At 58.9% G+C, this 53,800-nt stretch carries 45 protein-coding genes and 3 tRNA genes; 24 read left to right on the forward strand and 24 right to left on the reverse strand.

Annotated features, from left to right (window positions below):
• Positions 1–326: 326 nt before the first annotated feature.
• Positions 327–1,625, reverse strand: coding sequence for a tyrosine--tRNA ligase (tyrS, locus tag H9C73_RS13450; protein ID WP_209288420.1), 1,299 nt, complete (start codon positions 1,623–1,625; stop codon positions 327–329).
• 205 nt (positions 1,626–1,830) lie between these two features.
• Here tyrS and H9C73_RS13455 point away from each other — a divergent pair, with 205 nt between their 5' ends.
• Positions 1,831–3,261, forward strand: coding sequence for an OapA family protein (locus tag H9C73_RS13455; RefSeq protein WP_236014284.1), 1,431 nt, complete (start codon positions 1,831–1,833; stop codon positions 3,259–3,261).
• A complete protein-coding gene (locus tag H9C73_RS13460; RefSeq protein ID WP_209288422.1) occupies positions 3,258–4,364 on the forward strand; it encodes an anhydro-N-acetylmuramic acid kinase in 1,107 nt (368 codons plus the stop codon). The genes H9C73_RS13455 and H9C73_RS13460 overlap by 4 nt, the downstream gene beginning before the upstream one ends.
• Before the next feature lie 59 nt (positions 4,365–4,423).
• Here H9C73_RS13460 and erpA read toward each other — a convergent pair whose 3' ends face one another.
• Together erpA and argC are read right to left on the reverse strand one after the other, a co-directional pair.
• Complete coding sequence (gene erpA / locus H9C73_RS13465; protein ID WP_209288423.1) at positions 4,424–4,771, reverse strand: iron-sulfur cluster insertion protein ErpA; 348 nt, start codon at positions 4,769–4,771, stop codon at positions 4,424–4,426.
• Positions 4,772–4,840: 69 nt separating this feature from the next.
• Entirely contained in the window at positions 4,841–5,875 is a 1,035-nt protein-coding gene (argC, locus tag H9C73_RS13470; protein WP_209288424.1) for an N-acetyl-gamma-glutamyl-phosphate reductase, read from the reverse strand.
• 86 nt (positions 5,876–5,961) lie between these two features.
• Between argC and H9C73_RS13475 the strand changes: the two genes are divergently transcribed.
• From H9C73_RS13475 to H9C73_RS13490, 4 genes are read left to right on the forward strand one after another with little or no spacing between them, the layout of a single operon-like run.
• Positions 5,962–7,689: a chloride channel protein gene (locus H9C73_RS13475; protein WP_209288425.1), complete on the forward strand. Its 1,728-nt coding sequence runs from the start codon at positions 5,962–5,964 to the stop codon at positions 7,687–7,689.
• The gene (gene thiE, locus H9C73_RS13480; RefSeq protein ID WP_209288426.1) at positions 7,686–8,315 is read left to right on the forward strand and encodes a thiamine phosphate synthase; all 630 of its coding nucleotides are present in this window, start codon (positions 7,686–7,688) and stop codon (positions 8,313–8,315) included. The genes H9C73_RS13475 and thiE overlap by 4 nt, the downstream gene beginning before the upstream one ends.
• A gap of 23 nt (positions 8,316–8,338) precedes the next feature.
• On the forward strand, positions 8,339–9,625 hold the full coding sequence (hemL, locus tag H9C73_RS13485) for a glutamate-1-semialdehyde 2,1-aminomutase (RefSeq protein ID WP_209288427.1): 1,287 nt from the start codon (positions 8,339–8,341) through the stop codon (positions 9,623–9,625).
• Positions 9,626–9,630: 5 nt separating this feature from the next.
• Positions 9,631–10,233 carry a hypothetical protein gene (locus H9C73_RS13490; RefSeq protein WP_209288428.1) on the forward strand — a complete coding sequence of 201 codons (603 nt, stop codon included), beginning with the start codon at positions 9,631–9,633 and terminating at the stop codon, positions 10,231–10,233.
• Here the strand turns inward: H9C73_RS13490 and H9C73_RS13495 are convergent.
• Positions 10,227–10,808 carry a tetratricopeptide repeat protein gene (locus H9C73_RS13495; protein WP_209288429.1) on the reverse strand — a complete coding sequence of 194 codons (582 nt, stop codon included), beginning with the start codon at positions 10,806–10,808 and terminating at the stop codon, positions 10,227–10,229. The two genes, H9C73_RS13490 and H9C73_RS13495, sit on opposite strands and share 7 nt — an antisense overlap.
• A gap of 14 nt (positions 10,809–10,822) precedes the next feature.
• Positions 10,823–13,078: a penicillin-binding protein 1B gene (mrcB, locus tag H9C73_RS13500; RefSeq protein WP_328797982.1), complete on the reverse strand. Its 2,256-nt coding sequence runs from the start codon at positions 13,076–13,078 to the stop codon at positions 10,823–10,825.
• Between the two features lie 124 nt (positions 13,079–13,202).
• Between mrcB and H9C73_RS13505 the strand changes: the two genes are divergently transcribed.
• Positions 13,203–14,732: a bifunctional aminoglycoside phosphotransferase/ATP-binding protein gene (locus tag H9C73_RS13505; RefSeq protein ID WP_209288431.1), complete on the forward strand. Its 1,530-nt coding sequence runs from the start codon at positions 13,203–13,205 to the stop codon at positions 14,730–14,732.
• A 6-nt stretch (positions 14,733–14,738) separates the two neighbouring features.
• Positions 14,739–15,068, forward strand: coding sequence for a Rieske (2Fe-2S) protein (locus H9C73_RS13510; protein ID WP_209288432.1), 330 nt, complete (start codon positions 14,739–14,741; stop codon positions 15,066–15,068).
• Here the strand turns inward: H9C73_RS13510 and H9C73_RS13515 are convergent.
• On the reverse strand, positions 15,058–16,221 hold the full coding sequence (locus H9C73_RS13515) for a pyridoxal phosphate-dependent aminotransferase (RefSeq protein ID WP_209288433.1): 1,164 nt from the start codon (positions 16,219–16,221) through the stop codon (positions 15,058–15,060). The genes H9C73_RS13510 and H9C73_RS13515 overlap by 11 nt on opposite strands.
• Positions 16,222–16,464: 243 nt before the next feature.
• Between H9C73_RS13515 and dksA the strand changes: the two genes are divergently transcribed.
• The 10 genes from dksA to H9C73_RS13565 all read left to right on the forward strand — a co-directional run bounded on the left by dksA (position 16,465) and on the right by H9C73_RS13565 (position 27,890).
• On the forward strand, positions 16,465–16,896 hold the full coding sequence (dksA, locus tag H9C73_RS13520) for an RNA polymerase-binding protein DksA (RefSeq protein WP_209288434.1): 432 nt from the start codon (positions 16,465–16,467) through the stop codon (positions 16,894–16,896).
• Positions 16,897–16,944: 48 nt separating this feature from the next.
• A complete protein-coding gene (gene gluQRS / locus H9C73_RS13525) occupies positions 16,945–17,826 on the forward strand; it encodes a tRNA glutamyl-Q(34) synthetase GluQRS (protein WP_209288435.1) in 882 nt (293 codons plus the stop codon).
• Position 17,827: 1 nt separating this feature from the next.
• Positions 17,828–18,004 (forward strand): hypothetical protein, encoded by a 177-nt coding sequence (locus tag H9C73_RS13530; RefSeq protein ID WP_209288436.1) that lies wholly within the window; start codon positions 17,828–17,830, stop codon positions 18,002–18,004.
• Positions 17,994–20,957: an ATP-binding protein gene (locus tag H9C73_RS13535; protein ID WP_209288437.1), complete on the forward strand. Its 2,964-nt coding sequence runs from the start codon at positions 17,994–17,996 to the stop codon at positions 20,955–20,957. The genes H9C73_RS13530 and H9C73_RS13535 overlap by 11 nt, the downstream gene beginning before the upstream one ends.
• Positions 20,954–22,333, forward strand: coding sequence for a sigma-54-dependent transcriptional regulator (locus tag H9C73_RS13540; protein WP_209288438.1), 1,380 nt, complete (start codon positions 20,954–20,956; stop codon positions 22,331–22,333). The genes H9C73_RS13535 and H9C73_RS13540 overlap by 4 nt, the downstream gene beginning before the upstream one ends.
• Before the next feature lie 507 nt (positions 22,334–22,840).
• Positions 22,841–24,304: a polynucleotide adenylyltransferase PcnB gene (pcnB, locus tag H9C73_RS13545; RefSeq protein ID WP_209288439.1), complete on the forward strand. Its 1,464-nt coding sequence runs from the start codon at positions 22,841–22,843 to the stop codon at positions 24,302–24,304.
• 3 nt (positions 24,305–24,307) lie between these two features.
• A complete protein-coding gene (gene folK, locus H9C73_RS13550; protein WP_209288440.1) occupies positions 24,308–24,787 on the forward strand; it encodes a 2-amino-4-hydroxy-6-hydroxymethyldihydropteridine diphosphokinase in 480 nt (159 codons plus the stop codon).
• Positions 24,788–24,837: 50 nt separating this feature from the next.
• Complete coding sequence (gene panB, locus H9C73_RS13555; RefSeq protein WP_209288441.1) at positions 24,838–25,632, forward strand: 3-methyl-2-oxobutanoate hydroxymethyltransferase; 795 nt, start codon at positions 24,838–24,840, stop codon at positions 25,630–25,632.
• A 2-nt stretch (positions 25,633–25,634) separates the two neighbouring features.
• Entirely contained in the window at positions 25,635–26,474 is an 840-nt protein-coding gene (gene panC / locus H9C73_RS13560) for a pantoate--beta-alanine ligase (protein ID WP_209288442.1), read from the forward strand.
• Between the two features lie 234 nt (positions 26,475–26,708).
• Positions 26,709–27,890 (forward strand): acetyl-CoA C-acetyltransferase, encoded by a 1,182-nt coding sequence (locus tag H9C73_RS13565; protein WP_209288443.1) that lies wholly within the window; start codon positions 26,709–26,711, stop codon positions 27,888–27,890.
• A 69-nt stretch (positions 27,891–27,959) separates the two neighbouring features.
• On the opposite strand, the gene H9C73_RS13570 is transcribed toward H9C73_RS13565, so the two are convergent.
• On the reverse strand, positions 27,960–28,796 hold the full coding sequence (locus tag H9C73_RS13570) for a 6-carboxytetrahydropterin synthase (protein WP_209288444.1): 837 nt from the start codon (positions 28,794–28,796) through the stop codon (positions 27,960–27,962).
• A gap of 123 nt (positions 28,797–28,919) precedes the next feature.
• Between H9C73_RS13570 and rsuA the strand changes: the two genes are divergently transcribed.
• The 3 genes from rsuA to H9C73_RS13585 are packed head-to-tail and all read left to right on the forward strand — an operon-like array spanning position 28,920 to position 31,334.
• Positions 28,920–29,609, forward strand: coding sequence for a 16S rRNA pseudouridine(516) synthase RsuA (gene rsuA, locus H9C73_RS13575; protein ID WP_209288445.1), 690 nt, complete (start codon positions 28,920–28,922; stop codon positions 29,607–29,609).
• Between the two features lies 1 nt (position 29,610).
• Positions 29,611–30,651 (forward strand): methyltransferase, encoded by a 1,041-nt coding sequence (locus tag H9C73_RS13580; protein WP_209288446.1) that lies wholly within the window; start codon positions 29,611–29,613, stop codon positions 30,649–30,651.
• A gap of 14 nt (positions 30,652–30,665) precedes the next feature.
• Positions 30,666–31,334, forward strand: a complete 669-nt coding sequence (locus H9C73_RS13585) for a hypothetical protein (protein WP_209288447.1) — start codon at positions 30,666–30,668, stop codon at positions 31,332–31,334.
• Between the two features lie 75 nt (positions 31,335–31,409).
• On the opposite strand, the gene pnp is transcribed toward H9C73_RS13585, so the two are convergent.
• The 14 genes from pnp to ftsH all read right to left on the reverse strand — a co-directional run bounded on the left by pnp (position 31,410) and on the right by ftsH (position 45,850).
• Positions 31,410–33,512 carry a polyribonucleotide nucleotidyltransferase gene (gene pnp / locus H9C73_RS13590; protein ID WP_209288448.1) on the reverse strand — a complete coding sequence of 701 codons (2,103 nt, stop codon included), beginning with the start codon at positions 33,510–33,512 and terminating at the stop codon, positions 31,410–31,412.
• Between the two features lie 183 nt (positions 33,513–33,695).
• Positions 33,696–33,965 (reverse strand): 30S ribosomal protein S15, encoded by a 270-nt coding sequence (gene rpsO, locus H9C73_RS13595; RefSeq protein WP_209288449.1) that lies wholly within the window; start codon positions 33,963–33,965, stop codon positions 33,696–33,698.
• Between the two features lie 109 nt (positions 33,966–34,074).
• On the reverse strand, positions 34,075–35,031 hold the full coding sequence (truB, locus tag H9C73_RS13600; RefSeq protein ID WP_209288450.1) for a tRNA pseudouridine(55) synthase TruB: 957 nt from the start codon (positions 35,029–35,031) through the stop codon (positions 34,075–34,077).
• Between the two features lie 5 nt (positions 35,032–35,036).
• Positions 35,037–35,453, reverse strand: a complete 417-nt coding sequence (gene rbfA / locus H9C73_RS13605; RefSeq protein ID WP_209288451.1) for a 30S ribosome-binding factor RbfA — start codon at positions 35,451–35,453, stop codon at positions 35,037–35,039.
• Positions 35,454–35,463: 10 nt separating this feature from the next.
• Positions 35,464–37,992 (reverse strand): translation initiation factor IF-2, encoded by a 2,529-nt coding sequence (gene infB, locus H9C73_RS13610; RefSeq protein ID WP_209288452.1) that lies wholly within the window; start codon positions 37,990–37,992, stop codon positions 35,464–35,466.
• 27 nt (positions 37,993–38,019) lie between these two features.
• Entirely contained in the window at positions 38,020–39,510 is a 1,491-nt protein-coding gene (gene nusA / locus H9C73_RS13615; protein ID WP_209288453.1) for a transcription termination factor NusA, read from the reverse strand.
• Between the two features lie 30 nt (positions 39,511–39,540).
• Complete coding sequence (rimP, locus tag H9C73_RS13620) at positions 39,541–39,996, reverse strand: ribosome maturation factor RimP (RefSeq protein ID WP_209288454.1); 456 nt, start codon at positions 39,994–39,996, stop codon at positions 39,541–39,543.
• Positions 39,997–40,125: 129 nt separating this feature from the next.
• Positions 40,126–40,202, reverse strand: a tRNA-Met gene (locus tag H9C73_RS13625).
• A gap of 46 nt (positions 40,203–40,248) precedes the next feature.
• Positions 40,249–40,334, reverse strand: a tRNA-Leu gene (locus H9C73_RS13630).
• A 7-nt stretch (positions 40,335–40,341) separates the two neighbouring features.
• Positions 40,342–40,716 carry a preprotein translocase subunit SecG gene (secG, locus tag H9C73_RS13635; protein WP_209288455.1) on the reverse strand — a complete coding sequence of 125 codons (375 nt, stop codon included), beginning with the start codon at positions 40,714–40,716 and terminating at the stop codon, positions 40,342–40,344.
• Positions 40,717–40,728: 12 nt separating this feature from the next.
• Positions 40,729–41,493: a triose-phosphate isomerase gene (gene tpiA, locus H9C73_RS13640; RefSeq protein ID WP_209288456.1), complete on the reverse strand. Its 765-nt coding sequence runs from the start codon at positions 41,491–41,493 to the stop codon at positions 40,729–40,731.
• Between the two features lie 42 nt (positions 41,494–41,535).
• A complete protein-coding gene (gene glmM, locus H9C73_RS13645; RefSeq protein WP_209288457.1) occupies positions 41,536–42,888 on the reverse strand; it encodes a phosphoglucosamine mutase in 1,353 nt (450 codons plus the stop codon).
• The gene (folP, locus tag H9C73_RS13650) at positions 42,885–43,757 is read right to left on the reverse strand and encodes a dihydropteroate synthase (RefSeq protein ID WP_209288458.1); all 873 of its coding nucleotides are present in this window, start codon (positions 43,755–43,757) and stop codon (positions 42,885–42,887) included. Before folP ends, glmM begins: the two co-directional genes overlap by 4 nt.
• Positions 43,758–43,843: 86 nt before the next feature.
• On the reverse strand, positions 43,844–45,850 hold the full coding sequence (ftsH, locus tag H9C73_RS13655) for an ATP-dependent zinc metalloprotease FtsH (RefSeq protein WP_209288464.1): 2,007 nt from the start codon (positions 45,848–45,850) through the stop codon (positions 43,844–43,846).
• Between the two features lie 301 nt (positions 45,851–46,151).
• On the opposite strand from ftsH, the gene H9C73_RS13660 reads away from it, so the two are divergent.
• Entirely contained in the window at positions 46,152–46,454 is a 303-nt protein-coding gene (locus tag H9C73_RS13660) for a YhbY family RNA-binding protein (RefSeq protein WP_209288459.1), read from the forward strand.
• A gap of 80 nt (positions 46,455–46,534) precedes the next feature.
• Here the strand turns inward: H9C73_RS13660 and greA are convergent, their stop codons facing one another.
• The 3 genes from greA to carA are packed head-to-tail and all read right to left on the reverse strand — an operon-like array spanning position 46,535 to position 51,420.
• Positions 46,535–47,011, reverse strand: a complete 477-nt coding sequence (greA, locus tag H9C73_RS13665) for a transcription elongation factor GreA (protein ID WP_209288460.1) — start codon at positions 47,009–47,011, stop codon at positions 46,535–46,537.
• Positions 47,008–50,232, reverse strand: a complete 3,225-nt coding sequence (gene carB / locus H9C73_RS13670) for a carbamoyl-phosphate synthase large subunit (protein WP_209288461.1) — start codon at positions 50,230–50,232, stop codon at positions 47,008–47,010. The genes greA and carB overlap by 4 nt, the downstream gene beginning before the upstream one ends.
• Positions 50,233–50,280: 48 nt before the next feature.
• Positions 50,281–51,420, reverse strand: a complete 1,140-nt coding sequence (gene carA / locus H9C73_RS13675; protein WP_209288462.1) for a glutamine-hydrolyzing carbamoyl-phosphate synthase small subunit — start codon at positions 51,418–51,420, stop codon at positions 50,281–50,283.
• A gap of 257 nt (positions 51,421–51,677) precedes the next feature.
• Here carA and H9C73_RS13680 point away from each other — a divergent pair, with 257 nt between their 5' ends.
• Both H9C73_RS13680 and H9C73_RS13685 read left to right on the forward strand, forming a co-directional pair.
• Positions 51,678–53,672, forward strand: a complete 1,995-nt coding sequence (locus H9C73_RS13680) for a methyl-accepting chemotaxis protein (RefSeq protein WP_209288463.1) — start codon at positions 51,678–51,680, stop codon at positions 53,670–53,672.
• Between the two features lie 53 nt (positions 53,673–53,725).
• Positions 53,726–53,798: transfer RNA gene (locus H9C73_RS13685), tRNA-Phe, on the forward strand.
• Positions 53,799–53,800 lie beyond the last annotated feature (2 nt).

Below are 53,800 nucleotides of genomic sequence, written 5' to 3' on the forward strand. Positions count from 1 at the left end.
AGGCGCGTATCTTACCGCAACCCCGTTCAGTGTCAACCGTTTTTTTTCGTCTTTTTCGATCTCGCTGCGAGCAGCGCATCGAACGAACCGGTTGTCACTCAAGTAACACCCTGACATAAAAAGCATCGCTTTTTCAATGGGTTATCACTTGCTACTTGGCGCTGTTCAGTGTTCCGTGAACTCTGTCGCCCCAAGCAAGGACGCGAATTTTACAGACCCCAGCCGGGGTGTCAACGCTTTTTAGCGAAAAAGCCGAAAAACCCTGTATCACTTCCTGAAACGACAGCGGGCACCCTGAGGTGCCCGCCGGATCTGCCACTGCCGTATCAGTCGGCCAAGTAGAAAAGGTGATGTTTCTTCTTGCCCAGCTTCACCAGGAAGTATTTGCCAAAACGAGCGTTCGCTGCACTGAACAGTTCCGCCGCACTCATGTTCTGCTCCATCCCGCAAGCAGTGTCATTAACAATCACGGCATTACGCTGGAGCGCATCCTTTACCTGCTTGCCGGAGTTTGCCATTCCGGCTTCAACCAGCAGGGTTGTCAGAGGCGTTTCGCTCAGCTCTGCAGGAACGGCAGAGGACGGCAGACCATCCAGCTGCAGTTGCGCATAATCATCTGCGCTCAGGCTGGACAAATCACCGGAGAACAGCGCCTCGGTGATACGGCGTGCGGCCTGAAGCGCGTCCTCTCCATGCACCAGGCGGGTCATCTCTTCTGCCAACACCTGCTGTCCCTGCGGGCGACCTTCACGCTTGCGATCTTCTGCTTCAATGGCATCGATTTGCTCTACCGGCAGGAACGTGAAGAACTTCATAAACCGGTATACATCCGCATCCGGCGTCTGCAACCAGAACTGGTAGAAGGCATAAGGCGAGGTCTTGGCCGCTTCGAGCCAGACGGCACCACCTTCTGTCTTGCCAAACTTGGTACCATCCGACTTGGTAATCAGCGGCAGAGTCAGTGCATGCGCATGGGCACCATTGACACGACGGGTCAGTTCAATACCGCCTACAATATTACCCCACTGATCAGAGCCACCAATCTGCAAGGTACAGTTGTACAGGCTGTTCAGCTGCTGGAAGTCGTAGGATTGCAGGATCTGGTAAGTAAACTCCGTGAACGAGAGGCCTGACCCGTCACGCTCGATGCGCTGCTTCACCGACTCTTTGGCGATCATCTTGTTGACCGTGAAATGCTTGCCGATGTCTCGCAGGAAGCTGAGCACGTCAACATTCGCCGTCCAGTCGTAGTTGTTTGCAAGCACCGCACCATCTTCACCGCTGAAATCGATAAAGCGGCTGATCTGCGCTTTCAGGCAGTCACTCCACTGACGCACTACGTCTTCAGAGTTCAACTGTCGCTCCTGGTCCTTGAAGCTGGGGTCGCCAATAAGGCCTGTTGCACCACCGACCAGGGCGATCGGACGATGACCGGCATCCTGGAAGCGCTTCAGCATCAACAGTGGCACCAGGTGACCCAAATGAAGGCTGTCGGCAGTCGGATCGAAGCCGCAATAAAGCGTCACCGGTCCCTGAGCAAGGTGCTCGACCAGTTCTTCTTCATTGGTCATCTGGGCGATGAGCCCACGGGCCTTGAGATCTTCGATCAAACTGTTTGCGTTCATAACCGCCGAAATCCCTCTATTGGATTGATAATAAGCAGAGCGGCATTCTACAGTGGTTTCAGAGGTAATGGCCAGAACAGCCCCCGCATACACGGGCCGAGTTAATCGCAAAAGTCTGATGCACATTCAGGCCTGAGCCGCTTTATTTCGTTATACTGGCGTGTCAAAGCGGTTTGAAAACACTCAAGGTATCTCTGTGGCGCCTATGATGCACTACCTGCGGGCTCTGCCCCGCCTCCATCTCTATTTACTGGCGGCCGTGCTGTCGGCTATTACACTGACTGTTTTGCTTCTCCCTGAAGAGCAGGCGGCACCCGCTTCAGAGCCACGGCTGGTTGAAACGCTGAAGCCCGCTACAGAAGCCAAAGCCGATCAAGAGCCCGCATTGGATGCCAGCCCTGAACCGGCATCTGTTGTAACCGCCACGGAAGCAACACCGCCCGCTCCCTCCGAGCCTGCCGCACTGGCGCCAAAGCCTGAGCCCGCTCCGGCACTTGCAGAGCCTGTTTCGCCCGTGGTCACTGAAAACTGGGTCGAATACACGGTGAAATCCGGCGACAGCCTGACAACCCTGTTCCAGAGAGCCGGCCTGGGCGCCCGGGATGTATACCGCATTTCACAGGCGGCCAGCGGCCAGGGTGCCCTCAAGTACCTGAAACCCGGACAAACCCTGGCGTTTCTGATCGAGAATGGCGAACTGCGCAAGCTGCGACATATTCAAAACCGCCTGAGCTACACGCTGATCGAGCAAACCGAGGCCGGTTATCAGGTCGAGCAGGTTGAGCGTTCTCCCCAGCCTCAAACCGCTTATGCCGAAGCACAGATCCAACGCTCCCTGTTTCTCGATGCTGCCGACGCCGGTCTGCCGCAACGGACCATCATGCAGCTGGCACAGATCTTTGGCTGGGATATCGATTTCGCTCTCGACATCCGCAAGGGCGACCACTTCAGTGTTCTCTATGAGCAGGACTACCTTGATGGAGAGCCTCTTGATCGCACCCGTATACTGGCAGCCCGATTCGTCAACAAGGGCAAAACCTTTACCGCCGTTCGTTTTACCAACAGCGAAGGCGACAGCAACTACTTCAGCCCGGATGGGCACAGTATGCGCAAGGCCTTTCTGCGCTCGCCGGTCGATTTCCGCCGCATCAGTTCTCGTTTCAAGCCTGAACGCTATCACCCGGTACTGGGCCGCAAGCGGCCGCACCGTGGCGTAGACTACGCAGCTTCAACCGGCACTCCAATCAAGGCCGCCGGTGACGGCAAGGTCATCTGGCGAGGCACCAAAGGAGGCTATGGGCGTACGGTTATCCTGCAGCATGGTGGCAACATCACCACCCTGTATGCCCACATGAGCCGGTACCAGAAAGGCGTCTCCAACGGCACCCGTGTCAAACAGGGGCAGACCATCGGTTATGTCGGTGCCTCAGGGCTGGCTACCGGGCCACACCTGCATTACGAATTCCGTATCAACGGGGTACACAAGAACCCCCTGACCGTTGCGCTGCCTGCAGCCGATCCGGTACCCGAACATGAGCGTGAAGCCTTTGCCAAACAGGCGAGCCAGCTGGTCGCCGAACTGGAGCGCCACTCGGATACGCGGCTGGCCTTGAACACTGCGGACACAACGCCATGACACAGCGGTATTTTATTGGCCTGATGTCCGGCACCAGCCTGGACAGCGTCGATGCGGTACTGGTCAGTTTTGAGCCCGAATTCAAGCTGCATTACAGTCACTCACACCCTCTGCCTCCCCCCATTCGAGCGCAGATTCTTGCGCTCTGCGCCCCCGGTGAAAATGAGATCGAACAGATGGGCGTGCTGGATCGCGCGCTGGGCAGGCTCTTTGCGGATGCGACCGAGGCGCTGCTTGCGCACTCAGGCATCAACCGGTCCGAAATTCGGGCCATCGGTAGCCACGGGCAAACGCTGAGGCACCACCCTGAGCTGGGTTTCAGTCTGCAAATCGGCGACCCGGCAACGCTGGCTGAACAGACCGGCATTACCTGCGTAGCCGATTTCCGTCGCCGTGATCTGGCCGCCGGCGGACAAGGCGCCCCGCTGGTTCCGGCCTTTCACGAAGCACTGTTTCGCACACCTGAGCAGGACCGCGTACTGGTAAACCTGGGCGGGATGGCCAACATCACCCTGCTGCCAGCGAGCAATCAGGCACCCGTTTCCGGGTACGACACAGGCCCGGGTAATATCCTCATGGACAGCTGGATCCAGTCTGTCAAAGGTGAAGCCTTTGACGCCAACGGCCAGTGGGCCGCCAGTGGCCGGGTCAACCCGCTACTGCTCGAACGATTACTGGCCGACGCCTACTTTCAGCAGCCGCCTCCGAAAAGCACCGGGCGAGAGCGCTTCAACCTCGCTTGGCTGGAGCACCACCTCAGGGGCACCGAGGTTGAGATACCCAACGCCGACGTTCAGGCCACACTGCTGGAGCTGACAGCCCGCTCATTGGCTGAATCCATTCGTTCACACGCACTCCCGCATCCCGGGGTATACCTGTGCGGGGGCGGCAGTCATAACGCGGCGCTTCACTTACGGCTGCAAGACCTGCTGCCGGAAGCCCGGATCGCCAGCACCGATACCATCGGACTGCCGCCTGACTGGATGGAGGCGGCTGCATTTGCCTGGTTTGCCAAGCGTACGCTTAACCGCGAGACTTCCAGCCTTGCCAGTGTCACCGGCGCACAGGGGAACCGTATTCTCGGCAGTATTTATCTGCCCTGATGCCAAACGCAAAACGCCGGCACAGGGCCGGCGTTTTGTGAAGTCTGGGTACAAACGCTTCAGATCGAGAATGAAGATCCGCAACCGCAAGTGGTTGTTGCGTTCGGGTTGTTGATTACGAACTGGGAGCCCTGCAGGCCCTCCCTGTAATCAACCTCGGCTCCCGCCAGGTACTGGAAGCTCATCGGGTCCACCACCAGCGTCACGCCATCACGCTCAACCGCCGTATCATCATCTGCCATGGTCTCATCAAATGTGAAGCCGTAAGAGAAACCGGCACACCCGCCGCCGGTAATGTATACCCGCAGCTTAAGGTTGTCGTTCTGTTCCTCTTCCAGCAGAGATTTCACTTTGTTGGCCGCAGCTTGGGTGAACACCAGCGCGGATGCCTGTGCAGTATCGCTCATAGTTACACTAACCCTCTTAGATACAGCGCATTCTGCCTAAACCAACCAAAATGGTCAAGTATTGACAGGTCAGGGCATCAGCGCAACCTGCTCAAGCCCGGCTGTTTCCGGAAGGTCAAACATGATGTTCATGACCTGAATGGCCTGACCAGAGGCACCCTTCACCAGGTTATCGATCGCCGAGAGCACCACCACCGTGTCTTCGCCCTGCGGCTGATGAACACTGATACGGCACATGTTGGAGCCTTTCACGCTGCGTGTTTCCGGGTGCGATCCCGCCGGCATCACATCCACGAAAGGCTCGTCACGGTAGAACTCTTCAAACAGTGTCTGCAGATCCGGCCCGACCGGGTCTTTCAGAATGGAGTACAGCGTGGCGTGAATGCCGCGAATCATCGGCATCAGGTGAGGCGCAAAGGTCAGCCCCACCGGACGGCCCGCCATACCGCTCAGGCCCTGCCTGATTTCCGGCAGGTGGCGATGCCCCGGCACGCCGTAGGCTTTGACACTTTCACTGGACTCCGCCTGCAGCATGGCCACATTGGCACCGCGGCCCGCGCCCGTCACACCGGACTTGCAATCCGCAATCAGGCGACGATGGTCAACCAGTCCGTTCTCCAGCAGAGGACGATAACCCAGCTGCACCGCCGTCGGATAACAGCCGGCACAGCCGATAAGCTGACCTTCGCGAATCGCATCGCGATTCACCTCAGGCAGACCATAGACCGCCTGCTGCGCCAGCTCCGGGCAGGTATGTTCAAGGTTGTACCACTTTTCCCAAAGCTCGATATCCTTGATGCGGAAATCGGCCCCCAGATCAACCACGCGCACGCCACGCTCGATCAGCTCGGGCGCCATGCTCATGGCCACTCCGTGCGGGGTGGCAAAGAAAACCACATCACAGGCAGCCAGACGATCCACGTCCGGTACCGTGAAGGCCAGGTCCAGGTGGCCACGCAGGTTCGGAAACATATCTGCCACTTTGACACCTTCCTCGGAGCGCGAGGTAATCACCTCAACCTGCGCCTGCGGATGGCGGGACAGAAGACGCAACAATTCAACACCGGTGTAGCCGGTGCCGCCGACGATACCTACCTTGACCACATCAACCTCTCATCAGTACGTAAAAGCTGTTAGGGTATACTACTTGGCTGCTCAGCAGATGACCATGATCCCCTGAAGTGACCATCATGCCACACCGACTGCTATCTCTGGAACACTTCCGACAACGCCTGGCCCACGCCGATGCCCTGCCCCAACTGGTAATTCTGGGGGTCTTGTCCGGCGTGGCGGCCGGCGGGCTGATCAGCCTGTTTCGGGCCGCCGACACTCTTTTGCAGGCCTGGCTGCTCAGCGAGGGCGCCGAGCGTTTTGAGGCCCTGCCCGACCTTTACCGACTGCTGCTGCCGATCGGGGGCAGCCTGCTGCTGATCGCACTCTTTGCCTGTATTCCGGCACAGGCACGTGCCGTGGGCATCGTCCACCTGCTGGAGCGGCTGGCCAACCATCAAGGTAGACTCCCCGTGCTGAACCTGATCATTCAGGGCCTGGCCGCACTCATCGCACTGGCCAGCGGGCACTCGGTCGGCCGCGAAGGGCCCGCCGTGCATTTGGGGGCCGGTGCGGGCAGTCTGATAGGCCAGCGTCTCAACCTGCCCAACAATTCCATGCGCCTGCTGGTGGGCTGTGGTGCTGCCGCAGGTATCGCCGCTACGTTCAACACGCCACTGGCCGGCGTCATCTTCGCCATGGAGGTGATCCTGCTGGAGTACACCATGATCGGTTTCCTGCCGGTCATGGTGGCTGCCCTCGTCGGCGACGTGGTATCACGGGCACTGCTGGGCAAGGCAATCGTTTTTACGGCCCCGGATCTGGCCATCGGCGAACTGACCCAACTGCCTCTGGTGGCTCTGCTGGGACTGCTGTGCGGGCTGCTGGCAGCAGGCTTTCATACCCTGCAGATACAAACCTTTCGATTGCGCCACTGGCACTTCCCGGTCCGATTTCTGCTCGCCGGCGTGCTGACGGGCATGGTGGCCGTGTACTGGCCCGAAGTCATGGGCAGCGGCTACGACACCATTGAATCGCTGTTCCATGAATCGGCGCCTGTGCTGTTTCTGGTGGGTCTGCTGCTGGCCAAGTGCATTCTCACCCCGATCGTGATCGGACTGGGCATTCCCGCCGGGCTGATCGGCCCAACGCTGGTGATTGGCGCGCTGGCAGGTGCATTGCTGGGCGCGCTGGACACCCTGATTACGGGCACCGCCCACACCGGTCTCTACGCCATGCTCGGCATGGGCGCCATGATGGCGGCCCTGCTGAATGCACCTTTGGCGGCCCTGCTGGCGATGCTGGAACTGACCCGAAATACCGATATCATTCTGCCCGGCATGCTGGCACTGGTCGTGGCCAGCCTGACGACCCGGTATGTATTCAGGCTGCCCTCGATTTTCCACGCTTCGCTGATCCAGCAGGGACTGGACGTGCGCCAGGCACCGCTGGCCCAGATTCTGTCACGTGCTGCCGTTGGCAGCCTGATGCGACGCGACCTGTGCCAAACCTCCGCCGACATCAGTCTTGCGGCTGCTCGCACCCTGCTGGAGACTGCGCCCTACCGCATTCTGGTTGAAAGTGACAGGCGCCATTTTCTGCTGCCACCGGCTGACCTGCGCCACTACCTGGACAGCTTGCCGGAGGATGCCGGTGACAGCCTGAGCATCAACCTGCTGTCGATCCCGGCGCACCGCGTAGATACCGATTATCTGCTCTACCGGGCAACCCTGAAGGAAGCGCTTGATCGCATGCAGGAACAGGAACTGGAGTCACTGATTGTGGTCAGCAATCGTGAGGATCCGATCGGACTGATCAGCCGTCAGCAGATCGAAGAGTATTACCACCAGAAGCAGAGCCTTGCATGACACAACTTTATGGCCTGTATGGCCTGACAGACGCAGACCTGATGCCCTCGGATACGACCATGCTGGAGCAGGTCGAAGCCGCCCTGCGCGGGGGCATGCGCCTGCTGCAATACCGTGACAAGTCGACCGATGGTGCGCGCCGCCTGCGCCAGGCACTGGCCCTGCTGGAGCTGTGCCGCAGCTATGACTGCCCGTTGCTGATCAATGATGATGTGAAGCTGGCTCGCGCCTCGGGTGCCGATGGGGTTCACCTCGGGCAGGGTGATGGCAGCGTTGCCGCCGCACGCGAATACCTGGGCCGGAAGGCGCTGATCGGCCAGACCTGTCACAACAGCCTCGCGCTGGCTCAACGGGCCGTTGCACTGGGGGCGGACCATGTGGCGTTTGGTGCCTTTTTCCCGTCCGCCACCAAGCCCAACGCCCGGCCCGCCCCCCTGTCACTGCTGGCAGAAGCCAGGTCAGAGCTGGATGTACCGGTGGTAGCGATCGGCGGTATCAGCGTGGATAATGCACACCAGGTACTTGAGTCCGGTGCAGATCTGGTGGCCGTGGTGCATGCACTCTTCACCGCCGACGATATTCAACAACAGGCCCAGCGCTTTGCCCGGCTGTTTCACAATTTGTAACCTCAATTTAAAGGAAGTGTTCAATGTCACGTTCAGAATCCCTGTTTCAGGCTGCACAGGCCCACATCCCGGGCGGCGTCAATTCACCGGTACGTGCGTTCAAGGGCGTGGGTGGCACACCGGTCTTTTTCAAACGTGGCGAAGGCCCTTTCCTGTTCGATGAAGACGACCAGCGTTACATTGACTACGTGGGCTCCTGGGGCCCGATGCTGCTGGGCCATTCCTACCCGCCGGTGATCAACGCCGTGCGCGAAGCGCTGGATAACGGCCTCGGCTTTGGCGCACCGACCGCCATCGAAACCGAAATGGCAGATCTGGTATGCGAACTGGTCCCGTCCATGGACATGGTGCGTATGGTCAGCTCCGGTACCGAAGCCACCATGAGTGCTATCCGTCTGGCGCGCGGCTTTACCAGCCGTGACAAGATCGTCAAGTTTGAAGGCTGCTACCACGGCCACTCGGACTCACTGCTGGTGAAAGCAGGCTCCGGTGCCCTGACACTGGGCGAACCCAACTCTCCGGGGGTGCCGGCGGCACTGGCCGAGCACACCATCACGCTGAACTTCAACGACATCGACAATGTACGTGAAGCCTTTGCCGAAATCGGCGATCAGGTGGCCTGTGTCATTGTTGAGCCGGTGGCCGGCAACATGAACTGCATCCTGCCCAAGGAAGGTTTTCTGGAAGGCCTGCGCGAGGTGTGCGACCAGCATGGCAGCGTGCTGATTTTCGACGAAGTCATGACCGGGTTCCGTGTCGCACGAGGCGGCGCTCAGGAGATGTTCAATGTCACACCTGACCTGACCACGCTGGGCAAAGTGATTGGCGGAGGCCTGCCGGTGGGTGCCTTTGGCGGCAAGCGCGAAATCATGGAGCACATTGCCCCGCTGGGACCTGTCTATCAGGCAGGCACTCTGTCCGGCAACCCGCTGGCCATGTCCGCTGGCCTCGCGATGCTGACGGCACTGAAAGAAGACGGCATTCACGAAGCCCTGGGCGCCAAGGCCGAATACCTGACGCAGGGGCTGGAAGCCATGGCCGCCCGTCACGGCATCCCCTTCACCACCAGCTGTGCCGGCGGCATGTTCGGCCTGTTCTTCACCGAACAAGAAACCGTGAGCAGCTTTGCCGAAGCCACCGCCTGCGACACTGAACTGTTTGGCAAATTCTTCCATGGCATGCTGGACGAAGGCATCTACCTGGCACCTTCTGCCTTTGAAGCAGGCTTTGTCTCCAATGCACACACGGAAGCCGAGCTGGATGCCACACTGGCAGCCGCGGACCGCGTATTTTCCAGGCTGGCAGGCTAACGCCGATGCTGGGACACAGTTTGCTTCTGCTGGCAGCGCTCGGCGGTGCCATCCTGCTGTTTCGCCACAGCGAAACACTGGGTGAAGCCCCCGGCTCTCAACTGAAAGTTGGCAGCCTCAGCCTGCTATTCGTGGCACTGGCTGCCATGGGGCAGTTGCTGCTGAACCCCGCCACTCAGGACGTTGCGACGCTGCAGCGCCTGCTGGACAACCTGGCGCTCTACGCCGGGTTGCCTCTGCTGGCCACGGCCGCACTGGCACTGGGAATGGGGTGGTACTGGTCAAGGGCGGGCTGGGGACGCTGGCTGCTGGTGCTCTTTGCCCTGTTCGAGCTGTTGCGCCGCATGGGCCTCGGCGCCGAGTATACGCTCTGGATGAGTGTGGCCATCGGTGCTGCCCTGGCAGTGTCCGGGTGGCGCATGACCGCTCTCAGTGCACGCTTGTCGGCCGCTGCTGCTGCGCCTCTGGTGATCATCGGCATCAGTTCAGAGCGGATCATGGCGACGACACCGCCCGAGCTGCTGCCGCCTCTGGCCATGGCAGTCAGCCTAGGACTGGTCAGCTACGCGCTGTGGCAACAGACGCGCAGCCAACCGGCTGATCAGTAAGATTCAGCCTTGCGGCGCGCTTCCTGCGCGCCCTGGCTGTTGCCACCTTCCTGACGAATATCGGCGATCAGCCGCCACAGGCGCTTGAGTACCGGAGCCTGCCCGGCGGCCACGCTAACGCCTTTCAGGGCGACCTGTTCAGCCTGTAGAAACTGCCCCTGTCGACGCTGTACATCCGCCAGCTGGATATACACTTCCGGATCACGCGGTGCGATGCGCAGGGCTCTTTCCAGACGGCTCTGTGCCGTTCTGAGATCACCACTGCTGCTGTCCTGACGAGCCGTTTCCAGCAGCGCGACCACCGCCGGGCTTTGCGGCTGTGCCGGTACCGGGGCCGCAGCCTGAGGTGCCGGCTGAGCCTCTTCACGGGCTTCACGCTGCTGACGAATGACGGGCACCCGCTCAACCGACTGTACTTTCACACCCGGCGCGGATTCAGCCGGCACCACAGTACCCGGCTGCGGCTGACGCGACTGGGTTTGTCCCCGCTCTTCGACCGGCGCCCGATAAGGGTTCGGTCCGGCACAACCGGACACCAGCGCAACCAGTGCAGCGGTTACCACAAACTTTTTCATTCCATCCTTCCCCATCAGTTAAACCAGTTGCGGAACCAGTCCAGTGACCGCCGCACCGGATTCTCCAATCCACAGTCCACTTTTTGTTCCGGTGCGGTGCCGACCAGAAACGGCAGCTGACGCGACCCTTCACAACGCGGGTCTGACTTCAAGCCGGTCGCCTCATCAATCCAGACATACTCAACCCCGGCGGGCCGTGTTGCCACAAAGGGTTCCGGCCGTTCGCGGCGCATGAACTCACTCCAGACCCTCAGCGCCCCGCCGGACCCGGTAAAGGGCAGCTGGCCATTATCATCACGCCCCAGCCAGACCACTGCAAGGCGGTCACCGGCAAAGCCGGCAAACCAGCTGTCTCGCTGATCATTGGAGGTGCCCGTTTTGCCACCCAGGTTGAGATTATCCGGCAACACTGAATAGGCATAGCGGGCAGTGCCTTCTCGGGTCACTTCCTGCAGCGCGTACTGTAACAGATGCACCAGTTCCGGTTTGACCTGCTGCTTGAGCGTAAATGGATAGCGTGACAGTTCGCGACCCTCGGCATCGGTGACCCGTCGAATGACCCGCAGCGGCATGCGGAATCCGTTGGCGGCAATGGTCTGATAGATGCTGGCCAGCTCAAGTGGCGATAACGCCTGCGCCCCCAGCAGCAGCGACGGATAGGCCTTGAGTTCACGCTCGGCCCCAAGCCGCTCCAGCATATCGATCACCTTATCCAGCCCCACTTCCAGCCCCAAACGCGCCGTCGACTGGTTATAGGACAGCGCCAGTGAGCGGTGCAGCGGAATCACCCCATGACTGCGACGGTCAAAATTCTGCGGCTCCCAGACCGATCCGTCTGGCATTTTGACGCTCAGGGGTTCATCTTCAAGCGGTGACGCCAACGTGTAGCCCTGCTCCAGTGCCGCCAGATAGATGGCAGGCTTCACCAGCGAACCGATCGGGCGCAGCGCGTCCAGGGCACGGTTGAAGCCGGTGTAGCGGTTGTCACGACCGCCAATCAGCGCCATCACCTCCCCGGTCTGCGGATCGGTCACCACCATGCTGGCCTCCAGGTCGCTGGCCCGTTGACCATAGCGCTTTTCCAATCTGGCGATGCTGTCGGCCAGCGCCTCTTCCGATCGGGTCTGCACCAGCGGATCCAGCGCTGTAAAGACGCGCAGACCTTCGCTGCTCAAGTCCTCGTCACGGTACTCCTCCCGCAACTTGCGCTTGACCAGATCCAGATAGGCCGGAAACGCCCCCTTGTGCAGGCTGCGCTGTTTGACCACGCCCAGCGTCTGGCGCCGCGCCTGCTCGTACTGCTCCCGGCTCACATGGCCCTGCTCAAACAGCATTTTCAGCACCAGATTACGGCGCTCCATGGCACGGTCCGGGTTGCGTCTGGGGTCATACCAGGACGGCCCCTTGACCATCCCCACCAGCAGGGCTACCTGATGCAGCTCCAGCTCCTGTACCGGGCGCGCGAAATAGTACTGGCTGGCCAGCCCGAAGCCGTGAATGGCACGACTGCCGGATTGTCCGAGGTACACCTCGTTCAAATAGGCTTCCAGAATTTCGTCCTTGTCGTAGTGCAGCTCCAGCAGCACCGCCATGGGCAACTCCAGCAGCTTTCGGCTCAGAGTACGGTCGGAGGTAAGGTAGAAATTCTTGATCAGCTGCTGGGTCAGAGTACTCCCGCCCTGCACGAACCGGCCGGCGCGGATATTGACCCACATGGCACGTGCAATGCCCTTCAGCGAAACGCCAAAGTGATCGTAAAAGGCGCGGTCTTCGACCGTCACCAGCGCCTGAGCCAGATAGGGCGGTGCCTGATCCAGCTTGATCAGATCACGGTCTTCGTTGGACTTGGGATAAATCCCGCCAATCAGCATCGGCTCCAGACGCACCAGTGGCGGCTGAGAGCCGTCGGCGGCACGGATGGAGGTCAGGCGATCCCCAGAAAAGGTCAGCAGCATGTTGCGCGAAGGCTCGGCACCATCGGGAAAGGCGAAGCCGCGGCTGTACACGCGCGCACGTGTGCTGGCCCACTCCACCGCACCGGGCTGATCCGCACGGCGCACGAACCGATAGTTCAGCGCCTTGAGTTCCTGCTTCAACTCATCCATGGTGAGAGCCTGACCGGGGTAGAGCTCAAGCGGGCGAGCATAGACCTTGGCGGGCAAGGCCCAGCGTTTGCCTTCAAACTTGCTGCGTACCTGGGCGTCCAGATACACCAGGCCGACAGCGGCCAGAACCGTCAGCACCAGCGACAGCTTCAGCAGCCAGCGCACCAGCCGGCCCAATCGAGAAGGTTTGGTTGTGCGGCGCGATCGGCGCCCTTTGGCGGGGGGAGTTCTCTTTTTACTCATCGGATAAGTATAATCTTATGCCGTCGCTGACAACAGCAGGAGCCCCATGTTACCCACATTGATTGAATCCTTGCGCGATCCCGCCTGCTACCCACACCCGGTGGCCAAGGTTGAGGTGATCGAAACGCACATTTCCTGGATTCTTCTGACCGGCGAATATGCCTATAAGGTCAAGAAGCCGGTCAACTTCGGCTTTCTGGACTTCACAACCCTTGCGCAGCGGCGCCACTGTTGTGAAGAAGAGGTGCGCCTGAACCAGCGACTGGCACCGGACATCTACATCGGCCTGGTACCGATCAGCGGTACGCCTGAAGCGCCCCATCTGGACGCGGAGGGCGAACCCATCGAGTATGCCGTCAAAATGTATCAGTTCGATCCTGAACTGCGCCTTGACCGCCTGCTGCAGCGCCAGCTGTTCGAAGTCCACTGGATCGACCTGCTGGCCGAACAGATTGCCGACTTTCACCAGCGTCTGCCGATCGTGGCTCAGGACAGCCCCTGGGGCGAACCCGACACCCTGTGGGAAGTGGTGGCCGACAACTACCGTCATATACCGCCCGACCACCTGGATACCGACGACTGGTCACTGCTGCAACAGCTGTCGGCCCAAACAGCCGAAACCTTTCGCTCGCTGGAAGGCCTGATGCGCCAGCGCAAGCGTCAGGGGCACGTGCGTGAGTGCCATGGTGACCTGCACCTGGCCAACGTCAACCTGTTCCACGACCAACTGCGCCTGTTCGATTGCATTGAATTCAATCTGGAGTTTCGCTGGATCGATACCATCTCGGATCTGGCATTCCTGCTGATGGACCTTGAGGCCAATCGCCAATTCCGCTGGGCCAACCGCCTGCTGAACCTCTATCTGGAGCGGACCGGCGACTATGATGCCCTGCCTTTGCTGAACTTCTTCAAGGCCTACCGTTCCATGGTGCGGGCCAAGGTTGCCATGCTGGGTGAGCATCCCGATATCGAAGGATGCCGGCACTACCTGAAACTGACCGAGCACTACTATCAGGATCGTTCGCCCGCCGTTTTCCTGATGCACGGTGTCAGCGGCAGCGGCAAGAGCTATCTCAGCGAACGCCTGGCCGAGGCCGTGGGCGTGATTCGGATCCGTTCGGATGTGGAGCGCAAGCGCATCTACCGCGAGCTGAGCCTGCAGGGGCAGTCGCTGGAACTCTATGGCGCCGAGATGAACAGTCGTACCTTCCAGCACCTGTATGACACCACCGTGCTGATGCTCAAGGCCGGCTATTCGGTGGTCGTGGACGCCACCTTCATTCAGCAGCGCACCCGCAACGCCTATGTGGAGCTGGCCCAGCAGCTGAATCTGCCGATGCGCATCATCAGCTGCCACTGCGAGCAGAACCTGATCGAAGCGCGCCTGAAGCGGCGTCAGGAAGAAGGGCTGGACCCCTCGGATGCCAACGTGGAGGTGATGCGCGAGCAGCTCAACGTGATGCAGCCCTTGAGCAGTGACGAGCAGCTGATCACCTTGCCGGTGGATACCCGTGATGATGAAGCCATCGAACAGCTGATGGCCCAGCTGCGTGCCCAGCGCCTGATTGGAGAGTGAGCGGACATGACGTCAATCTTTTTGTGTCAGGTCGATGAACTGGATCCAGTCGAAGGCCGCGGTTTTGAACTGGACGATGGCACCGCTCTGGTGCTGCTGCGCCGCGGTGATCGCGTACTGGCGTGGAGGAACAGCTGTCCGCACCGAGGCATTCGGCTGGAGTGGCAGCCCGACCAGTTTCTCGACTACGAAAAGCAGTTCATCCAGTGTGCCACCCATGGCGCCCTGTTCGGGGTCGAAGACGGCATCTGCGTGGCAGGCCCCTGTCCCGGCGAGCAGCTGGAGCCGATGCCCTGTGAGGTACGGGACGGAGCCGTGTACCTGATCAGCGGCTGATGCGCGCCTTGAGACGCTCAAGCGCCAGCTCGATCCGGTCCATGCCGGTGGTATAGGCAAAACGGATATAGCGCTCGGGGTGGTTACAGCCGAAATCCGCTCCCGGAGTCACCGCCAGGTGATCCTCTTCCAGCAGCGACCAGCAGTAGGCATAGCTGTCATCCGTCAGATGTGACGCATCCGCATAGACATAAAAGGCACCCTCCGGCATCAGCGGCACCCCGAAACCAAGCGCTCGCAACCCTTCCACCAGACGGTCACGCCGCTCGGCAAACGCCGCCCGCCGCTGTTCCAGAATGGCCAGAGTCTCCGGCTCAAAAGCGGCCAGCGCCGCATGCTGAGACAGCGTGGCCGGTGAGATGAACAGGTTCTGGGCGATTTTCTCCATCTCCGCCACTTCCGCTTCATCAGCCACCAGCCAGCCCAGACGCCAGCCGGTCATGCCAAAATATTTCGAAAAGCTGTTCAGTACCACTGCATTGGACGCGACATCGAGCACCGTATCCGCATCGAAGCCATAGGTAAGACCATGGTAAATCTCGTCCACGATCAGTCGACCGCCCAGGCGCTCCACCGTGGATGCCATGGCCGCCAGCTGATCGCGTGGCACCACCGAACCGGTTGGGTTGGAGGGAGACGCCAGCAACACGCCTGCCGTATCGGCCTGCCAGTGCTGCTCAATCAGCTCGGGCGTCAGCTGGTAGTTGGTCTCGGGCCCCACCGGAACCAGCTGACCGCGCGCTTCCAGCAAACGTAAAAACTGACGGTTGCAGGGATAGCCCGGGTCGGCCAGCAAAAACCGGCTGCCCGGTGCCGCCAGCAGTGAGAACGCCAGCAGTAGCGCACCTGAAGCACCGGCGGTGACCAGCACCCGCTCCGGTTTCAGTTCAACCCCGTAACGCTGTTGGTAAAAATCGGCGATCGCTCGGCGCAGGGGCATAATGCCGCCTGCCGGCGTGTAACGGGTATGCCCGGCATCCAGCGCCGCATGCGCAGCCCTCAGAATCGGTTCAGCGGTCGGAAAATCGGGCTCCCCCGCTTCCATATGCACCACGTCTTTACCTTCCGCATCGAGCTCTGCCGCTCGCTTGAGCAGGTCCATGACCTTGAACGAATCGATCTCCCGTGCCCGATCGGCCCAACCTGTTGCCATCATGCTCTCCTTGAATATCTGTGCCGGCACAGTATATCGACATTGGTCTAAGCTGTACCGCCCCTCAGCTGCCAGACATCAAAAACGGGTGGCAAAAAGCCGCTACAGGTCTAGCCTAAAGACTGGGGTTCTGGTACTTTCACCGGCTTTCAATGCACCCAGTGTTCCCTTATCAGGGGCGCCGGACCCTTAGCAATCAGGCTTTGACAGGTCTGGACCCCCAATGACGTGAGGCTGCGCCAAATGCCTAAAACAACAGATACACAGTTCATGCACTTCGAGCCCTACCCGCTGGATACCGGCGAGGAGTACATGAATGACGCGCAGAAAGAGCATTTCCGCAAGATTCTGCTTGCATGGAAACGCGAGCTGATGGAAGAGGTGGACAGCACCATCACCCATCTGAAAGAAGAAGCATCCAATTTCGCTGACCCCAGCGACCGCGCCAGCCAGGAAGAGGAATTCAGCCTTGAACTGCGCACCCGCGACCGTGAGCGCAAGCTGATCCGCAAGATTGACGAAGCGCTTGAAAGCATCGACGAAGACGATTACGGCTTCTGTGAGGCCTGTGGTGTCGAGATCGGCATTCGCCGTCTGGAAGCACGTCCCACGGCGACCCTCTGCATCGATTGCAAAACCCTCGCCGAAATCAAGGAAAAGCAGATCGGCCGCTAATACCGGCTGCGGGGCGCCACCGCGCCCTGCTCTGCTGTATACCTGCACGTGACGCCTGTCGGACGCTTCGCACCCTCCCCCACCGGCCCGCTCCACTTTGGCTCCCTGTTGGCTGCACTGGCCAGCTATCTCGATATACGTGCCCGTAACGGTCGCTGGCTGATCCGTATTGAAGATCTGGACCCGCCCCGGGAACAGCCGGGGGCCGCAGACAGTATTCTGCACACGCTCGAGGCCTTCGGGCTCTACTGGGACGGGCCGGTGGTATACCAGAGCCAGCGCCAGGCACTTTACCGGGCCGCGCTGGAGCAGTTGCGCCGGCAGAATGATGCCTACGCCTGTAACTGCAGCCGCAAACAGCTGCGCCTGCGCGGAGTACAGGGCTATGACGGCCACTGCCTCAAACACCCGCCGGCCAGCACCGATGACTGCGCGTTCAGAGTGTCTCACCCTGAAGGGGAGCAGCAATTCGAGGATCGCATTCAGGGCAGACGGCAGTACCACTGGCATCACCATGAGGGCGACTTTGTGGTATTTCGCCGCGATGGACTCTTTGCCTATCAGCTGGCGGTCGTGGTGGACGATGCCGAACAGGGCATTACGGACATCCTGCGCGGCAGTGACCTTATTGACGAGACACCGCATCAGTTACTGCTGCAGGAACGGCTCGGGTACCACACCCCGACCTACGCACACATACCGGTCATCATCAATGCGGCCGGACAAAAGCTGAGCAAGCAGAACCTGGCACCGGCCATCGGCACCGAAGAACGCCAAACCCTGCTGTTTCAGGCGCTGTCACTGTTGGGGCAACAGCCTCCGACTGAGTTACAGTCAGCCGACGTGGAGACCCTCTTGCACTGGGGCGTCTGTCACTGGAATATAGCTCGGGTACCTGCCGTACTGACGTTAGCCCAAGAGGAGAGCTAGGATGTACCGCCACCGCTTGTTACTGCTGGTTATAGCGGGCGCACTGTTACTGCTGCCCGGACTGCTGGACTGGTGGCTTTTTGAAAGCACGCACTGGCTCATGCCCTTTGTCATCTGGGGCCTGCTGATCGCCCTGGCAGCCGCCGCTGAATGGCGCCAGCGTCACCATGAATTTTGATATTTCAGCCCTGCTCCTGCTGGGGCTGGGCTACCTTTTGGCTCTGTTTGGTGCGGCCTGGTTGACCGAACGCAAGCAACTGCCCGAGCGCCTGACCCGTCACCCGGCCGTACATGTACTGGCACTGGGGGTGTTCGCCAGCGCCTGGACCTTTTACGGGATTTTCGGTCTGGCGCATGATACCGGCTACGCCTACCTCACCTCCTATCTGGGAGCCTCAGCCGCTTTCCTGCTGGCACCGGTCACGCTGATTCCGATCCTGCGCATCACTCGCCGCCACCAGCTCAGTTCACTGGCCGACCTGTTCGCTTTCCGTTTTCGCAGCGGGCGGGTCGGCACTCTGACCACACTGCTCACGCTGTTCACCAGCCTGCCGTTGATTTCGATTCAGATTCAGGCATTGGCGGATTCATTGCCCATGCTGAACAGCCAGATCTCCTCCAGCCGTGCCGCCGCCGGTTTCTGCGTCGTGATCGCCCTGTTCAGTATTCTGTTCGGTGCCCGCCATGCCTCACTGCGCAACAGCCACAACGGTCTGGTCTTCGCGATCGCACTGGCCTCACTGATCAAACTGGTGGCCCTGTTGGCGATCGCCTTTTACGCCTTCTGGTTTATCCTGGGCGGTCCCTCCGGTCTGGAACAGTGGCTCAGCGCCAACCCCGAGCACCTGACCGCCCTGCGCCAGCCGCCACAGGCCGACCACTGGCAGATCCTGCTGCTGGCCTTTTTTGCCTGTGCCTTTGTCATGCCGCACATGTTCCAGATCGCCTTTACCGAGAACCTGCCCACCGAGAGCCTCTATCGTGCCAGCTGGGGAGTGCCGCTGTTTCTGCTGGCACTGGCGCTGGCGGTGCCACCGGTGCTTTGGGCCGCGATCAAAAGCGGGGCACTGGCCAACCCCGAGTACATGGTGCTGCAGCTGGGCCAAAGCCTGCAGCAGCCCTGGCTCAGCATGCTGGCCTTTATCGGCGGACTGTCAGCCGCCAGCGGCATTATTATTGTGGCGACTGTCGCCCTGGCCTCCATGCTGCAGAACCACGTGGTACTGCCACTGATCAAGGTGCCCGACAGCGTCCGGTTTTACGCCTGGCTGCTGTGGGTTCGCCGCCTGATCATTCTGGGCCTGATGCTGGGCAGCTATCTGTTTTTCCACTTCATCGGGCACCGCTTCGCACTGAATCAGCTGGGCCTGCTGGCGTTCATCGGCTTTCTGCAGTTTCTGCCCGGCGTGCTGGCTACGCTGTACTGGCCTCGCGCCAGCCGAAACGGTTTTCTGCTGGGCCTTGCCGCCGGCTTTACCGTCTGGGCGACCGGCCTGCTGGTGCCCATGATGGGCATCGAAAGCAGCCTGCCGGCCGGTGCCCTCTCGGCAGACCAGCTAGTGGATGACAGCCACCGCTCCGCCATGCTGTCACTGGCCGCCAACGTCTTGATGCTGATCATCGGCTCGCTGCTGTTCCCCGGCAGCCGGCAGGAACGCTCGGCCGCTGATGCCTGCACCCTGAACGCCCTGCCCGGCCCCACCGGCCGCCAGTTGAAGGTTGAAAACGAAGAGGACTTCATCGCCCGCCTGAGCCCGCGACTCGGCAGCTCACCGGCTCGTCGCGAAGTACGCAGGGCCTTGCGCGAGCTCCAGCTGCCCGATGGTCAACTCAAGCCACTGGATACACTGCGCCTGCGCACCCAGCTTGAGCAGAACCTCTCCGGCCTGCTGGGTCCGGTCGAAGCGGCGGCCCTGCTGCAGCCGCTGGACGACAAGATGGATGCGGGCTTCAAGGCGCGCAACGTACACCTGCTGGAACAGCAACTGGAAACGTATGACCAGCGCCTGTCGGGTCTGGCAGCAGAGCTGGATCAGCTGCGCCGTTACCATCGTGCCACCCTGCAGCGGCTGCCACTGGGGGCCTGCACCATCGATGCCCAGAAGCGGATCCTGTTCTGGAATGCAGAGATGGAATTTTTTACCGGTCTGGCGGCAGACGAAGCACTGGACCTGAGCCTGTCCGAGCTGCCCTTCCCCTGGGACACACTGCTGGGCAGCTTTGCCGCTACCGGCGATCTGCATCAGGAAGCACGCTGCATCGAAGTACAGGGAGGGCAGCGCTGGTTCAGCCTGCACAAGGCCCCGCTGGATGATGCGCCCGAGCCCGGCATGGTGCTGCTGATCGAAGATGAAACCCAGCACCAGCAACTGGCACGCAAGCTGGCACACAGCGAGCGCCTGGCCTCAATCGGTCGTTTTGCAGCCGGGGTTGCCCACGAAATCGGCAATCCGGTCACCGGCATCGCCTGTCTGGCGCAAAACCTGAAACTGGAAACCGAACAGCCGGAAGTGCTGGATACCGGCGACCAGATCGTGGATCAGACCCGCCGTATCAATCGCATCGTGCAATCACTGGTCCGCTTTGCGCATACCGGCCGCCAGGAAGGCCCCGAACATTTTGAAGTGATCAATCTGCACGAAACGGTCGCCGAGGCCATTCATCTGGTCTCCCTCGACCGGCGCGGACGCCAGCAGCACTTCTACAATGACGTGCCTGCCAGTCTGCTGATATCGGGCGATCTTCAACTGCTGCTGCAGGTCTTCGTCAACCTGCTCAACAACGCCAGTGATGCATCGGAAGAGGCGGGCGACATACGGGTCGAGGCCCATTTACAGGAGCAAAGTGTGGAAGTCTGGATCACGGACGATGGCACCGGGATCCCGCCAGAGCTGCAAAGTCAGCTGTTCGAGCCCTTCTTTACCACCAAGGAACCGGGCAAGGGAACCGGGCTGGGTCTGCCTTTGGTCTACAACATCATTGCGCAACACTATGGTAATATCGAAATCTTGAGTCCGGCCAACAAGAAGCAGAACAAAGGCACACGGGTTGTTATCACCTTGCCCCGGCTGCAGGAGGACACCATTCCCTCGCAGCAGCCAGAGACAGATGAGGAAGGTTTGTCCGGATGAGTCGTATTCTGATTGTCGAGGATGAAAACATCATTCGCTCGGCGCTCAAGCGCCTGCTGGAAAAAAACGGTTATGACGTCAGCGATGCTGAATCGGTCGGTGACGCCACCGAGCGCTACAGCCTCGACAGTTATGACCTGATCATTTCCGATCTCCGCCTGCCCGGCGCACCGGGTACCGACCTGATCGGACTGGCAGGCCAGGTGCCGGTTCTGATCATGACCAGTTATGCCAGCCTGCGTTCAGCCGTCGATGCCATGAAACTGGGTGCCGTGGACTATATCGCCAAGCCTTTTGACCATGACGAAATGCTGAAAACGGTGTCCGCCATCCTGCAGCAAAAGCAGGAACGGGCGGATGATACTGACGCAGCGCCTGCCGCAGACAGTGGCGATAAAACCCGGATCATCGGCTCCTGCAAGGCCATGCAGGAACTTGAGCGGCGCATTCAGAAAGTGGCGCGCACCGATGCAACCGTCCTCATTCTGGGCGAGTCCGGCACCGGCAAGGAGCTGGCGGCCCGAGCCATTCACGAGCAGAGCGGTCGTGCCAGCAAGCCGATGGTCTGCGTCAACTGTGCCGCCATTCCCGAAACGCTGATTGAATCCGAACTGTTCGGCCATGAAAAGGGCGCGTTCACCGGGGCCACCAGCAGTCGCAGCGGCCTGATCGAAGCTGCCGATGGCGGCACCCTGTTCCTGGATGAGATTGGCGAGCTGCCGTTGGAGGCACAGGCTCGCCTGTTGCGCTTTCTGCAGGAAGGCGAGATTCGTCGCGTCGGAGCGGTACAGCCCTTGAAAGTGGATGTGCGCCTGATCGCCGCGACCCATCGTGACCTGAAAACACGCGCGCGCTGCGGCGAGTTCCGCGAGGACCTCTATTACCGCCTGTATGTCATGGAATTGCGCATGCCACCTTTGCGCGAGCGTGACGAAGACATTCTGGAACTGGCACGCTGCTTCCTGCGCAAGCAGGGTGAAAAGATGGCCTGCCCGGATCTGCGCTTCACCGAAGACGCCCTGGACCTGTTACGTCGCTACCCCTGGCCCGGTAATGTCCGCGAGCTGGAGAATGCGATTGAACGTGCCGTTATTCTGGCGGACGGCGACCACATAACGCCGGACCTGCTTGGCATTGAAGCAGAGCCGCGCAGCCTGTCCGACCTGGAAGCCCAGTACAGCGCCCAGCGAGAAGCGCCGCCGGCACCCGAACCGTCCCGCACGGATCTGTCACTGGATGATTACTTCCAGCGCTTTGTGCTGGAGAACCAGGACGCCATGAGTGAGACCGAGCTGGCCAAGACACTGGGCATCAGCCGTAAAAGCCTTTGGGAGCGACGCCAGAAACTGGGCATCCCGCGCAAGCCCAAGGGGTAACACCCTGTGCGCACCCCGGAGTTGTTACCTGTTACCTAACTACCCAGGACCAGCACAAAAGTCGTATATTTAGGTAACACTTAGTTGCAGCTTTAGCCCAAAAGGACTAGTCAGAAATAACAGGTCCGTTTAAAAACAATAAGTTACAAAAACTGGCACGTGCCATGCTTTATATAGATCAGAACAACAACAACGACACCCTGACATCTGGTCATCAATAAAAATAAAAATAGACCCGATTGATGAGTGACCTGCCTCGAATAAAAATAAAAATGAGGCTTAGTCGGTCGTAGAAGTGACACAACAGCGCTCCCCAATCAGTGCTCTTAGGAACAAAAACAACAAGCTAAGTTTCACGTTGTCACTTCACGACCGACACCCCCCCAATCTCTCCCGACCCAACTCTCTGAAATCCCTGCCTCATTTGAACGACCTTATGCTTGAGCATACGCAGGTGGTATGATGCGCCATCCGTGACCAGTTAATGACAGGGACACAACACTACTCATGTCGAACACCGTACTTATCGTGATCGCACTGCTGGCCCTGGCAGTGATCATCTGGCTCCTGCTACGCAAGAACACTCAGCAGACATCCGCCACCGCACAAGCGACCGAACCCTCCGCTGCTGAAGACACCGGTGAGCTGCCACTGGGCACACGTCGTGTCATTCCCGAAACCGAGCACCAGATACCGCGAAGAGACCTGGACGACAACGCCATGAAGGTGGTGTACCGCCTGGAAGATGCCGGCTACGAGGGCTACCTGGTTGGCGGCTGTATCCGTGATCTGCTCCAGGGCAAAAAGCCGAAAGACTTTGACATTGCCACCTCAGCTCACCCTGAAGAAGCCGTTGAGCTGTTCCGGCGGGGTCGGCTGATTGGCCGTCGTTTCAAACTGCTGCACGTGCGTTTTGGCCGCGACATTATCGAGGTTGCTACCTTCCGTGCCTCGCACGACCATGACAAGGCCGGCAAGGACAACGCCCGTACCGCTGATACCGGCATGATCGTGCGCGATAATGTCTACGGCACCATCGAAGAAGATGCCCTGCGCCGCGACTTTACCGTGAACGCGCTCTATTACGATGCCAAGGACCACAGCCTGATCGATTTTGCCAACGGCTATCGCGACATTCAGGCAAAGCGCCTGCGCATGATCGGCGACGCCGCAGAGCGCTACCGGGAAGATCCCGTGCGCATGCTACGAGCCGCTCGCTTTGCGGCCAAGCTGGGCTTCGAGATCGAGCAGGATACGGCACGCCCCATACATGAACTGGCACCGCTGATGCGAAATGTCTCACCGGCCCGTCTGTTTGACGAAGTATTGAAGCTGCTGCAAAGCGGCCACGGCGAAGCCTCTTTCCGCCAGCTCAAGCGCTTTGGCCTGTTCCAGTACCTGTTCCCGCTGACCGATGAAGCGCTGGATGACGACGACTATCCGGTTGAAACTCTGGTCGTGAACGCCCTGTGCAACACCGACCGTCGCCTGGCCCAGGGCAAGAGTGTTACCCCCGCCTTCCTGTTCGCAGCCCTGCTCTGGTATCCCCTGCAGCGCCGGATGGAGGCACTGGAAGCCAGCTCAGACCTGCCCCCCATTCCCCGACTGCACGAAGCGGCCAACCAGATTCTGGGGGAACAGGTCAAACACACGGCCATTCCTCGCCGTTTCTCCACACCGGTGCGGGAGATCTGGGAACTGCAACTGCGCCTGCCTCGCCGCCATGGCAAACGTGCTGACCAGTTGATGGAGCAGCCTCGCTTCCGCGCGGCCTACGACCTCTTGCTGCTGCGCGAAAACAGCGGTGAGGATCTGGGTGGACTGAGCCAGTGGTGGACCGACTATCAATCTGCCAACCCGGTCAGCCGGCGTGAAATGGCGCCGACCGAAGAGGACAAGCCCAAGCGCAAGCGTCGTCGCCGCCCACGTCGTCGCAAGTCTTCGAATTCGCCCCCTGCTCAGGGAGATTGACCGATGCGCGCCTACATCGGACTTGGCAGCAATCTGGATGACCCCCAGCAACAGGTCAGTCAGGCATTGCAGGAGCTGGACGGCATCGAGCGCACAGAGGTCTGCACGACCTCGGCACTGTACCGCTCGGACCCGGTTGGCCCTCCCGGTCAACCGGACTACGTCAACGCTGTTGCGGCGCTTGAAACAGAACTGGCACCCGAAGCACTGCTGGATGCCCTGCAGGCCATTGAGCAGGCCCACCAGCGCGTGCGCAAAATACACTGGGGCCCACGCACGCTTGATCTGGACATTCTGCTGTACGGTAATCAGGTCATCCGTACCGAGCGGCTGACCGTTCCTCATGCCTGGATGCTGGAACGCAACTTTGTACTCTGGCCACTGGCTGAAATTGCGCCCGACCTGCAACTGCCTGACGGTACCCCGCTCAGGCAGCACTTGGACCTCTGCCCTATGGGCACACTGGAAAAGATATCGCTATAATCGCGCAAGGCCGACACCGTCGGTACCTCAACGATAACAAAGAGAAGGCTATGAGTAACATCACGCTGCATACCCTGAGCGCCCGTAAACAGGCGGGTGAAAAGTTTGCCGTCCTGACCGCGTATGACGCCACCTTCGCACACCTGGTCAGCAGCGCCGACATCGAGATGATCCTCGTGGGCGACTCTCTCGGCATGGTACTGCAGGGACAGGACAGCACCCTGCCGGTCACCGTTGAAGAGATGGCATACCACACCGCCAGTGTCGCGCGCGGTAATCAGGGCGCCATGATCATGGCTGACCTGCCCTTCATGAGCTATGCCACGCCGGAACAGGCGATGGAAAGCGCCGCCGTCCTGATGCAGGCCGGCGCCCAGATCGTCAAACTGGAAGGTGGAGACTGGCTGTGCGAAAGCGTCAGCCTGCTGGCCGAACGCGGCGTACCGGTGTGTGCACACCTGGGCCTGACCCCGCAGGCGGTCAACAAGCTCGGGGGCTATCGTGTTCAGGGCCGTGATCGCCAGGGTGCCTTGAAAATGCTCGAGGACGCCAAGCGACTGGAAGAAGCCGGCGCCAGCATGCTGTTGCTGGAGTGCGTTCCCTCCCTGCTGGCCGACGAGATCACCCGCAATGTGGACATCCCGGTCATCGGTATCGGTGCCGGACCGCATACGGATGCTCAGGTACTGGTCATGCACGACATGCTGGGTATCACGCCCGGCCGCACGCCCAAGTTCGTCAAGAACTTCATGGCCGAAGCCGACAGCATCCAGGATGCCTTCCGCCAGTATGGTGAACAGGTACGTGATGGTCGTTTCCCGGCCGAAGAACACGGATTCGAATAACCATGCAGACGCTCCACAGTATTCAGGAACTGCGTGCGGCGGTCAGCCAGCACCGTGCCGCCGGCAAGCGTATCGCGCTGGTCCCCACCATGGGCAACCTGCACCGGGGCCACCTGACGCTGGTCGAGGTTGCGCTGCAGCAGGCCGACATCGTCATCACCAGTATCTTTGTGAACCCGCTGCAGTTCGGGGCCAATGAAGACCTGGACAGCTACCCCCGCACGCTGGAGGAGGATTGCCGCCAGTTGCAGGAAGCCGGCTGTCATCTGGTGTTTGCACCCTCGGTGACCGAAGTCTATCCGGAAGGTCAGACCGAACAGACGCGGGTCGAAGTCCCCGGGCTGTCTGACCTCCACTGCGGTGCCAGCCGACCGGGGCATTTTCGTGGTGTCACCACGGTCGTCTGCAAGCTGTTCAACATGGTACAGCCGGATCTGGCCGTATTCGGGTTGAAGGATTACCAGCAGATCGCGGTCATTCGCAAGATGGTGCGTGACCTGTGCATCCCGATTGAAATCGTTGGCGTTCCCACCGTTCGGGCGGAATCCGGCCTGGCCCTCAGTTCACGCAACGGCTATCTGAGCGAGGAGGAGCTGCGAATCGCGCCCCTGCTGCAGCAGACTTTGCAACAGACGGCAGCCGCCATCGAGAGCGGTGATACCGATTTTGGCCGTCTTGAGGAATCGGCTCAGGCAGCACTGGAAGCGGCCGGATTCAGGCGCGACTACTATCGCATTCTGAACCGCGAAAGCCTGCAGCCGGCTCAACCCGGAGACGAGATTGTCATTCTGGCAGCGGCACACCTGGGCCGTGCGCGTCTGATCGACAACCTCGAGGTCTAACCACGCTCCAGTCCCTGCGCTGCTCATTCGGGCAGCGCATTTGCTGCACCGCAATAATTCTCCCGCTTCGTCTACTTGACACCCTGTTCAACAATCGCGCAGACTCGAAAGACCTCAGGGCTACTGTGCAAACAGTCGCCACCTGTGCCGTGCCCTGGTGCAACACCCCGGTCACCTGGCTCCCTTAGGATGGTCACAGGATCAATAACGATATAAATGAAGAGGCACACTATTATGCGTGATGTTGTGATCGTTGCCGCTGGTCGTACGGCGGTTGGTGCGTTCAATGGCTCCCTTGCTTCTCTTACCGCCGCGTCCCTGGGCTCCACAGTACTCAAAGGCCTGATCGAGCAGACCGGACTTAACCCGGCCGAAGTCGATGAGGTTATTCTGGGTCAGGTTCTGACTGCAGGCTGTGGCCAGAATCCGGCCCGTCAGGCGATGATCCATGCGGGCATCCCGCAGGAAGTGCCTGCCATGACCATCAACAAGGTGTGCGGTTCAGGCCTCAAGGCCCTGCAGCTGGCGACCCAGGCCATTCGTTGCGGTGATGCCGACGTCATTATCGCCGGTGGCCAGGAAAGCATGTCACAGTCTCCGCACGTGCTGCCCAACTCCCGCAACGGTGCTCGCATGGGTGACTGGAAAATGGTCGACTCCATGATCACCGATGGCCTCTGGGATGCCTTCAACAACTACCATATGGGCATCACCACCGAGAACATCGTCGAGAAGTACGGTTTCAGCCGTGAAGAGCAGGACGCCTTCGCCAGCGCTTCGCAGAACAAGGCGGAAGCCGCCGTCACTTCCGGCCGCTTCAAGGATGAAATCATCCCGGTGAGCATTCCTCAGCGCAAGGGCGACCCGGTGGTATTTGACACCGACGAACAGCCACGCTTCGGCTGCACCCCTGATGCGCTGGCCAAACTGCGCCCGGCGTTCAAAAAGGACGGTACTGTTACCGCTGGTAACAGCTCCACCATCAACGACGGGGCCGCTGCCGTGATCCTCTGCTCTGCCGAGAAAGCCGAAGCGCTGGGTCTGAAGCCGCTGGCCCGCATCCGCTCCTACGCCTCTGCCGGCGTTGACCCGGCCATCATGGGGACAGGGCCTATCTGTGCCACCACCAAGGCGCTGGAAAAGGCCGACTGGAGCATCGACGATCTGGAGCTGGTTGAAGCCAACGAAGCGTTCGCCGCTCAGGCCATGTCCGTTAACAAGGACCTGGGCTGGAACACCGATATCGTCAACGTGAATGGCGGTGCCATCGCACTGGGCCACCCGATTGGCGCATCCGGCTGCCGCATTCTGGTCAGTCTGGTACACGAAATGATCAAGCGTGATGCCAAGAAGGGCCTCGCCACTCTGTGTATCGGAGGTGGCATGGGAACCGCGCTGGCGATCGAGCGCGACTAAGTCAGCCTGAGCCTGACAGCAAAACAGCCGCCCTTGGGCGGCTGTTTGCGTTTATGGCAGCAGAAGACCTCAGGCCGTGGCAATCGCCCCTTTGCCGATGCCTTCGTACGCCCGCACAATGATCCGGTCATGTGGATGCTCTGACTGAATCCGCTCGGCCAGATGCATGGCGATCTGTTCCACCGTGCTCTCGGCCTCCATCAGATAGCAGGCATGTGCCGGGAGCACCAGTTCAAATGCCCCCTGCGGCGCCGAGTAGGCATAGTGATGCTCCTCATTCGAGGACGCCTGAAGGTGGCTGCGTGTGCCGATATAGATATCCCGGAACCGTTCTGCCCAGATCCCTTCCAAGGCTTCGTCACGCTGGTCGTTGCGGTATATCTCAATGCGCGAACGGTGGCCGTGAGCGATGCGCTGGCAGTTGCCATCGTGTTGCTGAAGCCCGTGGCTATAGTGGTAAAAATGGCCATCAATGGACTCAGGCACGAATGCCAGATCAACCCCGCGCACCTGCTCGGGGAAGAGTGCCAGCAGCTGATCACGGCACCACTGCGCCAGGCCCAGCTCATCAATGCTGGCCAGCGGGACAAGGCCAATCGCCTGCTGCGGCGCACGGCAGATAAAGCGCTCCCCTTGCGGATATTGCCACTGCACCTCAAGCATGTCGGCATCCTCACTGACCTGCAGACGCTCCATCTGCGCCGGCACCATCAAACGGTGGTCCACCTGTTCATCAAGCCACTGCTTCACGCGGCGTTTGACCACACCGAAGTCGCAGATCATGCCCTGAGGGTCCAGGCTGCCGTCCAGCACCAGGTTGACGGCCCAGGACTCGCCCAGCAGCCCTCGTTCGGGATGCAGGTAAGAAAAATCCACGTGCGTCAGGTTATCGACAAAAAGCTTCACGGCCACCTCTTCATATTGTTTCGAGTGCGTATTCTAACCAATCCATGCCGGCCTTTCATGACAGCCTGTGGTCCATCCGGCAGCTACTATATACTAGACGCTTTTACCAACCTTCAGGTTCACATGCGACTCGACAAATACATTGCCAGTGTTACGGACTTCTCTCGCAAGGAGGTCAAGCGCCTGCTGCACGCGGACGAAATCAGCGTGAACGAACAGCCCGAGCGCAACCCGGCACGCAAGATTGCCAGCGACGACCGGGTCGCGCTACAGGGGATGCCACTGGAAGCCCCCCGCACCCGCTATCTTATGCTGTACAAGCCGGAAGGCGTGGTCTGCTCGACCGATGATCCGACCCATCCAACGGTACTGGCTCTGCTGGAACTCCCGCGCGTGGAGCGCCTGCATATTTGCGGGCGTCTGGACGTGGACACCACCGGCCTGGTCCTGCTGACCGACGATGGCCAGTGGGCTCATCGCGTCACCTCTCCCAACCACAAAACGGGCAAGGTCTACCATGTCACCACCGCAGACCCCATTGCACCGGACGCCGAGCGCAAGTTTGCGGAAGGGCTGATGCTGAACGGGGAAAAACAGCGCACCAAACCGGCCGAACTTGAACGTCTTTCTGATTATGAAGCGCGTGTCTGCCTGCTCGAAGGACGCTACCATCAGGTCAAGCGCATGTTTGCGGCTCTTGGCAACCGGGTGGAAGCCCTGCACCGGGAGCAGATTGGAGAGATCCAGCTCGATGAAATGCTCGAGCCGGGCGAGTATCGTGAACTGACCGAAGCGGAAGTGGCCAGCATTTGATATGGACCTGTTAAGCGGCGAACTGAATGCACGCCTTAAGGCGGCCTCGGGACCTACTCTGTGGCTGGTGGATGAAAATATCCAGTTGAGCAGCGCCCCCAATGCGGCGGTCACCGTCGTGGGCAACCGGTTCGATGTGATTGAGCGGCTCGAACAACAGGGCTGGCAGGCCCGGTTCGGTGATTTTGAGCTCAGTGACTTTGCCAATGAACAGTTTGATTGCATCCTGTACCGGGTGTCCAAGGAAAAGCCCGTGGTGCATTACCTGATTCAGGAGGCACGCCGCCTGCTTGCCCCTCAGGGGTGTCTGGTGCTGCTGGGCGACAAGGGAGAAGGCATACGCACCTATGCCCGCAAGGCTGCCAGCTGTCTGGGCGGAGAGCGGCAGGAGCAGAAACTGGGCAAGGACAGCTGGTGTGCACACATCACCCCCGGCCCTCGGGCAGGTGACTGTCCTGAGCATCAGAATTACCCTGAGCTGCGCCCTGCCTGTGAGGACGACACACGGGTGTACTGGTCCAAACCCGGCCTCTTTGGCTGGAATAAGGTCGATCGTGGCAGTGCCTTCCTGATTGAAAGACTCCCCGAGATGCTGGGCCAGTCACTGCCGCTGGCCGGGCGCATGCTCGATCTGGGCGCAGGTTTTGGCTATCTGTCACTGAACGCCGCGGGCCCCGACACCCGGCTGACCTGCACCGACAATAATGCAGCGGCCCTGCTGGCCTGCCGGTTCAACCTGCAGCAAGCCGGCCTTGAAGGCAGAGTGGTTGCCGCGGATGCCGCGGACCGAGTGGAAGGCCCCTTCGATGTTATTCTGTGCAATCCACCGTTTCACAGCGGCTTTGCTGTCGACGGAGACCTGACAGACCGTTTTCTGTCAGCCGCCGCACGACTGCTGGACCGGAACGGCACCGCCTGTTTTGTGGTCAACCAGCATATTCCCCTTGAACGCAAGGCGGCGCCGCTATTCAAGGACATACAGCTGCATGCCGATAACGGACACTTTAAACTGGTTCGGTTGCGCCAACCCATTCACCCATAGATCAAGAGAGACGCATGACTTTAGACTACCTCCGTCAGAGCCTGTTTTTCTTTCGTAATCATGCGAACAAGCTGGCATTGATCCAGGTGCCCTTTCTGGCCCTGGTCAGCATCGTGCAGTACCAGTTGCTGCAGGGTATCGATGAGGAAACCGCTCAGGTACAGCGCAGCCTCTTTCTCAGCTCCGCTCTGGACCTGGCATTGATGCCCGTCTACTGGGGCGCCACCCTGCTCTACCTTCGCTCGGTACTGGATGGGCAACCGTTTACGATCAGTCAGGCACTTATCGCGGGACTGGGTTGCTGGGGCCGACTGCTGCTGACCTATATCCTGACCGCATTGGCCATCTCCACCGGCCTGCTGCTGTTCATCGTGCCGGGGATCTATATCGGCATTCGCCTGGCCTTTGCCGAGTTCTACTGCGTTATGGAGGGCAAGGGCCCGATTGAGTCCATTGGCGCCAGCTGGGCCTCTACGCGGGAGTTCTTCTGGCCGCTGTTCCAGGGTTTGGCCCTGATTATCGGCCTGTTGCTGGCCACGGAACTGGCGCTGGGGCAGCTGCTGGCGGAGCAGCAGAACCTGATGATGCTGGTGTCGCTGGTGGTCCAGTTCCTGGGCGTGGTACCGACCATCTTTGCCTACCGCCTCTACTGCGTCATGAAAGAGGACAACAAGCCGGCCTGATATTGCACAAAAAAGCCCCTGCCGGCATTTGCCGACAGGGGCTTCGGACTACAGCGTGGCTGTCGTCAGGCGCTATCAGGAAACGGCATCATCCGCTTCCAGGTCCTTCATGGACAGCTTGATACGACCGCGTACGTCCACGTCCAGCACCTTCACCTTGATCACGTCATCCATGTTGACGTAATCGGTCACCTTGTTGACACGCTCCTTGGCGATCTGGGAGATGTGTACCAGACCATCCTTACCCGGCAGGATGTTCACGAACGCACCAAACTCTTCGATGCGCACGACCTTGCCTTCGTAGATCTTGCCGATTTCGGCTTCAGCGGTGATGGCAGTAACACGATCCAGCGCCAGCTTGCCGGCCGCCTTGTCATCCGCATAGATGCGCACGGTACCGTCATCTTCGATGTCGATCATGGCACCGGTTTCTTCGGTCAGGGCACGGATGGTCGCGCCACCTTTACCGATCAGGTCACGGATTTTCTCCGGGTTCACCTTGATCAGCGTCATGGCCGGTGCGTTATCCGGCAGTTCCGGACGTGCGTAACCGATAACCTGCGCCATCTCTTTCAGGATGTGCTTGCGTGCTTCGTGCGCCTGCTCCAGCGCGATTTCCATGATCTCTTCGGTGATACCGGTGATCTTGATATCCATCTGCAGCGCGGTAACACCTGCTTCGGTACCGGCAACCTTGAAGTCCATGTCACCCAGGTGATCTTCGTCACCCAGAATGTCGGTCAAGACGGCAAAGCGATCGTTTTCTTTCACCAGACCCATGGCGATACCGGCAACCGGCGCCTTCAGCGGTACACCCGCGTCCATCATGGCCAGGGATGCGCCACAGACGGAAGCCATGGAGCTGGAACCGTTGGATTCGGTGATCTCGGATACGATACGGATGGTGTACGGGAACTCTTCCTGATTCGGCAGCACCGCAGCCACACCACGACGCGCCAGACGGCCGTGACCAATTTCACGACGGCCGGTTGCACCCATGCGGCCCGCTTCACCGACGGAGTACGGCGGGAAGTTGTAGTGCAGCATGAACGGATCCTTGCGCTCGCCTTCCAGCGCATCGATGATCTGCTGGTCGCGGCTGGTACCCAGAGTACAGGTAGCGATGGACTGGGTTTCGCCACGGGTGAACAGGGCAGAACCGTGAACGCCTTGCAGGATATCGATCTCAACGTCGATCGGACGTACGGTCTTGTTGTCACGACCGTCGATACGCGGCTGGCCATCGATGATGCGGTTACGCACGATCTCTTTTTCCAGCGAGCTGAAGATGCCGGCCACTTCCTTATCGGACGGCTGACCTTCTTCAGAACCGGACAGGCTTTCAACAGCCTTGGCGCGCAGCTCAGCCAACGTACCCTGGCGCTGCATCTTGTCCGCAACCTGGTACGCGGCAGCAATGCCTTCACCGACCAGCTCACGCACCTGCGCAATCAGGGTTTCGTTCTTCTCGGCCGGCTGCCAGTCCCACTTGGGCTTGCCCGCTTCAGCAACGAGTTCGTTGATGGCGCTGATCGCGACCTGCATCTCCTGGTGCGCAAACAGAACCGCACCCAGCATTTCGTCTTCGGTCAGTTCCTGGGCTTCAGACTCGACCATCAGCACGGCATCGTTGGTACCGGCAACGACCATGTCCAGCTCAGACGTGGCCAGTTCCTGGAAGGTCGGGTTCAGAATGTAGCCCTGATCTTCGGTGAAACCGACACGCGCAGCGCCGATCGGGCCGAGGAACGGAATACCGGAGATGGCCAGTGCAGCAGAAGTACCGATCATCGCTGCGATATCCGGATCGTTCACCTTGTCTGCAGACATGACAGTACAGATCACCTGTACTTCGTTCATGTAGCCTTTCGGGAACAGCGGACGGATCGGACGGTCGATCAGGCGAGAAGTCAGCGTCTCTTTTTCGGACGGACGCGCTTCACGCTTGAAGAAGCCACCCGGGATACGGCCGACTGCGTAGTATTTTTCCTGGTAGTGAACAGACAGCGGGAAGAAGTCCTGGCCTTCTTTCGCTTCACGTGCACCCACAACGGTACACAGCACCTGTACACCACCCATGGTGACCATCACCGCGCCTGTTGCCTGACGGGCAACCTTGCCGGTTTCGATGGTCACTTCATGCTTGCCAAACTGGAATGTCTTGCTGATCGCTTGCACGATTGAAACTCCTTGAGTTGGATTTCACCCCTGATGCAGACCAATCATTCCTCGTTTCAAGCCGGTACTCAGTCATGCACTGTGTCAGTGGATAATTGAGTACAGGCTGGATGATTGTGTCTGTGCTTGCGGGGAGTTGAATAAAACTGAGGCCATACTGTGTATGGCCTCAGAGGGTACTGCTTAGCGACGCAGGCCGAGACGACCGATCAGGTCCAGGTAACGGTCAGCATCTTTCTTTTTCAGGTAGTCCAGCAGCTTACGACGCTGGTTTACCATGCGGATCAGACCACGACGGGAGTGGTGATCCTGCTTGTGCGATTTGAAGTGCCCCTGCAGACCTTCAATGTTCGCAGTCAGCAGCGCAACCTGCACTTCAGTAGAGCCGGTATCACCAGCGCCACGACCAAATTCAGCTACGATTTCCGCTTTTTTCTCGTTGGACAGAGCCATTGTTTCTCTCCTGGTTAATATGCACACAGTGCCGTGCACTGCGGGTTGATAGTCGCGCTGTACCGAGCATATTTTCAGTACAGCGTCAGTCAGCCCTTGGGCCGAATCATCACGCCGTGCTGACCAGCCGTTTGGCTCTCAACACGCCGTCGGCACCGATTTCACCGATGCCCATGAATGCCGTTTGACCCGACGTAAAGAGGCGGTATTCACCCGTGCTTTCGCCGGTCTGTGCCTGTTCAGGTCTAAAACGCTGCCCCTGACGCAGACGCCAGGTTTCTTCGTCGGTCAACTCAAGAGCCGGCAGCTCGGCCACCGGACTCCAAGGGGGTAATAATAACGCATCCAGCCGCTGATGTATGCTGTTTTGCACTTCATCTTCGCGCGGTTCGGCCAGCATTTGCAGCTGCTCCAGCGTCATCATCTGATCCGCATGGAAAGGCCCCGTTTGCAGCCGGCGCAGCACTTTCACATGAGCACCACAGCCCAGCAGAAGCCCCAGATCCTCAACGATACTGCGGATATAGGTGCCCTTGGAGCAAAACACCTCCAGATCCACTTCATCCTCGCGCAGCGCCAGCAGCTTGATCTCGTGGATCCGTACCCGGCGCGGCTTGACCTCTACCTCGACACCCTGACGCGCCAGCTTGTACAGCGGCTGACCGTTGAGCTTGAGCGCCGAGTAGACCGGCGGCACCTGCTCGATTTCGCCGCTGAAATGCTGCACCAGCAACGCTTCAATCCGCTCTCGACTCAGATCCGAAGGAATCGGCTTCTCTTCGGTCACCTCGCCGTCAGCATCACAGGTATCCGTACGCTGTCCCAGTCGGGCTGTTGTCAGATAGCGCTTGTCCGAATCCAGCAGGTACTGGGAGTACTTGGTGGCTTCACCGAGGCAGATCGGCAACAGGCCGGTCGCCAGCGGGTCCAGCGCTCCAGTGTGGCCAGCCTTGGCTGCACCATAGAGGCGTTTGACGCGCTGCAATGCCGCGTTGGAAGACAACCCCTGCGGTTTATCCAATAGAAAAAGGCCGCTGACAGGGCGGCCTTTCGGTTTACGGGCCATAGCGGTCAGTTCCCGTTAGTATCTTCGTCTTCATCCGTGCGCCGAGCTTCCTGCTGCCAGGCCTTTTCAATCAGGCCATGCAGGTGACGGCCACGCTCCACACTTTCATCAAAGTGGAAGCGCAGCTGCGGCATGATCCGCAGTTTGATACCGCGGGCCAGTTCGGTGCGCAGAAAACCGGACGCATTGTTCAGGATCTGAGTGGCGTTCTTGATCGCCTCTGCCTGCGCCTCGTCGGTCTGCTCACCAAAGGCCAGTACGGTGAAGTAGACATCGGCATAGCCGAGATCCTTGCTCACCTTAACGTGGCTGATGGTGACCATGCCCAGACGCGGATCCTTGATCTCGCGTTGAATGAGAGTGGCCAGATCACGCTGGATCTGGTCACCTACCCGGTCGGTTCGTTTGAAATCGCGTGCCATGCTACTCCGATTACAGCGTGCGCTGTACTTCTACGGTGTCGAACACTTCGATCTGGTCGCCGACCTTCACGTCGTTGTAGTTCTTCACACCGATACCACATTCCATACCCTGACGGACTTCGGAAACGGCATCCTTGAAGCGACGCAGCGATTCCAGCTCGCCTTCATAGATCACCACGTTGTCACGCAGTACGCGGATACGCTTGTTACGGTAGACAGTCCCTTCGGTGACCATACAACCCGCAATGGCGCCCAGCTTCGGTGAGCGGAACACATCACGTACTTCAGCGATACCCACGATGTCTTCACGGTATTCCGGAGCCAGCAGACCTGTCATGGCCTGTTTCACGTCATCAATGATGTCATAGATGACACTGTAGTAGCGCAGCTCCAGCTCTTCACGCTCGACAATCGCCTTCGCCTGGTTGTCGGCACGGACGTTGAAGCCGATCAGGATCGCTGAAGAGGCCAGCGCCAGGTTGGCATCGGTTTCAGCGATACCGCCGACACCGCTGGATACGATGTTCACCTTCACTTCGTCGGTGGACAGGTCTTCCAGCGACTGGATGATCGCTTCCAGAGAACCGCGAACGTCAGCTTTCAGCACGATGTTCAGAGATTTCACATCGCCGGCCTGCATGTTCTCGAACAGGTTCTCCAGCTTGGCCTTCTGCTGACGGGCCAGCTTGACTTCACGGTATTTGCCCTGACGGAAGAGCGCCACTTCACGGGCTTTCTTCTCGCTGGACACAACGGTGAATTCGTCACCGGCATCCGGCGTACCATCCAGACCCAGAATCTCGACCGGAATGGCCGGACCAGCCGCTTCGATCGGCTTGCCGTTCTCATCCAGCATCGCACGTACGCGGCCGTAATGCAGGCCGGCCAGTACGATGTCACCCTTGTTGAGGGTACCGTTCTGAATCAGCAGGGTGGATACGGAACCGCGACCCTTGTCGACACGGGACTCAACCACCACACCCTGTGCCGGCGCTTCACGTACTGCCGTGAGCTCCAGTACCTCGGACTGCAGCAGAATCGCTTCCAGCAGTTCGTCGATGCCTTCACCGCTCTTGGCTGAAACGTGCGTAAACTGAACGTCGCCACCCCAGTCTTCCGGAATAACGTCACGCTGAGCCAGCTCGTTCTTGACGCGATCCGGGTCGGCTTCTTCCTTATCGATCTTGTTGACCGCGACCACCAGCGGAACACCGGCCGCCTTGGCGTGCTGTACGGCTTCTTCGGTCTGCGGCATCACACCGTCATCCGCTGCAACCACCAGCACCACAATATCGGTCAGCTTGGCACCACGTGCACGCATGGCGGTAAAGGCCGCGTGCCCCGGTGTATCCAGGAAAGTCACCATGCCGTTATCGGTTTCTACGTGGTAGGCACCGATGTGCTGGGTGATGCCACCCGCCTCACCGGTTGCAACCTTGGTGCGACGAATGTAGTCCAGCAGGGAAGTCTTACCGTGGTCAACGTGACCCATCACGGTTACGACCGGTGCACGGTGTTCCTGCTCACCCTGAACCGCTGCAACGCTTTCGAGCAGTTCGTCCTCGATCGCGTTCTCCTGCATCGGCTTGGCCTTGTGGCCCATCTCTTCCACTACCAGTACGGCCGTATCCTGGTCCAGTACCTGGTTGATGGTCGCCATGGCACCCATCTTGAACATGGCCTTGATGACCTCGGCGGCCTTCACGGACATCTTCTTGGCCAGGTCAGCAACGGTGATGCTTTCCGGAACACTGACTTCATGTACAACCGGTGCGGTCGGCTTCTCGAAACCGTGCTGGTTCGGAGCATTACGACCACCACGACCACCACGGGCACCGGCGCGCTTGCTCAGTTTGCCGCGACGCCCACCGGCATCACGCTCCTGGTCACGACCACCCTTGCCTTTCTTGCCCTTGCCACGCGCCGGACGCTCATCGTCCTGGTCCTTGCGGCGGCGATCCTTGTCCTTGTTCTTGCGACGCGGATTTTCAGATTCAGGCTCGGCAGGTGCCGGTGCCGGCTCAGGCTGAGCCGGTGCGGCCGGGGCAGGCGCTTCTGCGGCTGCCGGCTTTTCGGCTTCCGCCGGCTTGCTGGCGGCAGGCTTGGTTTCAGCCGGTGCTTCTGCAACAGGTGCTTCCGTTGCCTTCTCGACCTTGGCCGGTTCCGGCTTGGAGGTTTCTTCAACCTGCGGTGCTTCTTCCGCCTGAGCCGGCTTGCTCTCTTCTTCCAGTGTCGAGCGTTTCACGTAGGTACGCTTCTTGCGCACTTCAACGCTGACGGTCTTGCGCTGACCGGAGGCACCCGCGATCTTCAGCTGGGAGCGGGTCTTGCGCTTCAACGTAATCTTGCTGGGTTCAGCCGTATCGGCCTTTTCGCCATGGCTGCGCTTGAGGTGGCTGAGCAGGGACAGACGCTCCTCCTCAGACACCATGGAATCAATTTTCTTGCCTTTGATGCCGGCTTCCTGCATTTGCGTCAGCAGACGCTCAGCGGATACACCAACCACATCGGCAAGTTGCTTAACGGTTACTTCTGCCATAAATGTGTTCTCCTCTTCCGCTGGCGTTTACTGCTCTTCTGCGAACCAGGGCGCACGAGCGGTCATAATCAGCTCGGCTGCCTTCTCTTCGGTCAACCCTTCAACCTCCAGCAGGTCTTCAACAGACTGCTCCGCAAGGTCTTCCATGGTGACAATACCGCGTGCCGCGAACTGGAACGCCAGCGCGCGCTCCATGCCATCCATATTCAGCAGGTCTTCCGCCGGTTCAGCATCACCCAGTTGCTCTTCACTGGCGATCGCCAGGTTGATCAGAGCATCTTTGGCGCGTGCACGAAGGGCTTCGATCAGCTCTTCGTCAAAACCATCAATATCGAGCATTTCCTCAGCCGGAACATAGGCCACCTCTTCAACAGTGGTGAAGCCTTCTCCGACCAGGATTTCAGCCAGCTCTTCGTCTACATCCAGGTGCTTAACGAACATCTCGACAACCACACCCACTTCAGAGCGCTGTTTGTCGGCGGCTTCTTCTTCGGACATGACGTTCAGGTCCCATCCGGTCAATTCGCTGGCCAGACGCACGTTCTGACCGCTGCGGCCGATCGCCATCGCCAGCGCGTCTTCTGCAACGGCCACGTCCATGGAGTGGCTTTCTTCGTCAATGACGATAGAGGCCACTTCAGCAGGTGCCATTGCGTTGATAACCAGCTGCGCCGGGTTGTCATCCCACAGGATGATGTCGACACGCTCGCCACCCAGCTCGTTGGATACCGCCTGAACACGTGCACCACGCATACCGACACAGGCACCCACGGGATCGATGCGGCCATCGTTGGTTTTCACCGCAATCTTGGCACGGGCACCCGGGTCACGGGCTGCCGCACGGATCTCGATCACTTCTTCCGCAATCTCGGGTACTTCAATACTGAACAGTTCGATCAGCATGGCGTTGGAGGTACGGCTCAGGATCAGCTGAGGACCACGTCCTTCACTGCGCACTTCTTCCAGCACCGCGCGTACTCGATCGCCCATGCGGAAGCTTTCGCGCGGAATCAGGTGTTCACGTGGCAGCAGCGCTTCCGCGTTGTTACCCAGATCGACAATAATGTTGTCGCGTGTCACCTTCTTGACGGTGCCGGCAACCAGCTCGCCCTTGCGGTCGCTGTACTGCTCAACCACTTTTGCACGCTCGGCCTCACGCACCTTCTGCACGATCACCTGTTTGGCGGTTTGGGCAGCGATACGGCCAAAGGCCACAGACTCGACTTTCTCTTCGTAGGTATCGCCCGGCTGCAGCTTCGGGTCGATCTCAACAGCTTCTTCAAGCGTCAGTTCGGTCCCCAGGGCCGGCACTGCGTCATTGCTGACCACCAGCCAACGACGCCAGGTTTCATAGTCACCGGTCGCACGGTCAATCTCGACACGGATATCTGCTTCTTCGTCATAGCGTTTCTTGGTCGCAGTCGCCAAAGCCACTTCGATCGCTTCGAAAATAACGCCCTTGGGCACGTCCTTTTCGTTAGAAACAGCTTCTGCAACCAGTAGAATCTCTTTATTCATATGACTGCCTCGCCAAACCTCAAACCGGTGTTAAAACTGGGGAATCACATTGGCACGATCGATATAGTCAATCGGCAACAGATACTCTTCATCATCGACAACCAGCAGAACTTCGTCACCCTCGACGCCATTCAGCAGGCCCTTGAACTTGCGGCGGCCTTCAAAAGGCACGCGTAAACGCAGCTGCACCTGATGGCCCGCATAGGCCTCAAACTGCTGCAGGGTAAAAAGGGGACGATCCACGCCGGGCGATGACACTTCCAGCGTGTATTGCTCCTGAATCGGGTCTTCCACATCCAGCACACCGCTTACCTGGTGGCTGACGCGTGCGCAATCATCGACCGTCACACCCTCGGGCCCATCGATGAAGATGCGAAGGGTGCTGTGACGCCCGGCGGAGTTGAACTCCAGCCCCCAGAGTTCGAGCTCAAGGGCGCTGATGGCCGGCTCGATCAATTCCTTAAGAGCATTTAATTTGGCTGACACTGACGAAGACCTCGTTGTGGCGTTGACCGAAACAAAAAATGGGTCACTAAGGACCCATTTCTGACGCGGCACTCGATGCCATTGTTTACCTACGAAAAAGCCCCTTGATAGGGGCTTTTTCGTAAAAAGTGGTAGCGGGGGCTGGATTTGAACCAACGACCTTCGGGTTATGAGCCCGACGAGCTACCAGACTGCTCCACCCCGCATCAGAAACAGGTGCATATTATACACATCACCTGATCAACTTACAAATGGTGCCGAAGGCCGGACTCGAACCGGCACGAGCTAGGCTCACCACCCCCTCAAGATGGCGTGTCTACCAATTCCACCACTTCGGCGTATTCTTTACTCAGCAACCGGGATATCAGAAGCTGCCTTGTCGCCTGCCTGCTGAGTTTCCAGCGCCGGCAGTTCGTTCTCGTCAACCGGCTGAGCCGCTGACTCAATCACTTCAGCAGAAGGGATGCCAGCACCTGTGACATTTTCCGCTTTCTGCTTGGCGAAAACCGCCAGTGCAAAACTGGTCGCAAAGATACCCGCAGCGACCACTGCAGTCAAACGTCCAAGAAAACTTTTTGAACCCTGGCTGCCAAAAACCGTTTGCGATGCACCACCGCCGAAAGCCGCACCGGCTTCCGCACCCTTGCCCTGCTGCAGCAACACCAATGCAATGATGGCGACCGCAAGCAACACATGGATAATCAGGACAACGCTTTCCATATTAATACCGTCTTAGCTTTCGACTGCCGCCGCACGGCAGATCGCGAGAAAATCGTCAACCTTCAGGGATGCCCCACCAATGAGGCCTCCATCGATATCAGGCTGTGCAAAAAGTGAATCCGCGTTGGCCGCGTTGACGCTGCCGCCGTAAAGGATACGCACTTTATCACCCAGATCAACCTGGCACTCGTTCAATGCCTGACGCAGCACCTGATGAACTTCCTGGGCCTGATCAGGCGTTGCTGTCAGCCCGGTACCTATGGCCCAAACCGGCTCATACGCAACTACGATGCTCGCCAGCTGATCACCTTCAAGCTGGGCCAGAGCCGCTTCAAGCTGACTCCTGACACGTGCAAGTGCCTGACCTGCTTCCCGCTCCTCCAGTGTCTCGCCAACACAGATAACCGGAACGATTCCCGATTCGACCGCCTTGGCCACCTTGAGTGCCACATCCTGATCGGACTCGCCATACAGCGAACGTCGCTCGGAGTGACCTGCAATGACCCATTCACAGCCAAAATCGGTGAGCATCTCTGCACTCACCTCTCCCGTAAAGGCACCGGATGCTTGAGTGGCAATATTCTGCGCACCCACGCCAATGGAGCTCTTCTGCAGCAGCGAGGCAGCCTGCGCAATGTATACACTGGGCGGACACACAGCTACTTCAACATCGTCTGAAAGGCATTCGGCGCCGGATGACAGACCGTTCAGCAGCGCCTCATTGGCGGCCAAGCGACCGTTCATCTTCCAGTTCCCGATAACCAGTGCCTTACGCATCGATATCCCCTTACGAAAGAGGCGCATATAGTATCGGAGTGCCTACTTGCTGGCAAGCTCCCCCAGCGCATTTTCTACGTTTTGCGCCAGCTGCCTACACAGGGTATCCACTTCCCCGGCACCCTCGCCCTCAACCATCACGCGAACCACGGGTTCAGTGCCGGACGGGCGCAGCAAAACACGGCCTCGCGTACCCAGCGTCGCTTCCACATCAGAGACGGCTTCCACCACAGAAGGCTGCTGCATGACATCGACCCGAACCGGCATGGCCACGTTGATCATCTGCTGCGGCATTTTGTGCATGCCCGCCTTCAGCTCGGCCAGGCTCTGGCCGGTATCGCAGATTGCCTTGAGGATCTGCAGCGCAGCGACCAGCCCGTCACCGGTCGTGGTCAGGTTTCCGCACACGATGTGCCCCGAGCTTTCACCGCCCAGCAGCCATTCATGCGCCTGCAGCTGCTCCAGCACATAGCGATCACCAACCTTGGCACGCACAAACGGCAGCCCCATTCGCTCCAGTGCCTGTTCCAGCCCCAGATTCGACATCAGGGTACCGACGACGCCCCCCTGCATGACACCCTGTGACTGCCAGGCGCCGGCGATGATGTAGAGAATCTCGTCACCATCAACGACCTCCCCGGCATGATCCACCAGTATCAGGCGGTCACCGTCGCCATCCAGCGCTATACCCAGATCCGCCTGTTCAGCCATCACGACTTTCTGCAGTCGCGCCGGCGCCGTTGCGCCGCAACCTTCGTTGATATTCACGCCATTAGGGGAGGAGCCGATTTCAATCACCTCGGCGCCCAGCTCTTCAAGCACTTTCGGCGCCACGTGATAGGTTGCGCCATTGGCACAGTCCAGCACCACTCGCAGCCCTTTCAGGCTAAGATTGTTGTTCAATGTGCCCTTGCAGAACTCGATATAACGCCCGGCAGCATCGTCCACTCGACGAGCCTTGCCAAGCTCGGCGGAAGGCACCGTTGTCATGGCCAGATCCATCTGTGCCTCAATGGCCTGCTCTACACTGTCCGGCAGCTTGGTTCCGTCACCGGAAAAGAACTTGATGCCATTATCGGAATACACGTTGTGAGACGCACTGATCACAATCCCGGCATTGGCTCTGAAGGTCCGCGTCAGGTAGGCAATCGCCGGGGTCGGCATCGGACCTGTCAGCAACACATCCACGCCTGCGGCTGACAGCCCGGCTTCCAGCGCTGACTCAAACATGTACCCGGAGATGCGGGTATCCTTACCGATCAAGATCATGCTGCGGCCTTCTCGCGCAAAGACGCAGCCGGCAGCCCAGCCCAGTTTCAACACGAAGTCCGGGGTAATGGGGAACTGCCCCACTTCGCCACGAATGCCATCGGTTCCAAAAAATTTCCTGCTCACTGTGTCTGCTCCATCTGCACCCCTTCCTCGAGTACCGCTTCCGTCATGCGAACCGCATCTACCGTTGCGGCCACGTCATGTACGCGAATCACTTTGGCCCCCTTGGTGGTGGCCAGCACTGCCGTTGCCAGACTGCCATACAGGCGCTCATCAACCGGACGGTTCAGTGCCAGTCCGATCATGGACTTGCGGGATGTTCCCACCAGCAGCGGCAGTTCGAGTATATGCAATTGCTCCAAACGATTCAGCAACTGCAGATTATGCTCCAGCGTCTTGCCGAACCCGAAACCGGGGTCCAGCAGAATGCGCTCGTCCGCGATCCCTGCGTTACGACAACGTTCAACCTGATGCTTCAGAAAGCCTGTGACCTCATCAACCACATCGCGGTATTCCGGGTTTTGCTGCATATCGGCCGGGCTCTGACCCTGCATGTGCATGGTGCAAATGGCCAGTTCCGTTGCAGCCGCCACCTCCAGTGTCCCGGGACGCGAAAATGCCCTGACATCATTCAACAGGTGCGCACCCGCATCGGCGGCCGCCTGCATCACTTCAGGCGCACTGGTATCCACCGAGATCACCACATCCAGCTCGCGTGCAACCGCTTCTACAACGGGGACAACACGCGCCAACTCCTCCTCCAGCGGGACCGGCGTGGCCCCCGGCCGGGTTGACTCACCCCCGATATCGATAATGCTCGCACCTTCTTTCACCAGCTGCTCAGCCTTTCTCAGCGCTTGCGCAACTGACAGGCTTCGGTCCTCATATACACTCCCCCCATCGGAGAAAGAATCCGGGGTTACGTTCAGGATGCCCATGACCTGTACACGTTTCAGGTCCAGCGAACGCTCTGCACACTTCAGTACTGCCATTATTTCTACCTCTTAACTGCCTGCACGCAGCCGAAAACACAAAAGCCGGCACACTGGCCGGCTTTCGAACAAGACGAGCGCCGCAATCAGCGGTCGCCGTCCGGCTTTTTCCACGGGTTGTCAGATGCCTGATCCTCGGCATCTTCACCGGAGCTCTCTCCGGCTTCATCACCTGCAGGTTCATCAACCTCGGGCATGTCATCATCGTCACGTGACTGCTGCTTCATCTCTTCAACATCACGCTCAGCCTGATCGGCACGCTCCTGGGCTTCAACCCAGCCATCCGGCGGGGTTACATCCTTGCGCGCCATGAGCTGGTCGAGCTGCTCGGCACCAATGGTTTCATACTTCATCAGTGCTTCAGCCATGGAATCCAGAATATCGCGATTGTCATGCAGGATCTGAGAAGCTCTCTGGTAGCACTCGTCTATGATCCGTTTCACTTCTGCATCGATGCGCTTCTGGGTTTCTTCCGACATGGGCTTGGCGCCCTGCCCCATGCCACGACCAAAGGGATCATCATCCTCTTCGCCATACAGCAGCGGCCCCAGATCATCACTCAGACCCCACTTGGTCACCATGTTACGTGCCAGTGTGGTGGCCTTCTGGATGTCGTTGGACGCACCGGTCGTGACACCCTCTTTACCCAGGGTCATCTCTTCGGCCAGACGTCCGCCGTACAGCGAACAGATCTGGGAGATAATCCACTGACGGCTGTGACTGTAACGGTCTTCCTCCGGCAGGAACATGGTCACACCCAGTGCACGACCACGCGGAATAATGGATACCTTGTAGACCGGATCATGCTCCGGCATCAGGCGACCGATAATCGCGTGGCCAGACTCGTGGTATGCCGTATTCAGACGTTCCTTGTAGGACATCACCATGGACTTGCGCTCGGCACCCATCATGATCTTGTCCTTGGCCTGCTCGAACTGCTCCATGCTGACAGTGCGACGGTTGTTACGGGCAGCAAAGAGTGCTGCCTCGTTGACCAGGTTGGCCAGGTCGGCACCCGAGAAGCCGGGCGTGCCGCGTGCAATCAATTCCGGCTTAACATCGTCGCCCAGAGGCACCTTGCGCATGTGCACTTTCAGGATCTGCTCACGGCCACGGATATCCGGCAGGCCTACATGCACCTGACGGTCAAAACGGCCCGGACGCAGCAGTGCCGGGTCCAGCACGTCAGGACGGTTGGTCGCGGCAATTACGATAATGCCTTCAGTACCTTCGAAACCGTCCATTTCCACCAGCAACTGGTTCAACGTCTGTTCACGCTCGTCGTTACCGCCGCCCATGCCAACGCCACGGTGGCGACCAACCGCATCGATCTCGTCAATGAAGATGATGCAGGGGGCATGCTTCTTGGCCTGATCAAACATGTCTCGCACACGGGAAGCACCGACACCCACGAACATCTCGACAAAGTCGGAACCCGAGATGCTGAAGAAAGGCACCCGTGCTTCACCGGCAATCGCCTTCGCCAGGAGAGTCTTACCTGTACCGGGAGAGCCTGCCATCAGCACACCACGCGGGATATGACCGCCAAGGCGCTGGAACTTGCCGGGATCACGCAGATAATCCACCAGCTCTTTCACTTCTTCCTTGGCTTCTTCAACACCTGCCACATCGTCAAACGTGGTCTTCACCTGGTCTTCGCTCATCATGCGCGCCTTGGACTTGCCGAAGGACATGGGGCCGCCCTTGCCGCCGCCACCGCCCTGCATCTGGCGCATGAAGAACATGAAAACAGCAATAATCACGAGGATCGGGAAGGAAGCCACCAGCAACTGTGTCCAGATACTCTGGCGCTCCGGCTGTTTGCCCTCGATCACGACGTTGTTCTCGAGCAAATCATCAATCAGCTTGGGGTCCTGCACAGCCGGGCGCACGGTTTCAAAGCGCTCACCGTTGCTGCGCTGACCAATAATGTCATAACCATCAATGGTCACTTTGGACACGCGGCCACTCTGCACCTCGGCCACGAAATCGGAGTAGCTCAGCTTGCTCCCTTCCTGTTCGGCACTGAAATTGTTGAAGACCGTGAGCAGCACCGCTGCGATCACCAGCCACAACACCAGATTTTTTGCCATATCGTTCAATGGACCACCCTCTGTTCACTCAATTCTGTCGGCCGTTGCTGATTGCCACTGTTACTGAATCAGCACCGCTTCGCAACCTTTTCTACTTATACGGCCCTGGGGGCATTTCCGAGCAAACCCGCTGCTCAACCCTGACCTTGTTTGATTGGCGCCATGGAAAAATGTTCCATCATGCCGCCAATCAGTATCTCTTATTGACCCACCTGCTACTCAGCTCATGCCGACTCAGGTAAAATGGTACTTTATTTGATCAACGGGGCACTGCCCCCACCAAGAGGCACCATATTCTAGTATGAGCTTGACGGCTGAGCAAAAGAAGCATCTTCGCACCCTGGGCCACAAACTGAACCCGATCGTCATGGTTGCGGGTAACGGTCTGTCCGAGAACATCCAGCTCGAGGTCGATCGCGCACTGGAAGATCACGAGTTGATCAAAGTGAAGTTTGCCGTTGGCGACCGCACCCTGAAGCGTCAGCTGATCCGTGAACTGTGCGACATTGTCGAAGCACAGCTGGTTCAGGAGATTGGCAACATCGCACTGCTGTATCGCAAGGCGCAGGAGCCCAACCCCAAACTCTCCAACCTGCTGCGCTGATACTCGCTCAACTGGCTGTATCGCTGCAGGCATAAAAAAACCGCTGGCATTGCCAGCGGTTTTTTTTGTGGCCGGACGGGTCAGATATGCGCCACCTCAGCCACTTCGTACTCAATCATGCCGGAAGGGGTCTGGACCGCAGCCACATCACCCTCTTCCTTGCCGACCAGAGCACGGGCAATCGGTGAATTGACCGAGATCTTGCCCTTTTTGATGTCTGCCTCATCGTCACCGACGATCTGGTAACGGACCTCTTCATCGGTTTCGACATTGATCAGATCAACGGTGCAGCCGAAGATCACCTTTCCGCTGTGCGGGATCTCCGTTACATCAATGACCTGAGCCTGAGACAGCTTGTACTCCAGCTCACGGATACGCCCTTCAATGAATCCCTGCTGCTCACGCGCAGCGTGGTATTCGGCATTTTCCTTAAGGTCGCCGTGCTCACGCGCTTCAGCGATGGCGGCGATGACCTCAGGCCGCTGTACGGACTTGAGGTCACTCAGCTCCTCACGCAGTGCCTTTTCGCCGGCAACCGTCATGGGTACACGCTTCATGATGTTTCTCCTGCATGCAGGTCCTGCAGACGTCGAACGGTTTTCTCTTCACCATACTTGAGTGCTTCTGCAGTTGCAGCCGCACCGGCCAGTGTAGTGGTATAAGGCACCTTGTGCTGCAGCGCAGAGCGACGAATTTCAGCAGAATCCGCAATCGCCTTGCGACCTTCGGTCGTATTGATTACGTAGCTGATTTCGTTGTTCTTGATCATGTCCACAATGTTCGGACGACCTTCAGCCACCTTGTTCACGCGGGTGACCTCCAGACCGGACTCGGCCAGCAGCGCAGCCGTACCTGAGGTCGCGACCAGCGCAAAGCCCAGCTCGGACAGATCCCTGGCAACGGACACAACCGCCTGCTTGTCCACGTCACGGACAGAGATGAACGCCTTGCCCTTGGCAGACGGCATCTTCTCACCGGCACCGATCTGCGCCTTCATGAACGCCTCGCCGAAGGTCGCGCCGGTACCCATCACTTCACCGGTAGACTTCATTTCCGGGCCAAGAATCGGGTCTACACCCGGGAACTTGTTGAACGGGAACACCGCTTCCTTCACATTGAAGTGGGTCGGCACGATCTCTTTGGTGAAGCCCAGTTCTTCCAGTGACTTGCCGGCCATGACACGGGCTGCAATCGCCGCCAGAGAGGTACCGATACACTTGGAGACGAACGGCACTGTACGCGACGCACGCGGGTTGACCTCGATGACGTAGATTTCGCCATCCTGATACGCCAGCTGTACGTTCATCAGACCGATGACACCCAACTCCAGTGCCATCTTGCGAACCATTTCGCGCATCTCGTCCTGCACATCCGCAGCCAGGCTGTAGGGCGGCAGCGAGCAGGCGGAGTCACCGGAGTGTACACCGGCCTGTTCGATGTGCTGCATGATGGCACCGATCACGACGGTCTTGCCGTCGCTGACCGCATCAATGTCGACTTCGACGGCCGCGTTCAGGAAGTGGTCCAGCAATACCGGTGCATCGTTGGACACCTGCACCGCGCTGTTCATGTAGCGGCGCAGCTCGTCTTCCTTGTACACGATTTCCATGGCACGGCCACCCAGTACGTAGGAGGGGCGTACCACCAGCGGATAACCGATTTCAGCGGCCTTGACGATCGCTTCTTCCAGGCTCCGAACGGTCGCGTTCTCAGGCTGCTTCAGCCCCAGACGCTTCAGCATCTGCAGGAACTGTTCACGGTCCTCGGCGCGGTCAATCGCTTCCGGGCTGGTACCGATGATCGGCACACCGGCCTGCTCCAGCGCCACGGCCAGTTTCAGCGGGGTCTGGCCACCGTACTGTACGATAACGCCCTTGGGCTTCTCGACATTCACGATCTCCAGCACATCTTCCAGCGTAATCGGCTCGAAGAACAGGCGGTCGGAGGTGTCGTAGTCGGTAGACACGGTTTCCGGGTTACAGTTGACCATGATGGTTTCGTAACCGTCTTCACGTGCTGCCAGTGCTGCATGTACACAGCAGTAGTCAAACTCGATGCCCTGACCGATACGGTTCGGACCACCGCCGATTACCATGATCTTCTCACGGTCGGACGGGTTGGCCTCGCACTCTTCCTCGTAGGAGGAGTACATGTACGCGGTGTCAGTAGCGAACTCGGCCGCACAGGTATCCACGCGCTTGAACACCGGACGTACACCCAGGTTCTGACGGTGTTTGCGGAACTGTTTCTCGCTTACACCCAGCAGCTGTGCCAGACGTGCATCAGAGAAGCCCTTGCGCTTGAGGCGGAAGATCTGATCCTTGTCCAGTTCACTCAGTGCGGTTTCAGACACGCGCTGCTCGTCCTTGATCAGATCTTCGATCTGCACCAGGAACCAGGGGTCCACGCCGCTGAGCTTGTAGATTTCATCAACACTCATGCCCAGACGGAAAGCATCGCCGATGTACCAGATGCGCTGGGCACCCGGCTGAGTCAGCTCACCCACGATCTCGTCACGGGCATCTTCTGCCGCCAGGTCAACGACCGGATCAAAGCCGACAGAGCCGACCTCCAGACCACGCAGGGCTTTCTGCAGAGACTCCTGCTGTGAACGGCCAATCGCCATCACTTCGCCCACGGACTTCATCTGAGTGGTCAGACGGTCGTTGGCCTGCGGGAATTTTTCAAAGGTGAAACGCGGAATCTTGGTGACAACGTAGTCGATGGACGGCTCGAAAGACGCCGGGGTACGGCCACCGGTGATGTCGTTTTGCAGCTCATCCAGGGTATAGCCCACTGCCAGCTTGGCGGCGATCTTGGCAATCGGGAAGCCGGTCGCCTTGGATGCCAGCGCAGACGAGCGGGACACGCGCGGGTTCATCTCGATCACCACGACACGGCCGGTCTTCGGATCCACACCGAACTGCACGTTGGAACCACCGGTTTCCACACCGATCTCACGCAGTACCGCGATCGATGCATTACGCATGATCTGGTACTCCTTGTCGGTCAGCGTCTGTGCCGGGGCGACCGTGATGGAGTCACCGGTGTGCACGCCCATGGCGTCAAAGTTTTCAATCGAGCAGACGATGATGCAGTTGTCGTTCTTGTCACGCACAACTTCCATCTCATACTCTTTCCAGCCGATCAGGGACTCGTCGATCAGCAGTTCGTTGGTCGGCGACAGGTCCAGACCACGCTCACAAATCTCGATGTACTCTTCACGGTTGTAAGCGATACCGCCACCGGAACCACCCATGGTGAAGGACGGACGGATAATCGCCGGGAAGCCGATGGAGTCAAGCACCTGCAGGGCTTCTTCCATGCTGTGTGCCATGGCCGAGCGCGGGCACTCGAGGCCGATGTTGCGCATCGCCTTGTCGAAGCGGTCACGGTCTTCGGCCTTGTCGATGGCGTCCTGAGTGGCACCGATCATCTCAACGCCGTACTGTTCCAGCACGCCTTCACGGTCCAGGTCCAGTGCGCAGTTCAGTGCAGTCTGGCCGCCCATGGTCGGCAGCAGCGCATCCGGGCGTTCCTTTTCGATAATCTTGGCAACGGTTTTCCAGTTGATCGGCTCGATATAGGTCGCATCTGCCATCACCGGGTCGGTCATGATGGTCGCCGGGTTGGAGTTGACCAGAATGACGCGGTACCCCTCTTCACGCAGGGCTTTACACGCCTGGGCACCGGAATAGTCAAATTCGCAGGCCTGTCCGATCACGATCGGGCCCGCACCAAGGATGAGAATACTGTTTATGTCCGTACGTTTTGGCATCTGTCTTAACCGGTCGTCTCTATTGCTATCACGGGTTCACAGTCAGGCTCAGGCCTGCTTGCGGGCTTTGATCTGTTCGATGAATCGGTCGAACAGCGGCGCCACATCGTGCGGACCCGGGCTGGCTTCAGGGTGACCCTGGAAGCTGAAGGCCGGGCAGTCAGTGCGTTCGATCCCCTGCAGGGAACCGTCGAACAGTGACTTGTGCGTCGCACGCAGGTTGGCCGGCAGAGACGTTTCATCCACTGCAAAGCCGTGGTTCTGGCTGGTGATCATCACATGGGTGCTGTCCAGATCCTGAACCGGATGGTTGGCCCCGTGATGGCCGAATTTCATCTTCACGGTACGGGCACCGGAGGCCAGTGCCAGCAGCTGGTGTCCCAGGCAGATACCGAAAACCGGCACCTGAGTGTCCAGAATTTCACGAATGGCGGTAATAGCGTAATCACAGGGCTCGGGGTCACCCGGTCCATTCGACAGGAACACACCATCCGGATTCATCGCCAGCACATCAGCAGCGGGAGTCTGTGCAGGCACAACGGTCAGGCGACAGCCACGCTCGACCAGCATACGCAGGATGTTGTGTTTGACACCAAAATCATAGGCGACCACGTGGTAAGGCAGTTCGGCATCAGCTTTATCCTGATGCCCTTCACCCAGTGCCCAGGTGCTGGAGCGCCATTCGTACTGTTCGCTCACGCTGGCTTCTTTTGCCAGGTCCATGCCTTTCAGGCCTGGGAACGCTCGGGCTGAGGCCAGCGCCTTCTCTTCATCAATCGCATCACCCGCCAGGATACAGCCGTTTTGCGCACCTTTCTCACGCAGAATACGGGTCAGGCGACGTGTATCGATATCGGCGATGCCCACGATGTTGTTGTCTTTCAGGTAGGCATCCAGCGTCTGCTCACTGCGGAAGTTGCTGGCCAGCAGGGGCAGGTCACGGATAACAAGACCGGCCGCCCAAGTGCGGTCCGATTCCTGGTCTTCCTGGTTCACACCGGTGTTGCCGATATGCGGATAGGTCAGGGTCACAATCTGGCGAGAATAGGAAGGATCTGTCAGGATCTCCTGGTATCCGGTCATGGAAGTGTTGAAAACCACTTCGCCGCTGGATTCACCATCAGCGCCAATTGCTACCCCCCTGAAAATACTGCCGTCTTCAAGGGCTAGAATGGCTGGTCGCGTCAATTGAAACCTCCCCGCGTATGCGCTGCTTCATCTGGACAATTTGGATAGTATACGTGCAAAAAAGCGAGGCAAAACATAATGCTTACCTCGCTTTTAAAAACTGGCTGTTTGTGTCCTGCACTTGCTGCAGGTAAACGGCCGTATTTTAGACCATCCCGCCTGCCGCGTCTATTGGCTTTGTTCTGCGTCAATGTCACGGCCACGTCACAAAAAGTTAATACACTGCCGCGCATCGTAAACCTCCAGTTGGGATCCTCATGCGCATTTCAACACTTGCACGTCTGTCATCCATGACTCTGCTTTTGATGCTCGGTGTATTGACCGCATCCATCATCATCTCACTCCTCCTGTTGAGTGAGGCCTTTTCCAACAGCACCCAGTACCAGGCTTATACCCTTGAGGTTAAGAACGGCATTGAGCAACCTGCCAATCAGTATCTGAATACCGGGAACGCCTCTTTGCTCAGCGAAATTGAGCAGGGCATCGACCAGGCGTTGCAGCAAAACAGCCAAAACCTCTGGCTGGCACCCGATGTCAGAAACCGTATCTCCGTCATACTGAATAGCCTCCAGCAGGACACACTCCCCCTCTTACGCAGTGCGGGTAAGTTGTCAGAACCCCAGTCACTGCTGATCAATAATGAACGCGAACTGGCCTACAGTCTGAAAAGCCTGTCGGATTATGCGCAAGGCTACCTGTCCAGTGAGCCCAACGGTGATGCATCAGGCCGCGCCCTGATCTTTTTGGAGAAGAGCGCTCAGTTGCTTGGCAGCCTGCATGATCTGACGCTGCTGAGACAAAGCTATTTCACACAGCCCGACCAGGATACTGCCGAGTCCATACAGCTTCTGTTGGAGCAGATGCAGTCGGTTCAGGAAGCCCTTGCCAGCACGCCTCTACTCGGCGTCTATGAAGTCGAAGAAGCCGACCCCATGGCCGAGTTGATGGGCTGGGATACGGAACAAAGCCGGACCGAAATTGGCGAAGAGCCGATCAACCAGATCAGCAGCCTGATTGGGCGTTATCCCAAGGAACTGGAGAACGCCCGCAAATTCAGCGACCTCAAACAGCAAGGTCACAGCGCAGCCGCCGATAATATGCAATCGCTGCAGGATGAACTCGCGAGTATTGAAACGCTGTTGAATGCATCCTACCGACAAACCCTGAACACGACCTACTGGATTCTGGGTGTGGGCGTCGCGTTGATCCTGCTCGCAGCCGGACTGATGAGCCTGTTGCTGATGCGCCTGGCACGCCTCATCGTTTTTGGCAGTGAACATATCGCCAAGCTGGCAGAAGGTGACCTTCACGAAACGATTGAGCTGAACAGCCGCTTCAGTGAAGCCAAACTGCTGCACCAGGCGCTTAACCGTCTGCAGAGCTACTTCAAGGAGTTGATCAACCGGATCAGCGAACAGACCGGTGCTCTCGGTTCACTGCAAACTCGAGCTGTCGAGAGTGCTGCCAACCTTGAAGATCGTGTCCGACAGCAGCAACAGCAGACACAGGCATCGGCACATCAGATGCAGCAGTTGACTACCTCTTTTGAAGAAGTAGCCAATAATGCGACCCGGACCAGTGACGTGACCTCTGCAGCCGGGCAACAAGCGGATCAGGGCCATGAACGCATCCTGAGTACCAGTGAGTATGCCACCCGATTGATGCAGGAAGCAGAACGTACGGAAGCCAGCATCCACACCCTTCGTCAGGACAGCCTGGCGATTGGTGAAGTACTGGGCGTAATTCACGGGTTTGCCGAACAGACCAACCTCCTTGCCCTCAATGCCGCTATCGAAGCCGCACGGGCGGGCGAAGCCGGACGCGGCTTTGCGGTTGTGGCCGATGAGGTACGCAACCTGGCCAGCAACACCTCCGAATCTGCGGGACAGATTCAGCAGCTGATCGACAAGTTGAACCTGGCCTCTGAGGATGCATCCAACTGCGTGAACAAGCAAAAATCACTGGTGCACTCGACTGTTGATGCCATCTCCGAAACCCGCACTTCAATGGAGCAGATTCGTGACGCGGTCAACGAGATCATGGAGATGAATGCCATGATCGCATCGGCCACCGAACAACAGTCTGCGACCACAACGGAACTCAAGAGCGCGATTGACTACAGTGCACGCCTGGCAGAAGAGTCTGCGGCAGAAGCTGACAACAACAAGCAGCTCGCGCTTGAAATGGACAACGTCAGCCAAACACTCGAAGAGATGGTTTCACGTTTCAGCCACAACCAACAAACGACCTGAAATCAGATAGATAGTTGACTTGTCGGCACTTTACTGACAGAATGCGCCGACTTGCCCAGATAGCTCAGTCGGTAGAGCAGGGGATTGAAAATCCCCGTGTCGGTGGTTCGATTCCGCCTCTGGGCACC

Origin of the sequence: Marinobacterium alkalitolerans (assembly GCF_017776525.1) — a bacterium.
GTDB classification, from domain to species: Bacteria; Pseudomonadota; Gammaproteobacteria; order Pseudomonadales; family Balneatricaceae; genus Marinobacterium; species Marinobacterium alkalitolerans.

What these genes read in the sequence shown, in the direction of transcription:
- tyrS (WP_209288420.1), bottom strand. Translation starts at nt 1,625, where the DNA reads ATGAACGCAAACAGTTTGATCGAAGATCTCAAGGCCCGTGGGCTCATC.
- H9C73_RS13455 (WP_236014284.1), top strand. Translation starts at nt 1,831, where the DNA reads ATGATGCACTACCTGCGGGCTCTGCCCCGCCTCCATCTCTATTTACTG.
- H9C73_RS13460 (WP_209288422.1), top strand. Translation starts at nt 3,258, where the DNA reads ATGACACAGCGGTATTTTATTGGCCTGATGTCCGGCACCAGCCTGGAC.
- erpA (WP_209288423.1), bottom strand. Translation starts at nt 4,771, where the DNA reads ATGAGCGATACTGCACAGGCATCCGCGCTGGTGTTCACCCAAGCTGCG.
- H9C73_RS13475 (WP_209288425.1), top strand. Translation starts at nt 5,962, where the DNA reads ATGCCACACCGACTGCTATCTCTGGAACACTTCCGACAACGCCTGGCC.
- thiE (WP_209288426.1), top strand. Translation starts at nt 7,686, where the DNA reads ATGACACAACTTTATGGCCTGTATGGCCTGACAGACGCAGACCTGATG.
- hemL (WP_209288427.1), top strand. Translation starts at nt 8,339, where the DNA reads ATGTCACGTTCAGAATCCCTGTTTCAGGCTGCACAGGCCCACATCCCG.
- H9C73_RS13490 (WP_209288428.1), top strand. Translation starts at nt 9,631, where the DNA reads ATGCTGGGACACAGTTTGCTTCTGCTGGCAGCGCTCGGCGGTGCCATC.
- H9C73_RS13495 (WP_209288429.1), bottom strand. Translation starts at nt 10,808, where the DNA reads ATGAAAAAGTTTGTGGTAACCGCTGCACTGGTTGCGCTGGTGTCCGGT.
- H9C73_RS13505 (WP_209288431.1), top strand. Translation starts at nt 13,203, where the DNA reads ATGTTACCCACATTGATTGAATCCTTGCGCGATCCCGCCTGCTACCCA.
- H9C73_RS13510 (WP_209288432.1), top strand. Translation starts at nt 14,739, where the DNA reads ATGACGTCAATCTTTTTGTGTCAGGTCGATGAACTGGATCCAGTCGAA.
- H9C73_RS13515 (WP_209288433.1), bottom strand. Translation starts at nt 16,221, where the DNA reads ATGGCAACAGGTTGGGCCGATCGGGCACGGGAGATCGATTCGTTCAAG.
- dksA (WP_209288434.1), top strand. Translation starts at nt 16,465, where the DNA reads ATGCCTAAAACAACAGATACACAGTTCATGCACTTCGAGCCCTACCCG.
- H9C73_RS13530 (WP_209288436.1), top strand. Translation starts at nt 17,828, where the DNA reads ATGTACCGCCACCGCTTGTTACTGCTGGTTATAGCGGGCGCACTGTTA.
- H9C73_RS13535 (WP_209288437.1), top strand. Translation starts at nt 17,994, where the DNA reads ATGAATTTTGATATTTCAGCCCTGCTCCTGCTGGGGCTGGGCTACCTT.
- H9C73_RS13540 (WP_209288438.1), top strand. Translation starts at nt 20,954, where the DNA reads ATGAGTCGTATTCTGATTGTCGAGGATGAAAACATCATTCGCTCGGCG.
- pcnB (WP_209288439.1), top strand. Translation starts at nt 22,841, where the DNA reads ATGTCGAACACCGTACTTATCGTGATCGCACTGCTGGCCCTGGCAGTG.
- folK (WP_209288440.1), top strand. Translation starts at nt 24,308, where the DNA reads ATGCGCGCCTACATCGGACTTGGCAGCAATCTGGATGACCCCCAGCAA.
- panB (WP_209288441.1), top strand. Translation starts at nt 24,838, where the DNA reads ATGAGTAACATCACGCTGCATACCCTGAGCGCCCGTAAACAGGCGGGT.
- panC (WP_209288442.1), top strand. Translation starts at nt 25,635, where the DNA reads ATGCAGACGCTCCACAGTATTCAGGAACTGCGTGCGGCGGTCAGCCAG.
- H9C73_RS13565 (WP_209288443.1), top strand. Translation starts at nt 26,709, where the DNA reads ATGCGTGATGTTGTGATCGTTGCCGCTGGTCGTACGGCGGTTGGTGCG.
- rsuA (WP_209288445.1), top strand. Translation starts at nt 28,920, where the DNA reads ATGCGACTCGACAAATACATTGCCAGTGTTACGGACTTCTCTCGCAAG.
- H9C73_RS13580 (WP_209288446.1), top strand. Translation starts at nt 29,611, where the DNA reads ATGGACCTGTTAAGCGGCGAACTGAATGCACGCCTTAAGGCGGCCTCG.
- H9C73_RS13585 (WP_209288447.1), top strand. Translation starts at nt 30,666, where the DNA reads ATGACTTTAGACTACCTCCGTCAGAGCCTGTTTTTCTTTCGTAATCAT.
- rpsO (WP_209288449.1), bottom strand. Translation starts at nt 33,965, where the DNA reads ATGGCTCTGTCCAACGAGAAAAAAGCGGAAATCGTAGCTGAATTTGGT.
- truB (WP_209288450.1), bottom strand. Translation starts at nt 35,031, where the DNA reads ATGGCCCGTAAACCGAAAGGCCGCCCTGTCAGCGGCCTTTTTCTATTG.
- rbfA (WP_209288451.1), bottom strand. Translation starts at nt 35,453, where the DNA reads ATGGCACGCGATTTCAAACGAACCGACCGGGTAGGTGACCAGATCCAG.
- infB (WP_209288452.1), bottom strand. Translation starts at nt 37,992, where the DNA reads ATGGCAGAAGTAACCGTTAAGCAACTTGCCGATGTGGTTGGTGTATCC.
- nusA (WP_209288453.1), bottom strand. Translation starts at nt 39,510, where the DNA reads ATGAATAAAGAGATTCTACTGGTTGCAGAAGCTGTTTCTAACGAAAAG.
- secG (WP_209288455.1), bottom strand. Translation starts at nt 40,716, where the DNA reads ATGGAAAGCGTTGTCCTGATTATCCATGTGTTGCTTGCGGTCGCCATC.
- tpiA (WP_209288456.1), bottom strand. Translation starts at nt 41,493, where the DNA reads ATGCGTAAGGCACTGGTTATCGGGAACTGGAAGATGAACGGTCGCTTG.
- folP (WP_209288458.1), bottom strand. Translation starts at nt 43,757, where the DNA reads ATGGCAGTACTGAAGTGTGCAGAGCGTTCGCTGGACCTGAAACGTGTA.
- ftsH (WP_209288464.1), bottom strand. Translation starts at nt 45,850, where the DNA reads ATGGCAAAAAATCTGGTGTTGTGGCTGGTGATCGCAGCGGTGCTGCTC.
- H9C73_RS13660 (WP_209288459.1), top strand. Translation starts at nt 46,152, where the DNA reads ATGAGCTTGACGGCTGAGCAAAAGAAGCATCTTCGCACCCTGGGCCAC.
- greA (WP_209288460.1), bottom strand. Translation starts at nt 47,011, where the DNA reads ATGAAGCGTGTACCCATGACGGTTGCCGGCGAAAAGGCACTGCGTGAG.
- carB (WP_209288461.1), bottom strand. Translation starts at nt 50,232, where the DNA reads ATGCCAAAACGTACGGACATAAACAGTATTCTCATCCTTGGTGCGGGC.
- H9C73_RS13680 (WP_209288463.1), top strand. Translation starts at nt 51,678, where the DNA reads ATGCGCATTTCAACACTTGCACGTCTGTCATCCATGACTCTGCTTTTG.